At 63.0% G+C, this 57,671-nt stretch carries 51 protein-coding genes (1 of these 51 running past the window's edge); 25 read left to right on the top strand and 26 right to left on the bottom strand.

Translation table 11 applies throughout. The features are described 5' to 3' along the window. Window positions 1–274, top strand: partial view of a DEAD/DEAH box helicase gene (locus GH659_RS12175; protein WP_153111708.1) — the 3' end only. 1,166 nt of this gene lie to the left of the window's left edge; the window shows 274 of its 1,440 coding nt (coding positions 1,167–1,440); its start codon lies beyond the left edge, outside the window; its stop codon occupies window positions 272–274. Between the two features lie 62 nt (window positions 275–336). Here GH659_RS12175 and GH659_RS12170 read toward each other — a convergent pair whose 3' ends face one another. Continuing rightward, window positions 337–1,107 carry a PP2C family protein-serine/threonine phosphatase gene (locus tag GH659_RS12170; protein ID WP_153111707.1) on the bottom strand — a complete coding sequence of 257 codons (771 nt, stop codon included), beginning with the start codon at window positions 1,105–1,107 and terminating at the stop codon, window positions 337–339. A gap of 36 nt (window positions 1,108–1,143) precedes the next feature. Next, window positions 1,144–2,025 (bottom strand): HDOD domain-containing protein, encoded by an 882-nt coding sequence (locus GH659_RS12165; RefSeq protein ID WP_153111706.1) that lies wholly within the window; start codon window positions 2,023–2,025, stop codon window positions 1,144–1,146. 192 nt (window positions 2,026–2,217) lie between these two features. Here GH659_RS12165 and GH659_RS12160 point away from each other — a divergent pair, with 192 nt between their 5' ends. The 7 genes from GH659_RS12160 to GH659_RS12130 all read left to right on the top strand — a co-directional run bounded on the left by GH659_RS12160 (window position 2,218) and on the right by GH659_RS12130 (window position 13,099). Continuing rightward, the gene (locus GH659_RS12160) at window positions 2,218–2,769 is read left to right on the top strand and encodes a cob(I)yrinic acid a,c-diamide adenosyltransferase (RefSeq protein WP_153111705.1); all 552 of its coding nucleotides are present in this window, start codon (window positions 2,218–2,220) and stop codon (window positions 2,767–2,769) included. A gap of 171 nt (window positions 2,770–2,940) precedes the next feature. Next, window positions 2,941–6,273: a transglutaminase family protein gene (locus tag GH659_RS12155; protein ID WP_153111704.1), complete on the top strand. Its 3,333-nt coding sequence runs from the start codon at window positions 2,941–2,943 to the stop codon at window positions 6,271–6,273. A gap of 25 nt (window positions 6,274–6,298) precedes the next feature. Continuing rightward, window positions 6,299–8,869, top strand: a complete 2,571-nt coding sequence (locus GH659_RS12150; RefSeq protein WP_153111703.1) for a circularly permuted type 2 ATP-grasp protein — start codon at window positions 6,299–6,301, stop codon at window positions 8,867–8,869. Between the two features lie 13 nt (window positions 8,870–8,882). Beyond that, window positions 8,883–9,815: a transglutaminase family protein gene (locus GH659_RS12145; protein WP_153111702.1), complete on the top strand. Its 933-nt coding sequence runs from the start codon at window positions 8,883–8,885 to the stop codon at window positions 9,813–9,815. A 222-nt stretch (window positions 9,816–10,037) separates the two neighbouring features. Continuing rightward, window positions 10,038–11,456: a circularly permuted type 2 ATP-grasp protein gene (locus tag GH659_RS12140; RefSeq protein ID WP_153111701.1), complete on the top strand. Its 1,419-nt coding sequence runs from the start codon at window positions 10,038–10,040 to the stop codon at window positions 11,454–11,456. A gap of 18 nt (window positions 11,457–11,474) precedes the next feature. Beyond that, window positions 11,475–12,419: an alpha-E domain-containing protein gene (locus tag GH659_RS12135; RefSeq protein ID WP_153111700.1), complete on the top strand. Its 945-nt coding sequence runs from the start codon at window positions 11,475–11,477 to the stop codon at window positions 12,417–12,419. Window positions 12,420–12,640: 221 nt separating this feature from the next. Continuing rightward, a complete protein-coding gene (locus tag GH659_RS12130) occupies window positions 12,641–13,099 on the top strand; it encodes a DUF2784 domain-containing protein (RefSeq protein ID WP_246167834.1) in 459 nt (152 codons plus the stop codon). A 34-nt stretch (window positions 13,100–13,133) separates the two neighbouring features. Here the strand turns inward: GH659_RS12130 and tldD are convergent, their stop codons facing one another. The 4 genes from tldD to GH659_RS12110 form a co-directional block, all read right to left on the bottom strand. Beyond that, entirely contained in the window at window positions 13,134–14,594 is a 1,461-nt protein-coding gene (gene tldD / locus GH659_RS12125) for a metalloprotease TldD (RefSeq protein ID WP_153111699.1), read from the bottom strand. Between the two features lie 136 nt (window positions 14,595–14,730). Continuing rightward, a complete protein-coding gene (locus GH659_RS12120) occupies window positions 14,731–15,558 on the bottom strand; it encodes a carbon-nitrogen hydrolase family protein (protein WP_153111698.1) in 828 nt (275 codons plus the stop codon). Then, on the bottom strand, window positions 15,539–19,603 hold the full coding sequence (locus tag GH659_RS12115) for a YhdP family protein (RefSeq protein WP_153111696.1): 4,065 nt from the start codon (window positions 19,601–19,603) through the stop codon (window positions 15,539–15,541). The genes GH659_RS12120 and GH659_RS12115 overlap by 20 nt, the downstream gene beginning before the upstream one ends. Before the next feature lie 125 nt (window positions 19,604–19,728). Continuing rightward, complete coding sequence (locus GH659_RS12110) at window positions 19,729–19,878, bottom strand: hypothetical protein (protein ID WP_153111694.1); 150 nt, start codon at window positions 19,876–19,878, stop codon at window positions 19,729–19,731. Between GH659_RS12110 and glnE the strand changes: the two genes are divergently transcribed. Beyond that, on the top strand, window positions 19,877–22,600 hold the full coding sequence (gene glnE / locus GH659_RS12105; RefSeq protein WP_153111693.1) for a bifunctional [glutamate--ammonia ligase]-adenylyl-L-tyrosine phosphorylase/[glutamate--ammonia-ligase] adenylyltransferase: 2,724 nt from the start codon (window positions 19,877–19,879) through the stop codon (window positions 22,598–22,600). The two genes, GH659_RS12110 and glnE, sit on opposite strands and share 2 nt — an antisense overlap. Window positions 22,601–22,744: 144 nt before the next feature. On the opposite strand, the gene GH659_RS12100 is transcribed toward glnE, so the two are convergent. The 4 genes from GH659_RS12100 to GH659_RS12085 form a co-directional block, all read right to left on the bottom strand. Then, complete coding sequence (locus GH659_RS12100) at window positions 22,745–23,404, bottom strand: HAD family hydrolase (RefSeq protein ID WP_153111691.1); 660 nt, start codon at window positions 23,402–23,404, stop codon at window positions 22,745–22,747. Next, window positions 23,352–23,726, bottom strand: a complete 375-nt coding sequence (locus GH659_RS15165) for a carbonic anhydrase family protein (RefSeq protein WP_211364225.1) — start codon at window positions 23,724–23,726, stop codon at window positions 23,352–23,354. Before GH659_RS15165 ends, GH659_RS12100 begins: the two co-directional genes overlap by 53 nt. A 106-nt stretch (window positions 23,727–23,832) precedes the next feature. Further along, the gene (gene mscL / locus GH659_RS12090; protein ID WP_153111689.1) at window positions 23,833–24,264 is read right to left on the bottom strand and encodes a large conductance mechanosensitive channel protein MscL; all 432 of its coding nucleotides are present in this window, start codon (window positions 24,262–24,264) and stop codon (window positions 23,833–23,835) included. A 57-nt stretch (window positions 24,265–24,321) separates the two neighbouring features. Continuing rightward, the gene (locus GH659_RS12085; RefSeq protein ID WP_425499995.1) at window positions 24,322–25,512 is read right to left on the bottom strand and encodes a pyridoxal phosphate-dependent aminotransferase; all 1,191 of its coding nucleotides are present in this window, start codon (window positions 25,510–25,512) and stop codon (window positions 24,322–24,324) included. A gap of 143 nt (window positions 25,513–25,655) precedes the next feature. On the opposite strand from GH659_RS12085, the gene GH659_RS12080 reads away from it, so the two are divergent. The 6 genes from GH659_RS12080 to GH659_RS12055 all read left to right on the top strand — a co-directional run bounded on the left by GH659_RS12080 (window position 25,656) and on the right by GH659_RS12055 (window position 30,562). Further along, entirely contained in the window at window positions 25,656–26,387 is a 732-nt protein-coding gene (locus GH659_RS12080) for a flagellar brake protein (RefSeq protein WP_153111687.1), read from the top strand. A 30-nt stretch (window positions 26,388–26,417) separates the two neighbouring features. Then, on the top strand, window positions 26,418–27,503 hold the full coding sequence (gene mtnA / locus GH659_RS12075; RefSeq protein ID WP_153111686.1) for an S-methyl-5-thioribose-1-phosphate isomerase: 1,086 nt from the start codon (window positions 26,418–26,420) through the stop codon (window positions 27,501–27,503). Further along, window positions 27,496–28,149 carry a class II aldolase/adducin family protein gene (locus GH659_RS12070; protein WP_153111684.1) on the top strand — a complete coding sequence of 218 codons (654 nt, stop codon included), beginning with the start codon at window positions 27,496–27,498 and terminating at the stop codon, window positions 28,147–28,149. The genes mtnA and GH659_RS12070 overlap by 8 nt, the downstream gene beginning before the upstream one ends. Further along, window positions 28,146–29,759 (top strand): NAD(P)/FAD-dependent oxidoreductase, encoded by a 1,614-nt coding sequence (locus tag GH659_RS12065; RefSeq protein ID WP_153111683.1) that lies wholly within the window; start codon window positions 28,146–28,148, stop codon window positions 29,757–29,759. The genes GH659_RS12070 and GH659_RS12065 overlap by 4 nt, the downstream gene beginning before the upstream one ends. Before the next feature lie 63 nt (window positions 29,760–29,822). After that, complete coding sequence (locus GH659_RS12060) at window positions 29,823–30,332, top strand: ankyrin repeat domain-containing protein (RefSeq protein WP_153111681.1); 510 nt, start codon at window positions 29,823–29,825, stop codon at window positions 30,330–30,332. 14 nt (window positions 30,333–30,346) lie between these two features. Next, on the top strand, window positions 30,347–30,562 hold the full coding sequence (locus GH659_RS12055; protein ID WP_153111679.1) for a DUF3820 family protein: 216 nt from the start codon (window positions 30,347–30,349) through the stop codon (window positions 30,560–30,562). An 18-nt stretch (window positions 30,563–30,580) separates the two neighbouring features. Here GH659_RS12055 and GH659_RS12050 read toward each other — a convergent pair whose 3' ends face one another. The 3 genes from GH659_RS12050 to GH659_RS12040 form a co-directional block, all read right to left on the bottom strand. Then, complete coding sequence (locus GH659_RS12050; RefSeq protein WP_153111677.1) at window positions 30,581–30,964, bottom strand: response regulator; 384 nt, start codon at window positions 30,962–30,964, stop codon at window positions 30,581–30,583. Further along, on the bottom strand, window positions 30,961–33,552 hold the full coding sequence (locus GH659_RS12045; RefSeq protein WP_246167833.1) for a sensor histidine kinase: 2,592 nt from the start codon (window positions 33,550–33,552) through the stop codon (window positions 30,961–30,963). Before GH659_RS12045 ends, GH659_RS12050 begins: the two co-directional genes overlap by 4 nt. A gap of 145 nt (window positions 33,553–33,697) precedes the next feature. Beyond that, on the bottom strand, window positions 33,698–35,200 hold the full coding sequence (locus tag GH659_RS12040) for a butyryl-CoA:acetate CoA transferase (RefSeq protein WP_153111676.1): 1,503 nt from the start codon (window positions 35,198–35,200) through the stop codon (window positions 33,698–33,700). A gap of 337 nt (window positions 35,201–35,537) precedes the next feature. On the opposite strand from GH659_RS12040, the gene GH659_RS12035 reads away from it, so the two are divergent. Continuing rightward, window positions 35,538–36,002 (top strand): tRNA (cytidine(34)-2'-O)-methyltransferase, encoded by a 465-nt coding sequence (locus GH659_RS12035; protein ID WP_153111674.1) that lies wholly within the window; start codon window positions 35,538–35,540, stop codon window positions 36,000–36,002. A 95-nt stretch (window positions 36,003–36,097) separates the two neighbouring features. Here GH659_RS12035 and GH659_RS12030 read toward each other — a convergent pair whose 3' ends face one another. From GH659_RS12030 to GH659_RS12010, 5 genes are read right to left on the bottom strand one after another with little or no spacing between them, the layout of a single operon-like run. Then, a complete protein-coding gene (locus GH659_RS12030; RefSeq protein ID WP_153111673.1) occupies window positions 36,098–37,087 on the bottom strand; it encodes an NAD(P)H-dependent glycerol-3-phosphate dehydrogenase in 990 nt (329 codons plus the stop codon). Window positions 37,088–37,089: 2 nt separating this feature from the next. Beyond that, a complete protein-coding gene (locus GH659_RS12025) occupies window positions 37,090–37,545 on the bottom strand; it encodes an SH3 domain-containing protein (RefSeq protein ID WP_153111670.1) in 456 nt (151 codons plus the stop codon). Window positions 37,546–37,557: 12 nt separating this feature from the next. Next, window positions 37,558–38,007, bottom strand: coding sequence for a protein-export chaperone SecB (gene secB / locus GH659_RS12020; RefSeq protein WP_153111669.1), 450 nt, complete (start codon window positions 38,005–38,007; stop codon window positions 37,558–37,560). Between the two features lie 57 nt (window positions 38,008–38,064). Next, window positions 38,065–38,337: a glutaredoxin 3 gene (grxC, locus tag GH659_RS12015; protein WP_153111667.1), complete on the bottom strand. Its 273-nt coding sequence runs from the start codon at window positions 38,335–38,337 to the stop codon at window positions 38,065–38,067. A gap of 5 nt (window positions 38,338–38,342) precedes the next feature. Then, window positions 38,343–38,753 carry a rhodanese-like domain-containing protein gene (locus tag GH659_RS12010; protein ID WP_153111665.1) on the bottom strand — a complete coding sequence of 137 codons (411 nt, stop codon included), beginning with the start codon at window positions 38,751–38,753 and terminating at the stop codon, window positions 38,343–38,345. A 227-nt stretch (window positions 38,754–38,980) separates the two neighbouring features. Between GH659_RS12010 and GH659_RS12005 the strand changes: the two genes are divergently transcribed. Genes GH659_RS12005 through GH659_RS11990 form a run of 4 tightly spaced genes read left to right on the top strand, consistent with a single transcriptional unit; the run spans window position 38,981 to window position 42,987 of the window. Continuing rightward, entirely contained in the window at window positions 38,981–40,279 is a 1,299-nt protein-coding gene (locus GH659_RS12005) for a murein hydrolase activator EnvC family protein (RefSeq protein ID WP_246167832.1), read from the top strand. Window positions 40,280–40,300: 21 nt separating this feature from the next. Continuing rightward, on the top strand, window positions 40,301–41,701 hold the full coding sequence (locus GH659_RS12000) for a S41 family peptidase (protein WP_153111663.1): 1,401 nt from the start codon (window positions 40,301–40,303) through the stop codon (window positions 41,699–41,701). A 53-nt stretch (window positions 41,702–41,754) separates the two neighbouring features. Continuing rightward, window positions 41,755–42,177, top strand: coding sequence for a hypothetical protein (locus tag GH659_RS11995; protein ID WP_153111661.1), 423 nt, complete (start codon window positions 41,755–41,757; stop codon window positions 42,175–42,177). A 51-nt stretch (window positions 42,178–42,228) separates the two neighbouring features. After that, window positions 42,229–42,987, top strand: a complete 759-nt coding sequence (locus tag GH659_RS11990) for a HesA/MoeB/ThiF family protein (protein WP_153111659.1) — start codon at window positions 42,229–42,231, stop codon at window positions 42,985–42,987. On the opposite strand, the gene ribD is transcribed toward GH659_RS11990, so the two are convergent. From ribD to glyA, 3 genes are read right to left on the bottom strand one after another with little or no spacing between them, the layout of a single operon-like run. Next, complete coding sequence (ribD, locus tag GH659_RS11985) at window positions 42,978–44,078, bottom strand: bifunctional diaminohydroxyphosphoribosylaminopyrimidine deaminase/5-amino-6-(5-phosphoribosylamino)uracil reductase RibD (RefSeq protein WP_153111658.1); 1,101 nt, start codon at window positions 44,076–44,078, stop codon at window positions 42,978–42,980. The two genes, GH659_RS11990 and ribD, sit on opposite strands and share 10 nt — an antisense overlap. A gap of 5 nt (window positions 44,079–44,083) precedes the next feature. Beyond that, on the bottom strand, window positions 44,084–44,557 hold the full coding sequence (gene nrdR / locus GH659_RS11980) for a transcriptional regulator NrdR (protein WP_153111657.1): 474 nt from the start codon (window positions 44,555–44,557) through the stop codon (window positions 44,084–44,086). A 17-nt stretch (window positions 44,558–44,574) separates the two neighbouring features. Beyond that, complete coding sequence (gene glyA / locus GH659_RS11975; protein ID WP_153111655.1) at window positions 44,575–45,825, bottom strand: serine hydroxymethyltransferase; 1,251 nt, start codon at window positions 45,823–45,825, stop codon at window positions 44,575–44,577. Between the two features lie 242 nt (window positions 45,826–46,067). Between glyA and GH659_RS11970 the strand changes: the two genes are divergently transcribed. Continuing rightward, window positions 46,068–46,658 carry a TRAP transporter small permease subunit gene (locus GH659_RS11970; RefSeq protein ID WP_153111654.1) on the top strand — a complete coding sequence of 197 codons (591 nt, stop codon included), beginning with the start codon at window positions 46,068–46,070 and terminating at the stop codon, window positions 46,656–46,658. Then, entirely contained in the window at window positions 46,655–48,094 is a 1,440-nt protein-coding gene (locus tag GH659_RS11965; RefSeq protein WP_153111652.1) for a TRAP transporter large permease, read from the top strand. Before GH659_RS11970 ends, GH659_RS11965 begins: the two co-directional genes overlap by 4 nt. Window positions 48,095–48,152: 58 nt before the next feature. Here GH659_RS11965 and GH659_RS11960 read toward each other — a convergent pair whose 3' ends face one another. Further along, window positions 48,153–49,241, bottom strand: coding sequence for a TRAP transporter substrate-binding protein (locus GH659_RS11960; protein WP_153111650.1), 1,089 nt, complete (start codon window positions 49,239–49,241; stop codon window positions 48,153–48,155). An 84-nt stretch (window positions 49,242–49,325) separates the two neighbouring features. Further along, window positions 49,326–50,708 carry a metalloprotease PmbA gene (gene pmbA, locus GH659_RS11955; protein WP_153111649.1) on the bottom strand — a complete coding sequence of 461 codons (1,383 nt, stop codon included), beginning with the start codon at window positions 50,706–50,708 and terminating at the stop codon, window positions 49,326–49,328. Between the two features lie 106 nt (window positions 50,709–50,814). Between pmbA and yjgA the strand changes: the two genes are divergently transcribed. Beyond that, window positions 50,815–51,333 (top strand): ribosome biogenesis factor YjgA, encoded by a 519-nt coding sequence (gene yjgA, locus GH659_RS11950; RefSeq protein WP_153111647.1) that lies wholly within the window; start codon window positions 50,815–50,817, stop codon window positions 51,331–51,333. 18 nt (window positions 51,334–51,351) lie between these two features. On the opposite strand, the gene GH659_RS11945 is transcribed toward yjgA, so the two are convergent. Further along, window positions 51,352–52,878, bottom strand: a complete 1,527-nt coding sequence (locus GH659_RS11945; RefSeq protein ID WP_153111646.1) for a hypothetical protein — start codon at window positions 52,876–52,878, stop codon at window positions 51,352–51,354. 154 nt (window positions 52,879–53,032) lie between these two features. On the opposite strand from GH659_RS11945, the gene GH659_RS11940 reads away from it, so the two are divergent. After that, window positions 53,033–53,854: a thymidylate synthase gene (locus tag GH659_RS11940; protein ID WP_153111644.1), complete on the top strand. Its 822-nt coding sequence runs from the start codon at window positions 53,033–53,035 to the stop codon at window positions 53,852–53,854. A 13-nt stretch (window positions 53,855–53,867) separates the two neighbouring features. Further along, a complete protein-coding gene (locus tag GH659_RS11935; protein WP_153111642.1) occupies window positions 53,868–54,368 on the top strand; it encodes a dihydrofolate reductase in 501 nt (166 codons plus the stop codon). A 153-nt stretch (window positions 54,369–54,521) separates the two neighbouring features. Here the strand turns inward: GH659_RS11935 and GH659_RS11930 are convergent, their stop codons facing one another. After that, window positions 54,522–56,756, bottom strand: coding sequence for an arginine/lysine/ornithine decarboxylase (locus GH659_RS11930; RefSeq protein WP_153111641.1), 2,235 nt, complete (start codon window positions 56,754–56,756; stop codon window positions 54,522–54,524). Window positions 56,757–56,834: 78 nt separating this feature from the next. After that, window positions 56,835–57,404 (bottom strand): dCTP deaminase, encoded by a 570-nt coding sequence (gene dcd / locus GH659_RS11925; protein ID WP_153111639.1) that lies wholly within the window; start codon window positions 57,402–57,404, stop codon window positions 56,835–56,837. Window positions 57,405–57,671: the final 267 nt, after the last annotated feature.

The raw sequence follows: 57,671 nt of genomic DNA, 5'->3' as shown, positions 1-57,671 counted from the left end.
CGGCAAGAAGAAGTCGCACCGGCATCCGCCGGCCCCGCCGACCTCGGTCGCCCCTTCGGCCAAGCCGCGCAGCGGACGTCACGAAGGACGTAGCGAAAGGCGCCCACGCCACATCGCGGCGGACGGTTTCGATTTCAGCAAGCCGTATGAGCCAAAATCGGTGGCCGCCGCCGTTACCGACAGCGAAAAAGCGAAGGCCATCGCCCACGCGGAACACCCGCACAAGCCGCGCCGGCCGGTCGCCGCCCTCCTGGGCGGACTCGGACGGAAGTAAGCTCCACGACACCGGGCGCAGTGGGCAACCTGCCTCTGCGTCCGAGATTCGACCGGCCAACCTTACTTCGCCGTCTTTTTCTCCGACACCTCGACCAGTTTAAGAATGGCCAGCGACACATTGTCGCCCGCGCCCTGGGCCCGCTTGCGCGCCCGCTCAATGAGGTGCTGCGAGGCTTCGCGCGCCGGATAGGCGGCAATCACGCCGCCGAGTTCGGCGGCATCGAAATATCCCCACAGCCCATCCGAGCACAGTAAAAAAGCATCGCCGCCGCGCAGGTCGTCCGATTCGCCGAAATCGACTTTCGGCACGTCGTTGCCACCGAGCGACGTGATCAGGATATTGCGGTTGGGATGGACGAGCGCCTGCTCGGCCGTAATCTTGCCGCGCGCGACCAGCTGTTCGACATACGAATGGTCGACCGTATGCGCCAGCAACTTGTCGCCGCGAAACCGGTACAGGCGGCTGTCGCCGCAATGCGCCCAGCTGACCCGGCCCGGTTGCAGCAACAGCATGACCGCCGTGCTGTGCGGGTCCTTCTCGTTGATGAAGCGCGAGGCCTTGATCAGCAGGTGTGCCTCATCGAGGCTCGACTGCAACAGAGCGCGCGGCAAATCGCCGCTACGCGGAGAAAACTGGTCGAGATTGTTGCGCACCGTGTGGATGACCTGTTGCGCCGCCAGCGCCCCCCCGGTGTGGCCGCCCATCCCGTCGGCGACCACCGCCAGCGCCACGCCACCGCCGCGCGGATGCGGAACAAGCGCCACGCGATCCTGCTGCTCCTTGCGGTCGCCCTGATGCTGCGCGATACACGCGTCAATGGTGATGGCCATGGCGCATTACTCTCCGTGCAGAAGTTGGAAAACCGCTCAGGCCTGGTTCATCGAATGATAACGATCGAGGACGACATCGATGAATTCGGGCAAAGTTTCGTCGCCCAGGCCCAGCTCTTCGATCACGTCGGCGCGCACTCCGGCCCATTCCGGGTAGGGCTGATGCAGATCGTGGTAATACATCTGGATTGCCAGTTGCAGAATGGCGACCATGGTACGCGCCGCGTGATGCTCAATGCGCCCGATATCGTGGTGATACCGGATGGAATCGCAAATAAAGTCCGGCAAGCGCCAATGGCGGGCAACGAGATAACCGATCACGCAATGGTCAGCATTGAAGCGCGCATCCTCCTCGGCCAGGTCGGGCCAGTGCCCGGGCTGGTCAAGCCGCATGTCAGCGCAATAGGTCTGGAAACGCTGCATCAGCACCGGCACGCCGCAATCGTGAAAGATGCCGGCCAGGCCAGCCTGATCGGGAAAGATGTTGCACACGGCCACCCGCTCGTCAGCAATGATCATCGCCAGCTCGGAAATGGTCCGCGACCGTGCCCAGTAGGCTTCGAAGGCTTTCTGGTTGTGCTTGGCCGGCATCGACGACGCCAGCGCGATGGCCCGCACCAGATTGCCCGTCTGCTGCAACCCGATCGCCTGCAGGATGTGTTCAAGCGATTCGAACGGCTGGAATTTGCGGAAGGCGGCGTTCTGCACCACCTTGAATAGCATGGCGACAATCCCGGGGTCCTGGCTGATGACGCGGGCCAGCACACGCACATCGGAGACGCCCTTCGCCAGATTCTGCTCCAACTCGACGAGTACGCGCGGTTGCGGCGGAATGGTGACGCCCTTCTCGATCAGGCGTTTGACGCTTTTGACCTCGTTGCCCGACAACCTGTCGAGCAGCGCTTTATCGAATGCCATGACTCCCCACCTTTTGTTTCATTTATTGTTCGTAGAGCGCAACGCGCCGAGGTTTATGCCGGAAACCTTTTGCAGCGGCGAGGAACAAACTCGTGCGGCCGGCACCTGGCGCCTACGCCAGACGGTTGAGCCGCATTCGCTATAATTCCCGACCTCCTTCAACAGCCGCACATTCTCCTTAGGAATCATCTCATGGGCAACCGTCTCTCAAAAATCGTCACCCGCACCGGCGACGCCGGCACCACCGGCCTTGGCGACGGATCGCGCGTCACCAAGGACTGCCTGCGCATCGACTGCATCGGTGAAGTCGACGAACTCAATTCCTGCATCGGCGTCCTGCTGGCCGAAACCCTGCCCGACGCCGTCCGCGAAACCTTGCTCAGCGTACAGAACGACCTGTTCGACCTCGGCGGCGAGATCTGCATCCCGAATTCGGCCTACATCAGCGAAAACCATATCCTGCGCCTCGAAGAGCAGGCCGGACGCTTCAACGCCGAATTGAGCCCGCTCAAGAATTTCATCCTCCCCGGCGGCACGCGCGCCGCGTCGCTCGCCCATCTCGCTCGCTCCGTCTGCCGCCGGGTCGAACGGCGGGTTGTCCATCTCGGCAACAGCGAGCCGGTTTCCGATTTCGCCCGCAAATACCTCAACCGCCTGTCCGACCTGCTGTTCATCCTCGGCCGCACGCTGAACCAGGCCGAAGGGCGCGGCGACGTGCTGTGGGTGCAAAACAAAGGCAGCTAATCCGCCTCTCGGCCTCTGGTCCGGCATCGGACGCACTCGACTTGTGCGGCCGATGCACCTGCGCGGTGCACCAAGCCACGCCCTTTGCTTCGCGCCCCATGCCAGCCGCTTGAAACATTTTGGCTCGCCTTTTGCTAGCGAACTCTCGCCATCACAGTTACGGAGCCTAATGTGTCGATTCATGTTGCCCTCACCCACGTAACGCACTATCGCTACGACCGTCTGGTCAGCCTCTCGCCACAGATCGTCCGCCTGCGCCCCGCACCGCACTCGCGCACGCCGATCCTGAGTTACTCGCTGAAGGTCACGCCGGGCGAGCACTTCATCAACTGGCAGCAGGATCCGCAATCGAACTATCTGGCGCGCCTCGTTTTCCCGGAGAAAACACGCGAATTCAAGGTCGAGGTCGATCTCGTCGCCGAATTGTCGGTGATCAATCCGTTCGACTTCTTTCTCGAACCGTCGGCCAAGGACTTTCCATTTGCCTATGACGCCGCGCAGCGCCACGAACTGCTGCCCTTTCTTGAAACGCTGCCGGCGACGCCGCTGCTCGACAAGTTTGTCGCCGGCATTCCGCACACCGCCAAGCCGAGCGTCGACTTTCTCGTCGACCTCAACCAGCGCGTGCAACAGGCCGTCGGCTACGTCATCCGACTGGAGCCGGGAGTGCAAACGCCGGAAGAAACACTGACCAAGAAAACCGGCTCCTGCCGCGACTCGGCCTGGCTGCTGGTACAAACGCTGCGCCACCTCGGACTGGCGGCGCGCTTCGTCTCCGGCTACCTGATCCAGCTCACGCCGGACGTCAAATCGCTCGATGGCCCCTCCGGCACCGAGGTTGATTTCACCGACCTGCACGCGTGGACCGAGGTCTATCTGCCGGGCGCCGGCTGGGTCGGTCTCGACCCGACCTCCGGCCTCTTCGCCGGCGAAGGCCACATCCCGATCGCCTGCTCGCCCGAGCCGTCCTCGGCTGCGCCGATCACCGGCTTTTCCGACGAGTGCGAATGCGAGTTCTCGCACACGATGAAGATCGAACGTGTGTGGGAAGCGCCGCGCGTCACCAAGCCGTACACGGAAGAGCAGTGGGCTGGCATCGAAGCGCTCGGCCACCGCATCGACACCGACCTCGCCGACAGCGACGTGCGCCTGACCATGGGCGGCGAGCCGACCTTCATCTCGATCGACGATCCCGACGGCGCCGAATGGAACACCGAAGCGCTCGGCCCGACCAAACGCATCCGCGCCGCCGACCTTTTCCACCGCCTGCGCGAGAAATACGCGCCGCACGGTCTCGCCCATTTCGGACAGGGCAAGTGGTATCCGGGCGAACAACTGCCGCGCTGGGCGCTCAACTGCTTCTGGCGGCGCGACGGCCAACCGATCTGGAACGATCCGGCGCTGGTCGCCGACGAGACCAAACCCTACGGCGCCGACGAGAAGCTCGCCGGCCGCTTCCTGCGCCGCGTCGCTGACCGGCTCGATCTCGATGGCCAGTACGTTTTCCCGACCTTCGAGGATGCCTTCTATTACCTGTGGCGCGAACGCCGGTTGCCGGCCAATGTCGATCCGCATGATTCGAAGCTCGACGACCCGCTCGAACGCGATCGACTGGCACGCGTTTTCGGCCAAGGCCTCGACGCAATCGTCGGCCACGTGCTGCCGGTGATGAAGAACACCGGCGGCGGCTGGCAGACCGGGCCGTGGTTTCTGCGCAGCGAACGCTGCTACCTGATCCCCGGCGACTCGCCGGTCGGCTACCGTCTGCCGCTCGATTCGCAACCCTGGGTGGCGAAAAGCGACTACCCGTACATCAACCCGGCCGACCCGACCCAGTCGTTCCCGCCGCTCCGCGCCGCGGCTGAAATCCGCCGCCAGTTCGCCAGGCGATCCGGGGAAGCTCCACAGTCCAACACTCCGGCCAGCAACGCAACCGGTTCCGTATCCGAACGCTGGCCGCACAGCAAGGAGTCCGCGAGCTGGATCACGCGCACGGCCATATCGGCGCAGGCGCGCGACGGCATCCTCTACATTTTCATGCCGCCGACGCAAAGCCTCGACGACTACCTCGAACTCGTCGCCGCCGTCGAAGCCACGGCCGAGGAACTGGCGACGCCGGTGATTCTCGAGGGCTACGAGCCGCCGTCCGACCCGCGCCTCGTCAAATTCAGCGTCACGCCCGACCCCGGCGTCATCGAGGTCAACATCCAGCCGTGCGCCGACTGGGACGAACTCGTCGAACGCACAACGCACCTGTATGAGGCGGCCCGCCTGGCGCGCCTGACCAGCGAGAAATTCATGCTCGACGGCCGCCACACCGGCACCGGCGGCGGCAACCACTTCGTGCTTGGCGCGGCGACGCCACTCGACTCGCCCTTCCTGCGCCGGCCGGATGTATTGCGCAGCCTGATTTCGTACTGGCATAACCACCCGTCGCTCTCCTACCTGTTCTCCGGCCTATTCATCGGCCCGACCAGCCAGGCGCCGCGCGTCGATGAAGCGCGCAACGATTCGGTTTACGAACTGGAGATCGCCTTCCAGCAGCTGCCCGAAGCCGGCCCGCTGTTGGCAAATTCGGTTCCGCCCTGGCTGATCGACCGCATCCTGCGCAACCTGCTGATCGACTCTTCCGGCAACACGCACCGCGCCGAATTCTGCATCGACAAGCTCTACTCGCCGGACAGCGCCACCGGCCGCCTCGGCCTGCTCGAAATGCGCGCCTTCGAGATGCCGCCGCATGCGCGCATGTCGCTGGCCCAGCAACTGCTGCTGCGCGCCCTGATCGCCCGTTTCTGGCATGCGCCGTACGCCCCGCCACGGCTGATGCGCTGGAACACCGAACTGCACGACCGCTTCATGCTGCCGCATTTCGTGCAGCAGGATTTCAACGATGTCATCGCCGAGCTCAACAGTGCCGGTTACGCCTTCGACGCCCGCTGGTTCGCACCGCATTTCGAGTTCCGCTTCCCGCTGCACGGGCAATTCGCCGCGCAAGGTATCGAGGTCGAACTGCGCCATGCGCTGGAGCCGTGGCACGTCATGGGCGAGGAAGGGGCGCCCGGCGGCACCGTGCGCTACGTCGATTCATCGGTCGAGCGCCTGCAGATCAAGGCCACCGGCATGGCGAGCGACCGTTACGTGCTCGCCTGCAACGGCCGCCCGGTGCCGCTGCAGGACACGGGAAAAGTCGGCGAATTCGTTGCCGGCGTGCGCTACCGCGCCTGGCAACCGCCCTCCTGCCTGCACCCGACGATCGGCGTCCATGCGCCGCTCACCTTCGACCTCGTCGACACCTGGATGAAGCGCTCGCTCGGCGGCTGTGAGTACCACGTAGCACATCCGGGCGGTCGCAACTTCGAAAGCTACCCGATCAACGCCTACGAGGCGGAAGGCCGCCGGCTGGCGCGCTTTTCAACGCTCGGCCACACGCCGGGACGGATCGAGGTGGCCGACGCGCCGCGCAATGCCAATTTCCCGTTTACGCTAGACTTGCGCCGCTTTTGAGTAGCCCCTCGCCGACCTTGCCCCCATGCCGCGCTCCCTGCTCCTGAACTATCCGCGCCGAACCGACCGCTTCGACGAAATGCTCGCTGAAGGCAGCGAGCTTCGTCCGGCTTGGCGCGGCTTTTTGGAGCACTTGAGCACGGCCACGGCCGAGCAGATGCGGCACCGCACCGACTACGTGCACCGCCGCATTCTCGAAAACGGCATCACCTACAACGTCTATGCCGACCCGGAAGGCGCCGACCGGCCGTGGGAGCTCGATCCGTTGCCGCTGATTCTCTCCTCGGGCGAGTGGGACGAAATCTCGGCGGCGGTCACCCAGCGGGCCCGACTGCTCAACGCCCTGCTCGTCGACCTTTACGGCGAACAAACGCTGTTGAAGGATGGCAATCTTCCGCCAGCCCTCGTCTACGGGCACAACAACTATCTCTGGTCGTGCCAGGGCATCCGCCCACCCGGCGACACCTGGCTGCACCTCTACGCCGCCGACCTCGCCCGTTCGCCCGACGGCCGCTGGTGGGTGATCGGCGACCGCACGCAAGCACCGTCCGGCGCCGGTTATGCGCTGGAAAACCGCGTCATCGTCTCGCGCGTCTTTCCCGAGCAGTTCCGCGACCTCGGCGTCCAGCACCTCGCCGCCTTCTTCGCCGCCCTCCAGGAAAATCTCGCACACTGGGCGCCAACCAGCGAAGACGGCCAGAAACCGCTCGTCGTGCTGCTCACGCCGGGCCCGTACAACGAAACCTATTTCGAACACGCTTACCTCGCCCGCTATCTCGGCTACCCGCTCGTCGAGGGGCAGGACCTGACGGTGCGCAACCAGCGCGTTTATCTGAAAACGCTGACCGGCTTAAGGCGCGTCCATGCCATCGTACGCCGCCTCGACGACGATTTCTGCGATCCGCTCGAATTGCGCGGCGATTCGGCGCTCGGCATTCCCGGCCTGCTGCAGGCCGTGCGCGCCGGCCACGTGCTGATGGCCAACGCCCTTGGCAGCGGCCTGCTCGAATCGGCGGCGCTGCCTGGCTTCCTGCCCGGCGTCTGCGAAAAACTGCTCGGCGAAGAACTGCGCATGCCGTCGGTCGGTACCTGGTGGTGCGGCGAGGAGAGCGCGCTCGACTTCGTGATCGACAACCTCGACCGGCTCGTCATCAAGGGCGCCTTCCCGTCACAGCATCTCGAACCGACGTTCGGCGACGAACTGAAAGGCGCCAAGCGCGACGAGATGATCGATCGCCTGCGCACGCGTCCGCAGGCCTACGTGGCGCAAGAACTCGTGCGCTTCTCGCAGGCGCCGACCTGGAGCAAGGTGCACGAGCGCCGCCTGCTGCCGCGTGGCGTCGCGTTGCGCGTCTTCGTCGCCGCGACGGCGAACGGCTACACCGTCATGCCGGGCGGACTCACCCGTGTCACGTCGGCCATCAACGCGCGCATGATCTCGATGCAGCGCGGCGGGTCGAGCAAGGACACCTGGGTGCTGGGCGACGTCGCCCCCAGCACCTTCAGCCTGATCAAGCCGCTGCTCGGCAAGGCCGATCTGGTGCGTAGCGGCAGCAACCTCTCGTCGCGCGTCGTCGAGAACCTGTTCTGGTTCGGACGCTACAGCGAACGCTGCGAGGACGGCGCCCGCCTGCTGCGCGTCGGCCTGTCGCGCCTCGTCGACGCCGGCCCGGAGGACATACCGGCGCTGCTGTCAGCGTTTGAGGTATGCAAGGCGCTCGGCTTGCTGCCTCAAAATACGGAAGAAAAAACTGAGCTGCCTCAACAGGAAACGACGTCGAAAGAACCCGCGAACACTCCGCCCAAAATACCGACGCGCGCCGAAATCGAAGGCCGGCTTCTCGCCGGGCTGTGCACCAGCGAATGGGGCGACGGACTGGCCGGCAACGTCCGCCGTCTGCTCTGGGTCGGTGCGCAGGTGCGCGAGCGTTTTTCGCTCGACAACTGGCACGCCCTCAACCGCCTGCAACACCAGTTGCAGGGCTACAACAAGCAGAAACCGGCGATCCGCGACGCCCTCGCCTTCCTCGACCAGATGCTGCTCGCCGCCTCGGCGCTGGCCGGCTTCGCCATGGACGACATGACGCGCGACGACGGCTGGCGCTTCCTGATCATCGGCCGCCGCATCGAGCGCCTGATCTTCCTCGCCAACGCCATCAGTCAGTTCCTGCGCCTGCAGTCGACGCGCGCCCCCGGCTGCATCGAATGGCTGCTCGAACTCGCCGACAGCATCATCACCTACCGTTCGCGCTACATGGCGCAGCCTGAACTGATGCCGGCGCTCGACCTGATCGTCTTCGACGACACCAATCCGCATTCGGTCATCTTCCAGCTGCAAGGCGCCCAGCGTTACCTTTCCCGGCTGTCGCACGAAATCGGCGACTCGCTGGACGACGCCGTGCAAAGACTGGCCGCATTCGACCTCAAGTGCTTCGAGAGCCGCGATTTCGGCGACTGTCAGAGTTGCGGCACCTGCCTCAAACTCGCCGACCTGCTCGACGAAATCGCGAACGCTGCGGCCAACCTTTCCGACCGTCTGGCCATGCGCTACTTCACGCACATCGGCGACGTCGGCCGGCAAACGCTGGCCGCCTGACCCCGCCCACATCATGCCAACGGCCCGCTACCACATCATTCACGAGACGCGCTACGACTACGAATGTCCGGTGTCGCTCTCGCAGCAGCTGCTGCATCTGACGCCGCGCGACTGCCCCTGGCAGACGTGCGTCGAACACGCCATCGACATTATCCCGACGCCGACGCATGACGGAACGCGGCTCGACAGTTTCGGCAATCCGCTGCGCCAGTTCGCCATCGAAGCGCCGCACGACAGCCTGCTGGTGCGCGCCGAAAGCCTGATCGATGTGCATCCACACCTGACGGCCCGGCCGTTCGCCAAGTCGCCGGCTTGGGAAACCGTGCGCGACGGGTTGGCTTACGGTGCCCACCCGGTTCAACTCGACGCCGCGCCCTATCTCTTCGAATCGCCCTACGTGCGCGTCAAGCGCGAATTCTCCGCCTACGCCGCGCCGTGCTTCACGCCGGGGCGGCCGCTGCTCGAAGCGGTGCAGGCGCTGATGAAGAAGATCTTCACGGAATTCAAGTTCGACCCCAAGGCCACGACCATCGCCACACCGGTGCTCAAGGTGCTCGAACAAAAACGCGGCGTCTGCCAGGATTTCGCCCACCTGATGCTCGCCTGTCTGCGCTCGCTGGGGCTGGCGGCGCGTTATGTCAGCGGCTACCTGCTGACCCAGCCCCCGCCCGGCCAGCCGCGCATGATCGGCGCCGACGCCTCGCACGCCTGGATCTCGGTCTTCTGCCCTGACAAGGAAGGCGGCTTCTGGGTCGACTTCGACCCGACCAACAACCTGCTGCCCGACACCCAGCACATCACCCTCGCCTGGGGCCGCGACTTCGGCGACATTTCCCCGCTGCGCGGCGTCATCCTCGGCGGCGACGCCAAAATGCCAGAGGTGGCGGTCACCGTCATGCCCGCCGGGGAAGTCGCGACGCAGGCGCCTCATTTCAGTGCCGAATAGCCATTCGGCTTAGCTGAACAGCATTCCCCCACCCGACGGGAGAATTCCCGCACAACATTAGTGCATGACGTATCGCTATGCCCGACGGCGATCTGGTGTCTTGCGTCTCACACGCCGCGCCGGCGCTGGTGAATCGGCCCGCCGCCTTAGGCCCATGCCACCGGAAACCCGGTGGCACGCTTTCTGCTCATATCGCATGAAACAACAGCACCGGCGGAGATCATGAGCATAAACTTTTACAACGAAATGTACGATGCATCAGGCGCCGTGCGGCCGCACTATCGCGCCTATGCCGACTGGCTGGCCGCGACCCCGGCCGAGAAGATCGCGCGCAAGCGAGCCGAAGCCGACATCGCCTTCCATCGCGTCGGCATCACCTTCGCCGTTTATGGCGAGGAAGCGGGCAAGGAGCGGCTGATTCCCTTCGACATCATTCCGCGCATCATTCCGGCCGATGAATGGACGCAACTGCAAAAAGGGCTGCGCCAGCGCGTCAAGGCGCTCAACGCCTTCCTGCACGACATCTACCACGAGCAGGCGATTCTGAAAGCCGGCCACATTCCGCGCGAACAGGTGCTCAACAACGCCCAGTTCCGCCCGGAAATGATGGGCGTCGATGTCGCGGCCGGCATTTACGCGCATATCGCCGGCGTCGATCTGGTGCGTGCGGGGGGAGGCGAGTTCTACGTGCTCGAAGACAACCTGCGCGTGCCGTCCGGCGTCTCGTACATGATCGAAGACCGCAAGATGACGATGCGGCTCTTCCCCGAACTCTTCTCCCGGCACAAGATCGCTCCGGTCGCGCACTATCCGGACATGCTGCTCGAAAACCTGCGCACCGTCGCGCCGCACGGCGTCGAAAAGGATCCGACCGTCGTCCTGCTCACGCCGGGCGCGTACAACAGCGCCTATTTCGAGCACACCTTTCTTGCCCAGCAGATGGGTGTCGAGCTTGTCGAAGGGCGCGACCTGTTCGTCAAGGACGACACCGTCTTCATGCGCACGACGCAGGGGCCGCAGCGCGTCGATGTCATTTACCGCCGCCTCGACGACGACTTCCTCGATCCGCTCGCCTTCCGCAAGGATTCGATGCTCGGCGTGCCGGGGCTGCTCTCGGCCTACCGCGCCGGCCGCGTCACGCTGGCCAACGCCATCGGCACCGGCGTCGCCGACGACAAGTCGATCTACCCGTACGTGCCGGACATGGTGCGCTTCTACCTCGGCGAGGAGCCGCTGCTCAACAACGTGCCGACCTACATGCTGAGGAAGCCGGACGACCTCCAATACGCGCTCGACCACTTGCCGGAACTCGTCGTCAAGGAGGTGCATGGCGCCGGTGGCTACGGCATGCTCGTCGGCCCGGCATCGACGAAGACGCAGATCGAGGACTTCCGCCAGCGCATCCTCGCCGCGCCGGAAAAATACATCGCCCAGCCGACGCTGGCACTCTCCAACTGCCCGACCTTTGTCGAATCAGGCATTGCCCCGCGCCACCTCGACCTGCGCCCGTTCGTGCTCTCCGGCAAGGAGATTCAGATGGTGCCCGGTGGCCTGACGCGCGTCGCACTGCGCGAGGGGTCGCTGGTCGTCAACTCGTCGCAGGGCGGCGGTACGAAAGACACGTGGGTTCTTGAAGACTAAGAAAGCCGGGAGAACAGAATGCTAAGCCGCACCGCCGATCACCTTTACTGGATGTCGCGCTACACCGAGCGCGCCGAAAACCTGGCCCGTCTGCTCGACGTCACCTACCAGATGTCGCTCGTGCCCAAGCCCGTCGCCGCCGAAAACCAGAACTGGCGCGCCATCCTCGCTCTCAATAGCCTGGAGACGGCTTTCGCCGAATCCTATGACAAGGTCAACGCCGAGAACGTCCTGCGCTTCATGGTCTCCGACCCGAACAACCTGTCATCGATCCACAGCTGCCTGCGCGCCGCCCGCGAGAATGCCCACGCCGTGCGCGGCACGCTGACTTCGGAAACGTGGGAGAGCGCCAACGCCACCTGGATCGAACTGCGCGAACAGAAATTCGAGCAGCTGATGACCACCGGCATCGGCCAGTTCTTCGAGTGGGTCAAACTGCGCGCCGCCGTCACGCGCGGCGTCACCTTCGGCACCATGCTGCAGGACGAGGCGCTGCACTTCATCCGCCTCGGCGGCCAGATCGAGCGCGCCGACAACACGGCGCGCATCCTCGACGTGAAGTACCACGTACTGCGCACGAACGGCGACGAGGGAACGTCGGATTTCTACCGATGGGGCGCGCTGCTGCGTTCGCTGTCGGCGTTCGAGGTCTATCGCAAGGTCTATCGCGACGTCATCACCCCGGCGCGCGTCGCCGAGCTGCTCATTCTCCGCCTCGACATGCCGCGTTCGCTGCACGCCTGCACCAAGGGCATCGTGCGCATCCTCGACTCGGTGAAGAACGACCATTCGGCCGAAACCGAACGCCGCGCCGGCATGCTGCATGCACGCATCCACTACGCCCGCATCGACGACATCCTGAAAACCGGAACGCACGAATTCCTCACCGGCTTCATGGACGACATCTTCGAACTCGGCGAGGGGATCAGTCAGGACTTCCTGATGCCGGTGTCGGAAGGCTGAATCGTCGACGCTCGGCGAAAACCGCTTTTAACGCAGAGAGCGCAGAGAACACAGAGAAAAACTTTTGAGAGTTTTCTCTGCGCCCTCTGTATCTCTGCGCTCTCTGCGTCGAAAGAGGTTCTATCTGGCCGTCGATGCGCAACATCGGCGGGACGGGCCAGCGTGGCTAGGCCGTGGCGAATGGCTATACTGCTCGCCATTCCGACAACGAACCCAATCCCATGAGCCAAGTTACGGAATCAGCACCGGCCATGTCCGCCGCCGCTTTCTACCAACTGCTCGCCGACACCGTGCTGTTCGCGCATCTGGGCATCGTCATCTTCATCGTCGGGGGATTTGCACTGGTCGTCGCCGGCAATTTCCTCGGCTGGCGGTGGGTGAATAATTTGTGCTTCCGCGTCGCGCACCTGGCCGCCATTGCCACCGTCGTCGCCGAGTCATGGCTTGGTGTCGACTGCCCGTTGACCACCTGGGAATCCTGGCTGCGCATGAAAGCCGGAGCGGCGCCCTACGCCGGGAGTTTTGTCGCGCACTGGATTCAGCAGATTCTCTTCTTCGAAGCGCCGGCTTGGGTATTCGCCGTGCTCTATACCGCGTTCGGTCTCGGCGTGATCGCGGCCTGGTGGATTTTTCCGCCGAGGCGCGGCCGTGCCACGCGTCAGCGACCGCCCAAAGAATGACGGGGGCCTTCGCCCCCGCTTTGTCAGGCCTGGATCAGGCCGTCCCGCCGACGGTCAGGCCGTCGATGCGCAAGGTCGGCTGACCGACGCCGACCGGCACGCTCTGCCCATCCTTGCCGCAGGTGCCGACGCCCGGATCGAGCTTGAGGTCGTTGCCGATCATCGACACGTTGTGCATCGCCTCCGGCCCGTTGCCGATCAATGTCGCGCCCTTGACCGGGTAAGTGACCTTGCCGTCCTCGATCATGTACGCCTCGGACATCGAGAAGACGAACTTGCCGTTGGTGATATCCACCTGCCCGCCGCCGAAATTGACGGCGTAGATGCCCCTCTTCACCGACTTGATGATTTCCTCGACGCTCTTGTCGCCGTTCTCCATCATGGTGTTGGTCATGCGCGGTAGCGGCAGGTGCGCAAACGATTCGCGCCGCGCGTTGCCGGTCACCGGCACGCCCATCAGGCGGGCGTTCAGGCTGTCCTGCATGTAACCCTTGAGGATGCCGTTCTCGATCAGCACCGTGCGCTGCGTCGGGTTGCCCTCGTCGTCGATGTTGAGCGAGCCGCGCCGGCCGGCGATCGTGCCGTCGTCGACGACGGTGACGCCCTTGGCGGCGACGCGCTTGCCGACGCGGCCGGCGAAGGTCGAACTGCCCTTGCGGTTGAAGTCGCCCTCCAGCCCGTGCCCGACCGCCTCGTGCAAGAGGATGCCCGGCCAGCCGGAACCAAGCACGACGCTCATTGTGCCCGCCGGCGCCGGTTTGGCATCGAGGTTGACCACTGCCTGATGCACGGCGGCCCTGGCGTAGCCGCGCAGCACGTCGTCGGTGAAATAGCTGTAGTCGGTACGCCCGCCGCCGCCCGCCGAACCCTGTTCGCGCTTGCCGTCCTTGTCCTCGATGATGACGCTGATCGAGACGCGCACCAGCGGACGGATATCCGCCGCCAGCCGGCCGTCGCTGCCGGCGACGAGGACCACCTCGTATTCGCCGGCGATATGTGCCATCACCTGCGTCACGCGCGCATCCTCGGCGCGGGCGTAGGCTTCCAGCCGTTCGAGCAGCTTGACCTTGGCCGTCGCGTCGAGCGAAGCGAGCGGATCATGCGGCAGGTAGAGCGCATGGCCGCGGCGCGCCTGGAGCTCCGTGCCGGCCTTGGCGCGCTTTTTCTGTCCGGCGGCGGCGATGGCGCGCACGGCGGCGGCCGCGTCACCGAGCGCCGGCAGGCTGATGTCGTCGGAGTAGGCAAAGGCCGTCTTCTCGCCCGACAGAGCCCGCACGCCGACGCCTTCGTCGATGTTGAAGCTGCCCGACTTGACGATCCCCTCCTCCAGGCTCCACGCCTCGGAGCGGCTGTACTGGAAGTAAAGATCGGCGTAATCGACCTCGTGCGTCATGATCTGGCCAAGCACCTTGGTCAGATCAGCCACATCGAGGCCATACGGCGTAAGCAGGGTTTTCTTGGCCTGCACGAGCAGGGATTCGGTTTTGGCGGTCATGGGATTTGCGGTTCCAACAGATTCAAAGGCTTCACCACCAAGACACCAAGTTCACAAAGACTTACCAAGAAAATCCGTACTGACTTTTCTTGGTGCAACTTGGTGCCCTTGGTGCCTTGGTGGTGGATGTTTTGCATTACAACACCCGATGCGCAAGCGCCGGGAGGCTGGTGCGGATTTCGGCGATGCGGGCGTGGTCGAGTTCGCCGATGACGATACCGGCGCCTTTGGGGTGGCGGCCGACGATGTCGCCCCACGGGTCGATCAGCATGCTGTTGCCGTGCGTCTCGCGCCGGTTCTCATGCACGCCGCCCTGGCCGATGGCCAGCACGTAGCACTGGTTCTCGATGGCGCGCGCGCGCAGCAGGATTTCCCAGTGCGCCCGCCCGGTCATCTCGGTGAAGGCAGCCGGCAGCACCAGGAGGTCGACTTCGCCGAGCGCCCGGAACAGCTCGGGGAAGCGCAGGTCGTAGCAGATCGACAGGCCAACACGCCCGAACGGCGTATCGAAGGCCACCGGCTCGCTGCCCGGCTCGATCGTCGCGCTCTCGTTGTAGCGCTCGGCTCCTTTCTGGAAACCGAACAGGTGGATCTTGTCGTAGCGCGCCACGCACGCGCCGTTCGGATCGTGGGCGAGACAGGTGTTGAGCACCTTGCCATCTTCGCGCGCAACGAGCGGCATCGAACCGCCGACCAGCCAGATGCCGTGCTTCTGCGCCGTCTCGGCGAGAAAGTCCTGGATCGGGCCGCTGCCGTAGGCCTCGCGCACGGCGACCTTGTCGGCATCGCGCAGGCCCATGATCGGAAAGTATTCGGGCAGCGCGACGAGTTCGGCACCCTGCGCGGCAGCTTCGGCAATCAATTCGCCGGCGACTTTGAGGTTTTCGGCGACGCGCGGCGTCGACACCATCTGCACGGCGGCGACGCGGGCGTTCTTCTTGGCTTCATTTGGCGGAAGGCTCATGAGCGGCTCCTGTTGGATTATCTGGCTTGGCTGGATCGGTCTGAACCGGTGCCGAGCGCGCGGCTTTCTCGACCTTCGGGTCGTCCCACGTGCCGGTCACAAGGTATTCGAAACCGAACATCTGGTTGAGCGGATTCTGCAGCACTTTGTGGGCGAGCAGCGTCGCCACGCCGGCCACCGGGTTGACGAGGCCCACGCCGAGCGCGGCCGTGCCGCCAAGCTCGGGCTGCACGGTGACGTTCAGACGCTGCGTTTCGCGTTTCAGATCGACTTCGCCGCGCATGAGGACACGCGCCGACGGCCCATCGATCTGCAAACGCTCGGTACGCATCACGCCATTGTCGACGCGAATCTTGCTCGTCACCGAATCGAAAGCGAAGCCGTCGCTGAACACGTCGCCGAAATCGAGCGAGATGCGGCGCGGCAGCCCCTGCAGGCTGATCAGCCCGAGCAGCTTGCCGGCGGCGCCCGGATCGAGTTTGACGAACTGTCCCTTGCCCGCGTCGAGCTTCATGTCGCCGCTCAGGCTGGCATAGTCGAGATCGACCGGCGAGCCGTTCCAGCCAAGTTTGCCCTCCAGAACGGCGGTGCCGCCGCGCAAGGTTCCCGGGTAATCCATGCGTTCGAGCAACTTGCCGACGTTGCCGCTAGTGAGTTTGAAAGCCAGCTGACTGCGATTCGCGCCGCCGGCGCGCCGCCACTGTCCGCTGCCGTTCAGCGTGCCGTCGGGATTGGACGCCTGAATCCGGTCGAGCAGCCAGACGCCGCCTTCGTTGCGGGCCTGCACCTCGATGCGGCCAAAACGCCGCGGGCCAACTTGGAAGTCATCGGCGACAAAATCGACGGCGGGCAAGGTTTCCGTCGGCACCGACTCCCCTTGGCCGGCACCGATCGACGACGGATCGATCCGCATCTGCTTCAAGCGCGCCGTCAGCTTGCCGCCGCCCGCCTCCGCCGACGGATCCCATTGCACGTCGCCGGAAGCCTGCCGCGAACTCAGGCGCGCCCGCCACGCGCTGCCCGCCGCCGTGGCCAACAGGTCGACGTCGCGTAGGCGGTGGCCGAAGGCATGCAAATCGGGCGTCTTCAGGCTGATCGCGTTGATAAAGGACGCGACCGAACCCGTCTGGGATGGCGGCTGCGCGGCAGCTCCATCGCCCCCGTTTGTCGCGACGGCACCGTCTTCCTTCCGCCACAGCGCGCGCCAGACATCGAGGTCGAGCTGTCCGGCCGAAATGGCGAGCACGACGCCCGACGCCGGCAGCTCGGGCGCCCGGCCGATGGCAATCGCCCCGCGCTCGACGGTCAGCACGCCGGCCTGCTTGCGGCGCAGCAATTGCATCGAGAGGAGGCTGTTGCCACCATTGCCGAGCGACACGTTGATCTGGTCGCGCTCGACAACCTCGCCCTTGCCGGTGGTATTGCCAGCCTCCGGCAACAGTTTCTTTTCGAAGCGCAGCGGCAAAGTCGCCGTCGCCGGCTTGTTGAACGGCTCGGGCAGCGCCGAGGACAACCCCACCAGTCCGGACTCGATGACCACGTCGGCATTGCGTTTGTTGATGCGCACCTCGCCGCGATACGACGCCGCCCCGCCGAGACTCGCCAGCAACGGATGGTCGGCCTGCTTGCGCAACTGCGCCACGGAAACGGAACCGTTGGCGGAAATCAGGACGCGGCCATCCTTCTGCGTGCCGCCCTGAATCCTGAGCGGGCCGCCCAGCAAGGTGGCATTGATTTCCGGCACGTTCAGGTCGCTGCCGGAAAAGCGGAGGCTGCCCTTGACCTGCCGCAGCGGCGGCAGCGCCGGATCGACCGTCACCTCGTTGCCGAGGAAGCGGTACGTTCCCTCGATTTCGGAATCATCCAGCTTCTCCTCGGCGAGCGGGATGGTCAGGTTGATGTCGAGCTGGCCGTTACCGACCGCGCGCATGTCCTCGGTAAAACGGTTGATCCGCTCGGCAACGGGGCTCTGGTCGATGAACTTGAGGAACTCGGCGGTCGGCCCCTCGGCCTTGCCGCGCACGTGCAGCATCGGCACGGCGAGATCGAAATCGGGAATCTCGACATGGGTGTTCGACAATTTGGCGCCGAGAATCGAGCCGCGTTGCGCCTCGATGGACATTCCATTGCCCTCGAAACGCAGGTCGCCGTGGATAGCGTTGATGCGCGGCCAGCCCTTGCCATAGTCGAGCAGCACATCGCGCGCCTTGACCGTCACCAGGAACTGCCCCTTGCGCTTGTCAAGGAAGGGGAAGTCGGCAAGATTGCCCTTGAGCGTCAATTTCGCTTCGCTGGCATTGCCGGCCAGCAGCGAATCACGCAGCCAGTAACGGGCGCCGTCGCCGACCACACGGGGCAGATAGCGCCAGACGGCGCGCGCATCGGCGCGCGTCAGCGCCGCCGTCATGTCGATGACGCCCGGTGTGCCGGCCACCGAGCGGTAGGTACCCTGCGCCGAACCGGCCGCTTCCGGACCGGCGAACCCGGCGCGCAACAGTTCCGCTTCCAGCTCGCCGTTCTTGAACGACCACTTGGCCAGCGCATTCAGTGAATCGAGCTCGATCAGCGGCACCGGGAACACGGCCGGCAAGTCGAACGATGACTTTCCTGTCAGCAACGTCGCCGTTCCGCCCTTGTCGGTCGCATCGACCGTTCCGGCAATCCCGGCAAAACCGGGCATCCCGCCCTGCGGCTTCAACGCCAGATCGTCGAAGCGGGTTTTCAGCGCGTACGTTTTCAGCGCCCCACCCTGCGTCTTCCAGCGCGCGCTCAACTCGCTCAGCCGCCCACGTGGCCCATAGGCTTCCAGCGTCTGCCGCGCTGACGCATCGAGCGGCACATAGGCAGAAAGCACGGCCAGCGCACCGAGGTCGACCTGATTCGCCGTCGCGCTGCCCTGCGCGCTCTGCTCCCCGGCGTCGGGTTGCCAAACGACATGAAAACGCATCGGCTCCAGACGAACCGCCGGCGATTCCGCAACTGCATCGCCCTCCGCAACGGCTTTCCGCGCCGCCAGCATGACGTCGCGCCCTTCGATGTCGAATCCATTCTCGGCGAACTTCGCGGAGAGGCGCCCGCTCAGGTGTTCAAGGTCGAGCGCCGGCAGTTCCGGCGCCAGGCGCAGATTGACATCGCGCAATGCCACATCCGCCGTCAGCTCGCGCAACTGCGCCTTGTCGAATCCGGCCCAGACGCGCAGGGCGCCCCGCCCGCGCGGCAGCTCGACGGGGTAATCGACCCACTGCCGCCAGACCGCCAGATCGGCATGGCCGATGTCGACATAGCCATCGCCGGACCAACGATCGAGCCGCGTCAGATCACTGCCTCGGAAGTCGCCGCGGATGTCGATTTTCGACGCCAGCCCCTCGGGCGGCAACGCCGTCAGCCCGAATCGATGGCGCCGGCCTTCATTGTCCAGCGCCAGATTGACGTCCTCAAGGATCAGCGGCGGCGCCGCCCGCATGCCGTCCTCCCAGACCAGCATCGCACCGTTGATGCGGATGCGCCGCTGATCAAGCAACCAGCCGGAGAGGTCGCTGTCGCTTTGCTCCTGATCGAGAGGAATGCCAGCGATGAAAAAACGCCCGTCAACATCGCGCCGGACGTGCAACGTCGGTTCATCGATCTGCAACAGGCGCAAACGAACCTGCCAACTCGGCACCGACCACCAGGACACGACGGCCTTGACATGCGACAACGCGAGCGCCGGGCGCCCCTCGCCGTCGGCGATGCTCACATCGGACAGGATCAGATCGGGATGCAATCCCTCCCAATTTGCCTGGATGCCCCCGATACTGACTGGCTGCCCCATCCGCTCACTGGCCAGACGCTCGATCTCGGGCCGATAGTCTTCGACGCGCGGCAGGACGGCATAGCGCAAGGCCAGCACAAGAGCGATGAACGCCAGAAGCCCCGCCAGCGACGCCCAACCAAGCGCACGCAGCAGACCGCGCGCCCAGCGGTTGAAGCACAACGGCAGGAATGCATGGAAACGGTGATACAGCGCGGCGCGCAAGCCGCCGCGCCCCCCGTTTTCCCGGGTCATGACGCAGCCCTCGGGATCTTCGATTCAGAGGGAGAAGATTTTGCCAATTGTCAAAAAGCCTCACTAAAATGGCGGAACTCCCGCGAACCGGTTGCGGCGCCCAGCAAAGGCGCCAATTGTAACGGCTAACGGCTATTCGGCGGACGCTCAAGTCCATTTGGTCCGGCCAGCGATGGGTAGTTCCCGCCGCGACCGCCCGCATGACGCGCCGAAATCACCGAACACGCCAAGCCCTGCCACAGCGCCTTCATATCCCCGACGACCGAAAACATCATGACCGAACCTCTCTCCTACCCCGCTACGTGGCAACCCGCACTGGCGCACAGCCACTTCCTGCGCCAGCAACTCGCCGCCTATCCGGCCATCGTCGACTGGCTCAAGGAACACGCCGGCAGCGCCATCGACGGCCAGCGGATGCGCGATTTTCTCGCCGTCCTCGCCCCGTCCGACGAGGACGCGCTCAAACGCGCCCTGCGCCAGCTGCGCCAGCGCGTCATGGCGGCGCTCATCGTGCGCGACATCGGCGGCCAGGCGCCGCTCGAAGAAGTCGTCGAGACAATGACGCTGCTCGCCGACATCACGACCAACTTCGCGCTCGACTTCCTGCACCGCCAGCTCGCCGCCCAGTTCGGCGAACCGCTCGACTGGCAGGGCCGGCCGCAGCGCCTGCTCGTCGTCGGCATGGGCAAGCTCGGCGGACGCGAACTCAATGTCTCATCCGACGTCGATTACATCTTCATCTACCCGCAGGAAGGCGAGACGGCCGGCGGGCCGCAGAGCGGGCGCAAGATCGAGGCTTACGAATTCTTCACCCGCCTCGGCAAACGTCTGATCGCGGCCATCGGCGAAATCACCGGCGACGGCCAGGTGTTCCGCGTCGACATGCGGCTGCGCCCGAACGGCGACTCGGGCCCGCTCGTCTGCTCGATCGTCTCGCTCGAAAACTACCTGATCGCGCAAGGCCGCGAATGGGAACGTTACGCCTGGATCAAGGCGCGGGTGATGAACGAGGGCGACAACCTGCAACCGGAATGGAAAACCGCCCTCGAAAAAGTGGCGCGGCCGTTCGTCTTCCGCAAGTATCTGGATTTTGGCGCGATCAACGCCATGCGCGACCTGCACACGCAAATCCGCCGCGAAGTGGCGCGCAAGGACATGGCCGACCACATCAAGCTCGGCCCGGGCGGCATCCGCGAGATCGAGTTCATGGCGCAGGTCTTCCAGTTGATTCGCGGCGGCGGCGATCCGGCGCTGCAGATCCGGCCAACGCTCAAGGTGCTTGCGCTGCTCGTCAATCTGCGCCTGCTGCCCGAAGAAACGCGGCGCGAACTCACCGATGCCTATGCCTTCTTGCGCACACTCGAACATCGGCTGCAGTACGTGAATGACGCGCAAACCCACATGTTGCCAACCGGCGCGAATGAGCGCCTGCAAATCGCCGTTTCGATGGGCTTTGCCGACTGGCCGGCGATGCTCGACGTGCTCAACGGCCACCGCCAGCGCGTCGCCTTCCACTTCGGCCAGATCTTTTCCGACCCGGAGGAAGGCACGCACGCGCTCGCCGGCCTGTGGATGGAACAGCTCGAACGCGACGACGCGCTCGAAGTGCTCGGCAACCTCGGTTTTCAGCACGCGAAGAGCGCGCTCGACCGGCTGCACAGCTTCCGCGAAGGGGCCAAGTACCAGCAACTGCCAACGCAAAACCGCGAGCGGCTCGACACCATCGCGCCGCGCCTGATCGAAGCGGCCGCCGCGACGCAGCATCCCGACGCCACCTGGCAGCGCGGTCTCGACTTCTTCGAGACGATCAGCCGCCGCGGCGCTTATCTGGCCCTGTTACAGCAATACCCGCAAGCGCTCAGAAAAGTGGCCGAGATCATCGGCAGCTCGGTATGGGCCGCCAACTTCCTGACGCGCCACCCGATCCTGCTCGATGAGGTGCTCGATCCGCGCCTCTACGAAATCGCCACCGACTGGCAGGATTTCCGCACCAACCTGCTGCGCCGCCTGCGCGACGAAGACGGTGAGACCGAGCGCGAAATGGACGTCATGCGCGAGGCCTACCACGCGCAGGTTTTCCGCCTGCTGGCGCAGGACATCGCGGGGATGCAAACCGTCGAACGCCTCGCCGACCACCTGACACAACTGGCCGACATCGTCGTGCAGACGACGCTCGACCTGTGCTGGAGCAAGATCAAGGAGCGCCACCCGCACCCCGAGCAGCCGCCGAAATTCGCCGTCATCGCCTACGGCAAGCTCGGCGGCAAGGAACTCGCCTACGGCTCCGACCTCGACCTTGTCTTCGTGCACAACGATCCGGAATCAAGCGCCGGCGAGCTCTATTCCCGGCTCAGCCAGCGCCTGAGCACCTGGCTCGGCACCCAGACCTCGGCCGGCATGCTGTTCGAGACCGACTACCGTCTGCGCCCGAACGGCGACGCCGGCATGCTGGTCAATCCGGTCGAAGCCTTCCGCGAGTACCAGCTGGAAAAAGCCTGGGTCTGGGAGCATCAGGCGCTGACCCGCGCCCGCTTCTGCGCCGGCGATGCCGAGCTCGGCAAACGCTTCGAGGAAATCCGCGTCGAGATCCTGCGCCAGCCGCGCGATCTGGCCAAGCTCAGAGAAGAAGTGCTGGCCATGCGCCAGCGCATGCTCGACGCGCACGCCTCGCACAGCGAGGACGTGTTCGACATCAAGCAGGACCCGGGCGGCCTGATCGACGTCGAGTTCATCGTCCAGTACCTGATTCTCGGCTACGCCCACGCCCACGCGGAACTGTGCGGCAATCTCGGCAACATCGCGCTGCTCGGCATCGCCGCCGACCTCGGGCTCATTTCGCACGAGCTGGCCGACCCGGTGCGCGACACCTACCGCGAATACCGCCGCCTGCAACACGCCTTCCGCCTCGACGGCATCAGCGGCGCCCGCGTCGACCGCGCCGAACACGCCCGCCGCATCGAAGCGGTCAAGGCGCTGTGGGCGGCTGTTCTTGGGTAGGCAACCGTCAAAAAAGCGAACCACCAAGTCACCAAGGGCACAAAGAAGCACCAAGAAAAGCAAAAAAACTTGCGGCGTTTTTCTTGGTGAAACTTGGTGTTCTTGGTGACTTGGTGGTGAAAAAACCGCGGGAAAACCGTCAGATCACGCCTGGCCGTGCAGCAGGCGGTCGAGTTCGACGAGGCTGTCGATGAAGCGGACACGGTCCGCCAATTCGGCCGGCAGGCCCGGTTGCGGATGCAATGAGAAGACCTGCATCCCGGCCGCCAAGCCGGCCTGCACGCCGGGCAGGCTGTCTTCGATGACGGCGCAGCGGGCCGGTTCGACGCCGAGCGCCGCCGCTGCGTGCAAAAAAAGCCCCGGATCGGGCTTGAAGCTGCCGACCTCGTAGGCGCTGAAAATTCGGTCGCTGACCAGCGGCCACAGGCCGCACTGGCCGAGCGTCAATTCCATCTTTTCGCGCGGGCCGTTCGACGCCACGCAAAAGGGAATCTGCAAACGCCGTAGCAAGTCGAAAGCGCCGGGCAGCGGATCAAGCCCCTCCCGAAAACGCACCGTCATAGCGGCACGCACCTGCTTGGTAAAGCCGTCCTCAAAATCGTTCGGCTTGTTCGCCAGACGCTCGCCAACGACCCCGGCGCACCACATCATGCGTTTGCCACGGAAGCGGGCATGGATCTCATCGCGCTCAATCGCTGCCCCGATTTTGACGGCTTCGGCATGCAGGACGTCGAGTCCCGGTGTCTCGCTATCAACCAGCGTACCGTCGCAATCGAAGATCACGGCGGCGATGTCGTGCGTCATCGCACTCTCCTCTTTTCTCATTCTTTCGGCGCCACGGCGGAACCAAAGCAGCAAAGAATGCCTGAAAAAATGGCCAGTCGGAACTGGCCATTCGATCTTTTTCGCTGCCAAACGCCAAGCAAACGCTTAGCTGGCCTCGACCTTGCGGCCGTTGAGCGGCTGCACCGGACGGTGCATTCATCGGGTAAAGCTTCTGGAACGCCTTCAACTGCGCCTTGGAGATAACGACTGGCGTCTTCAGCACTTGCCATTGCACGCCTTCCGAACACGGCGGCGTGGTCAGCGAACCGACGAAGGAATAGTACGACTGCTCGGCCGGCATCCCCGCCAACCGCGAGTGGCCCCGGCCAGGCCTCCGGGCTCTCTTTGGGTGCGCGGCTCCCCGCGAACGGGGAACCAGCGGCCAGAGAAAGCCAGGACCGGCCTCGTTACTTCTTCAGACTGTCGCGGATCTCGCGCAACAGCAGAACATCTTCCGGCGTCACCGGCTCGGGCGCCGGGGCGGCGGGCGCCTCTTTGCGCAAGCGGTTCATCTGTTTGATCATCATGAAGATGATGAAGGCCAGAATGATGAAATTGACGAGGATCGTGATGAAATTGCCGTAGGCGAACACCGGCACCTGCGCTTTCTTGAGTGCATCAAGGGTCATCGCCGTACCCGGCGGCACATCGCCGAGCACGAAAAAGAGCCCGGAGAAGTCGAGCTTGCCGCCCATGATCCAGGCGATGAAAGGCATGATCAAATCACCGACGACCGAATCGACGATCTTGCCGAAGGCGCCACCGATGATCACGCCGACCGCGAGATCCATGACGTTACCCTTAATGGCAAATTCCCTGAATTCCGTAACGAGGCTCATGTTTTTCTCCTTGTGGATTGAAAACTACCGACAACTAAAAACGGCGGATTCAAACATTCAAACCCGCCGCAGCTTCTCGCCGGCTGCCGCCAGCGTCGACTCCTGCTTGGCAAAACAGAAACGAATCACCCGGTGATCACGCCCGTTCTCGTAAAAGACCGAGACCGGGATCGCCGCCACCCCAATCTCGCGCGTCAGCCATTCGGCGAACGCGCGGTCGGGCAAATCCGAGATCGCGTCGTAGCGCGCCAGCTGGAAATAGGTGCCGCGGCACGGCAGCAACTCGAAGCGGGAACCCTGCAACTGGGCGCGGAAGAAATCGCGCTTGCGCTCGTAGAACGCGCCCAGTCCGAGATGACGGGAAGCATCGCGCATGTACTCGGCAATGCCGAGTTGGCACGGCGTATTGACCGAGAACACGTTGAACTGATGCACCTTGCGGAATTCGGTCATCAGCTCGGCGCCAGCCAGCACGTAGCCGATCTTCCAGCCGGTGATGTGGTAGGTCTTGCCGAACGAAGAGACGACGAGGCTGCGCGCGGCCAGCTCCGGATGCGCAGCCACGCTGCGGTGCTGGGCGCCGTCGAAGACGATGTGTTCATACACTTCGTCGGACAGGACCACGATATCGGTATTGCGCGTCAGTTCAGCCAGAGCGTCGAGGTCGTTCGCACCGAGCAGGCTGCCGGTCGGGTTGTGCGGCGAGTTGACGATGATCATGCGCGTGCGCGGCGTGATCAGCGAGCGCGCGTGCTCCCAGTCCGGCGTGTAGTCGGGAAAATTGAGCCGGGCATACACCGCCTTGCCGCCCACCGTTTCGATCGACGGCACATAGCTGTCGTAGAACGGCGCAAAGACGATGACTTCGTCGCCCGTGCGCACAAAGGCGGCAATCGAAGTCATCAGCGCCTGCGTCGCCCCGGCCGTTACCGTGACCTCGGTCTCGGCATCGTAATGCACGCCATACAGCGCCTCGACCTTGCCGGAAATGGCGTGGCGCAGTTCGGGCATCCCGGTCATCGGCGCATACTGGTTGCGCCCCTCGCTCATGGCACGCATGGTCGCCTCGAACAGCGACGGGTCGGCCTGAAAATCGGGGAATCCCTGCGACAGGTTGATCGCGCCGCAGTCGGCGGCCAGTTTGGACATGACGGTGAAAATCGTCGTCCCCACCCAGGGGAGCTTGGAATCGATGGCAACGGCGGTCGGAATCATGAATGCAGTCGGCAAGTTGAACGGGAATACCATAATCATCGTACCAGGCCGGCGCGCTGTCTACGCCAACGCATCCGCCAGCGCATCCGTGGTGCCCCGCACTGGCGGAAGAGCCCCATCGCCATTACCATTGCGGCAACTTAAGGAAAAGCCGGCCGCACCCGATATACAACACCATGGAAAACACCTACTCCGACGAGGAAATCGAACGTTGCACGCTGCGCAATCCGCGCGAGATCGTTTTTCAACTCAAGACCCTGATCAAACGCGGCGAGCGTGTCTCCGTCATTTTTCAGGAAGGCCGCCAGACCTTTCTGACCGTGCTCCTCGACGTTTCCGAAAAGAACAACCGGCTCTACTTCGACATCGGCGGCAGCAACGAGATCAACCAAGCCTTTCTCAAGGCCGAGCAGAGCACCTTCGTGGCCATCGTCGATGGCATACGCCTGCAGTTTTCGGCCAAGGCCGGGCAGGAAGTGAAACTCAACGGCGAGCGCACGCTGGCCGTGCCGATTCCCACCGCCATGCTGCGCCTGCAGCGGCGCGACATGTTTCGCTGCCCGTTACCCAGCACCAAGCCGTACATGTGCCGCATCCCGCGCGAGAATGGCGACGAATCGCACGCCCTGCATGACATTTCCATCGGCGGCATCGGCATTCTGACCTCGCAGGAACTGCGCTACGAGCAGCTCGAAAAGCTCGAAAACTGCCGGATCGACCTGCGCGAGAGCGGTTTTCTCAACGTCACGCTCGAAATCCGCTACGTCACCAACATCGAAAGCCGCACCGGCAAACCGCTCTGGCACATGGGCTGCCGGTTTGTCGATCTCACCCCGGCAAGCGAAGTGCTGATCCAGCGCTTCATGGCGCGCATCGAAGCCGAACGCCGCGCCCTGTCCGCCGACTAAACGCATCGCCACGTTCCACCGGAAGCTCCCGTGAAGGTCAATAACATCCCCACCCGCACCATCCGCCCGGCGGCCGACACCCGCGCCGTCGACATCATCGACCAGACGGCGCTACCGCACGCCTACCGGACGCTGCGCCTCGCCAGCCTCGAAGATGCCGCCCACGCCATCCGCAGCATGCAGGTGCGCGGCGCGCCGCTGATCGGCGTCACCGCCGCCTATGGACTGGCGCTGGCGCTCATGAAAAAGGATGACGAGGCGACGCTGACGTCCGCCGTCGCCACACTCGCCGCCACCCGGCCGACCGCCGTCAATCTGCACTGGGCGCTCCAACGAATGCAGGCTCGCCTGGCTTCCCTGGCCACCGGCGCGCGCGCCACCGCCGCCTGGCAGGAAGCCGCCGCCATCACCGAGGAAGACGCCGAACAATGCCGGCGCATCGGCGAACACGGTCTGGCCCTGTTGCGGCCGCTGGCCGAGAAGCGCGGCCGCCTCGACCTGATGACCCACTGCAACGCTGGCTGGCTGGCCACGGTCGATTACGGCACGGCGCTGTCGCCAATCTACGCCGCCTTCGATGCCGGCATCGACGTGCGCGTCTGGGTGTCCGAAACCCGGCCGCGCAACCAGGGATTGCTGACGGCGTGGGAACTCAAGCAGCATGGCGTACCGCACACGCTGATCGCCGACAATGCCGCCGGACTGCTGCTGGCGCGCGGCGAGGTGGACGCGGTGATCGTCGGCGCCGACCGCATCGCCGCCAACGGCGACGTCGCCAACAAGGTCGGCACCTACCTGAAAGCGCTCGCCGCCCGCGAAGCCAACGTGCCTTTCTACGTCGCCGCCCCGCGCTCGACGATCGACTTCGCCTGCCCGAGCGGCGACGCGATCCCGATCGAGGAGCGCCACGGCGATGAAGTGCGCGTTGTGCACGGTGTCGACGGGAGCGGTGCAGCCGGACAGGTTCGCCAACTCCCGGCCGAGGAGGCGGTCGCCAACCCGGCGTTCGATGTCACACCGGCCCGCTTCGTCAGCGCCCTCATTACCGAACGCGGCACGTGCCCGGCGAGCGACGCCGGTTTGCGCAACCTGTACCCGGAAGCCGGCCATGCCTGAGCTTCGCCAGCAGTTGATCGACACGGCCCGCCGCATGGCCCCGGCCGGGCTCAATCGCGGCACCGCCGGCAACGTCAGCGTGCGTGCCATCGAAAACGGCGAATCTGGTTACCTGATCACGCCGACCGGCATGGCCTACGAAGCGTTGACGCCGGCCGACATCGTCTTCATGCGCATGGACGGCACGCCGGTCGGCCCGCGCCAGCCTTCTTCCGAATGGCGCTTTCACCACGACATCTACGCCGCCCGCGCGGACGCCGGCGCCATCCTGCACGCACACGCGCCGTTTGCCACCAGCCTCGCCTGCCTGCGCCGCGACATTCCGCCCTTTCACTACATGATCGCCCGCTTCGGCGGCGACACGATCCGCTGCGCCGACTACGCCACGTTCGGCACGCAGGAGCTTTCCGACCACGCCCTCACCGCGCTGCGCGACCGCTGCGCCTGCCTGCTCGCCAACCACGGTCTGCTCGTCTTCGGGCACGACCTTGAACAGGCGCTGGCGCTAGGCGTCGAACTCGAAGAACTCTGCGAGCAGTACTGGCGCGCCTGCCAGCTCGGCGCGCCGGTGCTGCTCGACAACGAAGAAATGGCCATCGTGCTCGCGAAATTCGCCGGCTACGGCCAACAGGACCCCACATCATGATCCGCATCAACGAACTCCGCCTGCCGCTCGACCACGCGCCGGAGGCCTTGCCTGCCGCCGTTGCCCAGCGCCTCGGCATCGCCGAACAGGCCATCCGCCAGCTGACCGTCTTCAAGCGCAGCCACGACGCGCGCAAGAAATCGGCCCTGCTGTTCATCTACACGATCGATGTCGAGGTCGATAACGAATCGGCTCTGCTGCGCCAGTTCGCCGACGACACGAAAATCGGCCCGGCACCGGACACGAGCTACCACTTCGTCACGCAGGCGCCGGCGAATCTCAAGATCCGCCCGGTCGTCGTCGGCTTCGGCCCGGCCGGCATCTTCGCCGCGCTGGTGCTGGCGCAGATGGGCTTCAAGCCGATCGTGCTCGAACGCGGCAAGGCGGTGCGCGAGCGCACCAAGGACACGTGGAAGCTGTGGCGCGAGAACCAGCTCAATCCGGAATCGAACGTGCAGTTCGGCGAAGGCGGTGCCGGTACGTTCTCCGACGGCAAGCTGTACAGTCAGGTGAAAGACCCGCGCTTTCTCGGGCGCAAGGTGCTGACCGAATTCGTCAAAGCCGGCGCGCCGGAGGAAATTCTCTACCTCGCGCATCCACACATCGGCACCTTCCGCCTCGTCAGCATGGTCGAGCGCATGCGCCACGAGATCGAATCGCTGGGCGGCGAAATCCGTTTCGAAAGCCGCGTCACCGGACTGCAGATCGAAGCGGGGCACGTGCGCGGCGTCACGCTGGCGAATGGCGAACAGATTGCCACCGACCACGTCGTGCTGGCGCTCGGCCACAGCGCGCGCGATACCTTCGCCATGCTGCATGAAGCCGGCGTGTTCATGGAGGCCAAGCCGTTCGCCGTCGGCTTTCGCATCGAGCACCCGCAAACGCTGATCGACAAGGCGCGGCACGGCCCGAACGCCGGCAACCCGCTGCTCGGCGCCGCCGATTACAAGCTCGTCTATCACGCCAGCAACGGGCGCGCCGTGTATAGCTTCTGCATGTGTCCGGGCGGACAGGTCGTCGCCGCCACCTCGGAACCGAACTGCGTCGTCACCAACGGCATGAGCCAGTATTCGCGCGCCGAACGCAACGCCAACGCCGGCCTCGTCGTCAATATCTCGCCGGAAGACTTCGGCGGCACGAACAATCCGCTCGCCGGCATCGCCTTCCAGCGCCAGCTCGAAGCGCACGCCTTCGAACTCGGCGGCGGCACGTATGAAGCGCCGGGCCAGCTCGTCGGCGACTTCCTGGCCGGCCGCCCATCGACGCAACTCGGCGCGGTGACTCCCTCCTACCAGCCCGGAGTGCACCTGACCGATCTGGCGACCGCTCTGCCGGACTTTGCCATCGCCGCCATCCGCGAGGCGATTCCGGCTTTCGACCGGCAGATTCGCGGCTTCGCGCTGACCGATGCCGTCCTGACCGGCGTCGAGACGCGCACCTCGTCGCCGTTGCGCCTCACCCGGGGCGAGGACTTGCAGAGCCTGAACGTGAAGGGGCTCTATCCGGCCGGCGAAGGCGCGGGCTACGCGGGCGGCATTCTCTCCGCGGGAATCGACGGCATCCGGGTGGCAGAAGCGGTGGCCCTTGGCATCACCCAAGCAACGCCGTAACGGCGGGCGGTTGACCTTTTTCGGTACAATTCGGCCTTCCCGCCGTCCTACTGGAGTCATGTTGTGTCCTCCCCCGCCGATCTTCTCAAGGCGATTCGCACCGGCAAGCTACCGGAAGTCATCGCCGCGCTCGACGCGGGTGCCGGCAGCGAACTGAATGACGAAAGCGGCCATCCCGGCCTGCCCATCGCCATGGCGTGCTTCATGGGCCATAGCGAGATCGTGCGCGAACTCATCCTGCGTGGCGCCCACGTCAACTTCCCCGACAACAGCGTCGCCGCCTCGCCGCTGTCGATGGCCATCCGCGGCAAAAGGCAGGAAGTCATCAAGGTGCTGATCGAGAACGGCGCCGTCGTGCCGCCCGGCGCGGACACTGGTCTCAGCGAAAGCGAACTGATGCTGGCCCGCTGGCGCGCCCAACATTTCGGTCCGGGAAGCAAGCTGGATAGCGACGCGCCCCCCGTCATCGAAGAAATCAACGTTGACGGCGGCTGCTATGGCACCGACACCAACATCCTCGACACCGAGATGCAACTCGCTGATCGGCTCATGCGCAAGAAGCAAGCGCGATAGTCCAAGGTCGCCCGATGAACACTGAAAGTCTCCAGTTGCTCGTGACGCGCACGATGCCGTTCGGCAAATACAAGGGACGCCTGCTGGCCGACCTTCCCGGCCACTACCTCAACTGGTTCGCCCGCGAAGGCTTCCCGCCCGGCGAGCTCGGCCGCCTGCTGGCGTTGATGCACGAACTCGACCACAACGGCCTCGCGTCGCTGCTCGACCCATTGCGCCAAGCGCGGTAAATTTCCCGCCCTGCTTCATCAGCGGCGCTCGAGCGCCGCGATGACGTCGCGCAGACCTTGCAGCGAGACCGGCTTGAGCAGCACGCCGTCGAAGCCATGCGCCAGAAAACGCTGCACATCGGCCGACAACGCATGCGCGGTGTAGGCCACGATGGCCAGGCCAGCGAAATCGGGATCCGCGCGCAGACGACGGCAGACTTCCTCTCCGTTGAGATCGGGCATGCTGATGTCGAGCAGCACGAGGTCGACGGGCGGATGACTGGCCAGCCAGTCGAGCGCACTCACTCCGCCGCCGACGGAAGCCGCCTCCCAGCCAAGCTTTGCCAGAAGGGCCACAGCCAGCTTGCTATTGACCGGAATGTCATCCACCACCAAGGCCCGCTTGATCGACTCGTTCGTCATTTCTCAGTACCTCTCTCGTGTGCCGGCAGGATGACGAAGAAGGTGGAACCGGCGCCCACGATCGATTCGACGCCGATTTCCCCGTCCATGTGTTCGACCAATTCCTTAGCCAGCGTCAGCCCAAGGCCGGTGCCGTCGTGGGTGCGCGTGGCGAAGGACTCGCCCTGCCGGAATTTCTCGAAGATGAGCGTCAGGTCCTCCAACCGGATTCCCGGACCGGTATCGCTCACTTCGATGCGGACGCGCGAACAACCGTTCGCCGATCCGTCCGTTTCGCCGTTGCCGGGCACGCCGAATGCGCGCACGGTGACGCCGCCTTGCGCTGTGAATTTGAGCGCGTTGCTGAGCAGATTGTGCATCACCTGACGCAGGCGGACCGGGTCGGCAAACACTTGCGCCGGCACGCCATCCGCCACCAGTTCAAGCCTCAGCCCTTTCTTCAGGGCATGGCCATTTTGCAGCGCAACGACTTCGCGCAGAAAGTCCGGCAGATCGAACGGCTCCGGATCGAAATCGAGCCGCCCGGCTTCGATCTTGGCCAGATCAAGCACGTCCGTCACCAATTCGAGCAAGTGCTCGCCACTCGTCCGGATATGCCGCGCGTAATCCTGTTGTTCGGGGTCCTTGAGCTCGTTTTCGAGCAACTCGGCAAAGCCGAGAATGCCGTTGAGCGGCGTACGCAGTTCGTGCGACATGTTGGCCAGAAACTCGCCCTTCAGACTGTTGGCCGCCTCGGCGGCTTTTCTCGCCTCGTCAAGGCGGGCGAAGGAATGCTGCACTTCATCGGCCATCAAATTGAAGGCCCGCGCCAGGTTGCCCAGTTCGTCACGGCTGCGCACCGGCAGCCGGTGCCCGAGATCGCCCTCGCGGAAGCGCCGAACGCCGCCATCCATTTGGGTAATACGCCCGGTCAACACATTCGCCATCCAGATGGCGATAACGATAACGAGCGCGATCATCACCAGCGTCGACGAGACAAGACCGATCGCCGTTGCGCTCAAATGACTGCCGATCGCGTCAAGCAACCCCTCGCGCTCCTGCCGGAGTTTGTCGTCGGCGGCGTCGATCAGGGCGTCGATGCGCTTGCCCGATTCGTTGGCCGCCTTATGGAAATCGTCGACGTTGGCACCGATTGTGACGTAGCCGAAACCGCGCTTGCTCGCTCCGTAATCGCCCGTGTAGTACGGAATGGCCGCCGCCGTCGTCAGCTTCCACAAACCGGAAAAGAAGATCACGAAGGAGCCCGAGCCGCCATGTTCGGTCAGTGCGTCCCAGCCATGGCATTGCGGCGAATGATTGAGATAGCGGCAATCGAGTCCGACGCTGCCGGAACGGCTCGACTCCGGCGACGGCTTGCGTTTGAGCGATTGCTCGCGGAAAGGCGGAATCCCGCGCGAAAAGGCCGCCCATGACTGGCCGCTGGCCTTCCATTCGTTCCACAACTGCTCGTCCATCCACGGCGGTGCCGGCTCTCCGGTTTCGGGATCGTAGCCGGCGATGAAATAGTCGCGCGGATGGGCGATCGCCCGGCTCTGATGATCCCAGATGAAGGCGTAGTTGCCCGAACCGGGGTCGGCAATCGGCGCAAAGCGCTCCGGCGTTGGCCGCACGCCGTTGGTAAAGGCCATCAGATGTGCATGGTCAAGGGCGAGCGTCACGTAGCCAATGATCTTTCCCTCCTTGGCAACCGGCGTCGCCCAGCGGGCGATGCCGCGAAACCTTTTGCCAAGCGGATTTTCCAGACCGGCATACCCCGAATTCTCGGGCACAAACGGCCTCCCCATTTCGTCTGCCTTGGCCTTCGTGTAGGGGCCGATCCAGTCGGTGCGGACGTACGGGCCGATCACTTCGGAAACGTAGATCTCGCCGGGCTTCAGTTTCGTCAGAGCCGGCCAGTAGTTTTCCGCCTTGATGAACGTATTCTCGCGCCGGCTGATGTTGCGCAAGCCCGGCTTGAGGAGATCGCCGTTCTGCACCTTCACCTTTTCCTGGCCGCCCGGATCGACAAAGGTCATTTCGAGAAACAGCGGCGCCAATACGCGTGCACCGTAGTTTTCCGGAGAGCGCGCATGGAAGTCCTTGGCGTTGTCCGGCAACGGCGGGCGAACCGGGTTCTCGGCCGCGAAAGGTGACTCTGGCTGCCATCCCTTGCCGTCAGGAGAGGGAGCGTACTTGCCATGCACGTAGAGCGAACGGACGTGGCTCGCCATGAAGCGGCGGTATTCCGCCTCCGACGGAGCGAGATTGGCCGCCGCCAATACATCCCGATCCCGCTCGTAAAGGAAATCGGCCACCTGCCGGGCGAGGCTCGTCGTCAACGCTTCAATCGCCTCGCGCGAACGCTCGTCGAGCGCGCGGACGGCGTCGTCGACCGCCATTTTTCCGGTCTTGCGCTGCGCCTCGCGCATCGCATCGGCCATCTCGACGCCTTGCGCAGACACGCCCGCCCCCAGATTGCGGGCCGACTGCCACGCATATCCGGCAAGCAAGACAAGCGGCACAACTTTGATCGCCACGAAAATAACGATCAACTTGCCGCGAATCCCCATCGTGTCGAAAAACCGCCGGAACAGCCCGCCCCCCAGCATCGCCCCCGCCTTTTTTGAGATTTATTTTGTCCGCATCATACGCCTTCCCGCCCCGAAAACGCCGGCTTAACCGCGTTGCGGATGGGCGAAAAAAAGCCCTGCCATGAAGACAGGGCCTGGCGCACTTTTTTGTGCAGCGATCGGATTACTTGTAATCGCCCCAGTTGATGTTGCGCATGTCGCCGGTCTTCAAGAAGTGGCGGTGCATGGCGAAACCGAGTTCCAGCGACATCGGCTCATGGCAACCGGCTTCAATCAGCTTGAGGTAGTCATACAGCTGCTCGCGGTAGTCCGGGTGGGCACAGTTGTCGATGAGGACTTTCGCGCGCTCGTACGGATCCTTGCCGCGCAGGTCGGCCACGCCCTGTTCGGTCACGACGATATTGACCGAGTGCTCGCTGTGGTCCATGTGCGTGGCCAGCGGCACGATCGCCGAAATCATGCCGTTCTTGGCCGTCGACGGGCACGAGAAGATCGACATATAGGCGTTGCGGGTGAAGTCGCCCGAACCGCCGATACCGTTCATCAGCGTCTTGCCCATGACGTGCGTTGAGTTCACGTTGCCGGCGATGTCGACTTCAATCGCCGTGTTCATCGACACGATGCCGAGGCGGCGCACGATTTCCGGATGGTTCGATATTTCCTGCGGACGCAGGAGAACGCGGTTGCGGAAGAAGTCGATGTTGCCGGTGACGTTCTTCATCATTTCGGGGCTCAGCGTCAGCGCGCAGGTCGAGGCGAACTTGCAGCGGCCGTTTTCGAGCAGCGGCACGACGGAGTCCTGCAGCACTTCGGTGTACATCTCGAACGGCGGGATTTCGGTGCTGCGCCCCAACGCGGCGAGCACGGCGTTGGCGATGTTGCCGACACCCGATTGCAGCGGCAGGAACTGCGGCGGAATGCGGCCGGCACGCATTTCGGCAACGAGGAAGTCGGCGACGTTCTGACCAATCTTGTCGGTCACCGGCGTCGATTCGTCGAAGGCACCGCTTTCGTCAGCCTGGTTGGTCAGCACAACGCCGACGATCTTTTTCGGATCAACAACGCAGATCGGCGAGCCAACGCGGTCGGATGCGCTGAAGATCGGGATGTCCGTCCGCATCGGAGGATCCTGCGGCTCGAAAATGTCGTGCATGCCGAGCAGCGAGGTCGGGTGATTGGCGTTGAGCTCGATGATGATCTTGTCAGCGAGGCGCATGTAGGTGTTCGAGGCGCCGACCGAGGTGGTCAGCACGATACCGCCACCGGCCGTGATGTCACAGGCTTCGACGACCGCCCAGTTGATCTTGCCGAGGGCGCCGTAACGAGCGCTCTGCGGCACCATCGACAGGTGCATGTCGAAGAATTTCACGTTGCCGACGTTGATCTGCTTGCGCAAGGTCGCGTTGCCTTGGTACGGAGTGCGGAAGCTGATCGCCTCGGCTTCGGCCAGCGCGCCGTCGAGCGATTTACCGGTGGAGGCACCGGTCAGCACGCCGACCTTGAACGGACGGCCGGCTTCATGCTCGCGCCGTGCCCGTTTTGCCAAAGCGACGGGGACAGCTTTCGCCGCGCCCGCCGCCGTAAATCCGCTGAAGCCGATGTTCTGGCCGTTCTGGATGAGTTCCGCCGCTTCTTCGGCGGTAAGAATCGGGAAAGGTAGCGACATTTCGGGAATGACTCCTCGTTGATGATTGAAAAGCTGGGATTGCACCGTCAAAACGGCACAAAAAAACATTTGATCTGACGCAATGCCGGAATACGGAAGCCATCCACCGCGACCTTCCGGAACCGGGCCGCAACCACCGAAAATTCACGGCGTGCAAGGAAAAAACAAGCGCGGATTATCCTCCCGCGGTGCACCTCAGTCAAACCAACGCATGAGCAAAACACAGAAGATTCGGGCATGACTGCAAGCCACTCGACGAGCAGCCGCCATCACCGCACCGCCCTTCTCCGCGACAGACGCGGTAGACTTTGGGCCCATCCTCTCCTTGGAGCCTGTTTTGACTGCTGTTGTACTTTTCCAGCCGGAAATCCCGCCCAATACCGGCAACGTCATTCGCCTTTGCGCCAACACGGGCACGGAACTGCATCTGGTGGAACCGCTCGGCTTCCGCTGGGAAGATCGTTCGCTGAAGCGCGCCGGCCTCGATTACCATGAATTTGCCCGCGTCTTCCGCCATCCGAATTGGGACACCTGCAAATCGGCGCTCGCCAACCGCCGCTTCTTCGCGGTAACGACGCGGGGCGGAGAGCGTTACGACGCCGTTCGCTTCCTCCCCGATGACGTGCTGGTCTTTGGCCGGGAAACGAGTGGCTTACCCGCTGAGGTCATGGCCGAGTTCCCCGAAGAGCGCCGCCTGCGCCTTCCCATGCTACCGGGGCAGCGCAGCCTGAATCTATCGAACGCTGTCGCTGTCACGGTGTTCGAGACGTGGCGACAAGCCGGGTTTGCCGGCGGCGTGTAGCAAGGGCGGAATGGAGTCTTGGCACGGGGACAAATCGAGAAGGACGAAGCCCCTCCCGGAAACGGGAGCGACCGCTCCCGGCAACAACAGGTGGGTCAGAGTGCTTCGTCCCTGGGATCGCGGCTCAGCAACTTTTCGACCGCCAGTACGGCCGGTTCGTCGCGATAGAGAATGGCTTCGACCGCCTGCGTAATCGGCATCTCGATCCCCAGCTCGGCCGCCAGACGCGCCACTTCGCGAGCCGTGCCGACGCCCTCGGCGACGTGGCCGAGTTCGGCAAGGATTTCCGGCAATTTCTTGCCAGCCGCCAGCGCCAGGCCGACACGCCGGTTCCGCGACAAATCACCGGTACACGTCAGGACGAGGTCGCCCATGCCGGCCAAGCCAAGGAAAGTTCCCGGCTGCCCGCCCAACGCAACACCGAGCCGGGCAATCTCGGCCAGGCCACGGGTCATCAAGGCGGCACGAGCGTTCAGCCCGAAGCCGAGGCCATCGCAAATACCAGTGGCGATCGCCATGACGTTTTTGACGGCGCCCCCGACCTCGGCCCCGATCAAATCCTCGTTCGCGTAGATGCGCATGCGCGGGCTGTGCAGTTCGCGCGCCATGCGGCGAGCAAACTCAACGTCGCGAGAAGCAAGCGTGATCGCCATCGGCAGCCCCTTGGCCACCTCTTCCGCGAAGCTGGGTCCGGTCAGAACGCCGCTACACACATCCGCGCCAAGTTCTTCCGCGACGATCTGATGCGGAAACTTGGCCGTCCCCGCCTCCAGCCCCTTGCACACCCAGATGACAGGGACAGGCTGGCAGGATTCACGAAGGCGCTGCAAAGTCGCGCGAAACCCCGCCAGTGGCGCGGCCACCATAACGAGATCGGCGCCATCGACAGCCGCCTCGAAAGCCGTTCCGATCTGCAGGTTGGCCGGCAGGGGGAAGCCGGGCAGGAAGCGCCGGTTTTCACGCAACGAAAGCATTTCCTGCGTAACGTCGGATTCGCGCGTCCACAGCGTTACCCGGTGTTTGGCGCTGAAGGCGATTGCCAGCGCCGTTCCCCAGGCCCCTGCGGCCAAGACGGTGAGCCGCACGCTCAAATCCCCCAGACCTGGTTGGCGCGAACGAATCCCGATTGACCGCCGGGGTGACGGACCTTGACCCAGCCACCGGGAACGGACTCAAGATACTCGAGCGCAACGTTCTTTTCCGCCTCGAAGACCAGCGGTGCGGCTTCTTCGGCTTTCTGCCGAATCTGGGCGCGACTGGCACTGACGAGCACGGTACGCTTCTCGGACAGGTAGGTCTTCTCGACCCAGGACAGACCGCCGTCCGCATCACGAACCTTGGACCACCCCTCAAGGCTGACCACGACTTCAACCGGGGTGTCGCGCTTGATCACGAAGAGCTTGTTACCCTTCTGGGACGGGGTATCGAAAAGCACGGTCGCGGCATTGACCGAACGGTACTCGCCCGCCAGCGCCGCCGCGGAGAAAACAGCCACGCCCGCGACAAAGAAGCAGCGACAAACGCAAGACAGCCAGGATTTCATCGTATACCTGCTTTACTGGGGAGTCGCCTCGGCCTGCTGCTGTTGGGCGCGGGCCGCGTAAAGCGCTTCGAAGTTGACCGGTTGCAGGATGACCGGCATGAACCCGGCCCGGCTGACCGACTCGGAAACGACTTCGCGCGCATAGGGGAAGAGGATGTTCGGGCAGGCGATCGACAACAGGGGTTCGAGGTTCTCGGCCGGCACGTTGCGCACGCGGAAGATGCCCGACTGGCTTACTTCGACGAGGAACATGGTTTTTTCGCCCACCTTTGCCGTCACCGTGACAGTCAGAACCACCTCGTAGGCATCGTCACCCAGATTCTGCGCCGCCGTCTGCAACTGGATACCAATTTCCGGATTTGCATGCTCGGCGAAAACGGCCGGGGCATTGGGCACTTCCAGCGACAGATCCTTGACGTAGAGTTTTTCGATGGCAAACGAAGGGGCTTGTTGTTCAGTCATGATTGGGATTTTCTTTTATTAAGGGTTGAAATAAAGGCAAAACACAGGGCCAGGCGGTCATTCCGACTGACCTGACAACATGGGAACAAGCTCGCCCGCACGATCGAGTGCGATAAGATCGTCGCACCCGCCAACGTGCCGCTCCCCGATGAATATTTGCGGTACGGTCCTACGTCCGGTCTTTTCCATCATTTCGGCACGCCGCTCAGGATCGAGATCAATCCGCACTTTCTCGACCCCGGTCACGCCGCGTTCAAGCAGCAGCTTCTCGGCACGAACGCAAAACGGACAGACCGCCGTCGAATACATCAGAACATGAGGCTGTTTCATTTACTTCACCCCTTTTTGAGGGGCAAACCCGCTTCGCTCCATGCCTTGACGCCTCCATTGAGACTATAGACGCGCGCAAAACCGAGCTTCTCAAGCTTCTTGCACGCAGCCGCCGAACGGGAACCGTTCTGGCAGACCAGAATCACCGGGCGTTCCTTGAACCTGTCGAGTTCGCCCGCACGCTCATCAAGGCTGGCTTCAGGAATATTACGCGCATCGGCAAGGTGCCCCGCCGCGAAATCACCAGCCTCGCGCACATCGACGACCCGCGCGTTTTCACGATTGATCAGCGTCGTCGCCTCAGTCGGGCTAACGGCATGACGCCCACCGGGACGACGAAAGGAAGAGGAAAAGAGAAGGCCCCCGCTGATGACGGCCATCGCGATATAAATGATGTTTTGTTGAACGAATTCCAAGGAATACTCCAGAACCGCTTTAAAAAAGAAAAACCACCGAAACCTTACGCACACAACGCCCGCTCGGACAGCGGCTGCAGCGTGGCTCTTTGCGGCACTCGCGTCACCAAGACGCCTGTCCTCGACACTCTACTGCAGTAGCAACAACCAGACGCTCGTTAAGGACGAGCGAATCATTATAGAATAATTGCCTTCCCCGGGGGCACCCCTGCCCCTCGGCCCGTCGCTTGAAAACACCCACAGACACCGTGACCCCTACCCACCGGACGCTTGCCAGAGAATCGCTCGCCGCCCTCATGCTACTGGGCGCGCTGCTCGCCTCCAGCCCGGCGTCACCTGCCACCCCGCCCAGCCGGGCCGAAATCAACGAGAAGAAAGACGACCTCAACGAGTTGCGCGAACAGATCCATTCCTTGCGCAAAGAGATCAGCAGCGGGGAGAACAAACGGGCGGGCGCCGCCGATCAGCTTAAAACGATCGAGCAGGACATATCGACCACCCAGCGCACACTGCATGAACTGACGACACAAAAGAACAAGGTCGAAGACAACCTGAGTGACCTGACAAACCAGTCGCACGAACTGGAAACCCGCCTGCACGGACAGCAGCAGCAACTGGAACGGCTCCTCTACCGCCAGTATCTGCAGAGCAACCCGGACTCGTTGCGCTTGCTGCTCAACGGCAACGACCCAAACCAGGTGACGCGCAATCTGTATTATCTATCGACGATCGGCCGCGCACGCAGCGAACTCCTGCACGAAATTCGCCAGTCGCTGGCGCAGAAAAAGGCGCTGCTCGAAAACACCAAAACACGTGCGGAAGAATTGATCGAGATCGAAAAGCGGCAAAAAGAACAACACGCCAAGCTCGTGACCCAGCGGGAGCAACGGAAAAACCTGCTCAGCAGCCTGTCGGCCAAACTTTCCGAACAACGAAAGGAAATCGGCAATCTTCGGCGCGACGAAAAACGGCTCTCGCAACTCATCGACAGGCTAACCAAGTTAAGCGCCGCCAAACCCGCACCACGCAAGGAGCCTCCACAATCCGCTCCGCCAGAAAGAACAAAGCCACAAGCCAAGCTAGCCCCCGACATCCAGAACGACACGGTGCCGCAACCGGGCCCCGCCGGCAATTTTGCGCGCCTGAAAGGCGAATTGCGGCTACCGGCCCGCGGCGCTGTCAGCAACCGATTCGGCACGCCCCGGCAAGAGGGCAGTACGTGGCGCGGCCTGTTCATCCGCGCCGGCACCGGCGGCGACGTCAAAGCCATCGCCGCCGGACGCGTGGTATTTTCCGAATGGATGCGCGGCTTCGGCAATCTGCTGATTGTCGATCACGGCAACAGTTTCCTGTCGATTTACGGCAACAATGACGCCTTGTTCAAACACGTCGGCGATGAAGTGCGCGGCGGCGACACCATAGCCGCCGTAGGCAACAGCGGTGGCAATCCGGAATCCGGTTTATACTTTGAAATTCGTCACCAGGGAAAACCCGTTGACCCCATGCAGTGGGTCCGCCTGAAGTGACATCGTGCTGGAGCAAACGTAATGAGTAAGTGGAAGCAGGCCGGACTGGTATGCGCCGGGCTGGTAGGCGGAATTCTGATCAGCTTGCAGTTCTCGGCCATGGCCGAGAAGGAAACACGCGCCAATCTTCCGATTGAAGAGTTGCGTACGTTTGCCGAGGTATTCGGCGCCATCAAACAAGGCTATGTTGAGCCGATCGAAGACAAAAAGCTGATCACGCACGCGATCAGCGGCATGCTCTCCAATCTCGACCCCCACTCTTCCTATCTCGACGCAGACGCCTACAAGGACTTGCAGGTCGGCACGCAGGGCGAATTTGGCGGTCTGGGCATCGAGGTCGGCATGGAAGACGGCTTGGTCAAGGTCATTTCACCGATCGAGGACACGCCGGCCGACCGCGCCGGCATCAAACCGGGCGACCTGATCTTCAAGCTCGACGACACCCTGGTCAAGGGCCTGACCTTGAGCGATGCGGTCAAGCGCATGCGCGGCAAGCCAAAGACCCAGATCAAGCTATCCATTCTGCGCAAGGGCGAAGCGAAGCCGCTGGAAATCACGCTCACGCGCGAAATCATCAAGGTCCAAAGCGTCAAATCGAAGCTGGTCGAACCAGGATACGGCTATCTGCGAATCACCTCATTCCAGGAAAATACCGCGCCGTCCGTCGCCAAGCACCTGACAGACCTCTACAAATCCGGGCAGCTCAAGGGACTGGTCCTGGATCTGCGCAACGATCCGGGCGGTCTGCTGAACTCGGCGATCGGCGTCTCGGCCTCTTTCCTGCCGCCGCGAACGCTGGTCACCTCGACCGACGGCCGAACGCCGGATGCGAAGCACCAGTTCTATACCGACTCGACCGACTATCTGCGCGGCAACCGTGACGATTTCATCAAAACGCTGCCCACCGAAACACGCAAGGTACCGATGGTCGTGCTGATCAACGGCGGCTCGGCGTCGGCCTCCGAGATCGTGGCCGGCGCACTGCAGGACCACAAGCGCGCCGTCATCATGGGCACCACCAGCTTTGGCAAGGGCTCGGTACAGACGGTCCTGCCCCTCCCCGGCAACGCGGCGATCAAGCTCACTACGGCGCGCTATTTCACACCGTCTGGCCGCTCGATCCAGGCCAAGGGAATCGTTCCCGACATCGTCGTCGAAGAAAATGCCAACGGCACATCATTAGTCCGCTTGCGTGAAGCCGATCTCGAAAACCATCTTGAGGACAAGCGAGAACCTCACGACAAGGACGCCAGCGGCACACCCAAGCCACAGGGCAAGGCGCCGGCCAAGCCGAAGGGCCAGCCACCCGAGGACGACGCGGAAGACCCGATCGAAAGTAGCCGCGAACTGGCCTCGAAAAAGGACTATCAGCTCAATCAGGCGCTCAACCTGCTCAAGGGCCTGCAGATCATCAGACCCTGACTGAAAACGCGGGAAGAACGCGGTTTCGCCACCGCCCTGTCCGGATGACGACGATGAAACGACTGGCCACGCCGCCCAGACCAGCACCGATCCGCAAGGAACGGACAATCCTGTTCAGCGAATTCCCGCCCGGGCAGACGCAAGAGGCCGCCGATTTTCTCAGCGGCCTGGAGCGTCTGGAGGTCCGCGCCCACCCCGAAGATCGGGCAATCGGCGTCACTTACGACCTGCACGATTACTCGCTCGAAGCCCTGGAAATAGCGCTTATGGACAACGGGTTCCGCCTCGAGTGTTCATTGCTCAACAAAATCGTTCGCGCCTTGATTCATTACGTCGAGGAAACCCAGCTGCACAACCTTGACGCGCCGAACCATCCGCTCAAAAAATCGCAACACGAAGCCTATACGCAAGCCTGGGAACGGCACCCGCACGGCGATCACGACGACACACCACCCGAGTGGCGAGAATACAAATGACGCCAGTCGCGCGAAATGTACACCGAAACGCCGCGCGCCCGAGTTTTTCACATGAACGACGACCAACTACTCCGCTACAGCCGCCACATTCTTCTGAACGAACTCGGCATCGAAGGCCAGACCCGCATTATCGATTCCCGTGTTTTGGTGATCGGCGCCGGCGGGCTGGGCTCGCCAGCAGCGCTTTATCTGGCCTCGGCCGGCGTCGGACACATCACCCTGGCCGATGGCGACACGGTTGACCTGACGAACCTGCAGCGCCAAATTCTGCACACCCATGAACGCATCGGCCTGTCAAAAGCCGTATCGGGGAAAATCGCTCTCGCTGAAGTAAATCCCGAAGTCGTCGTCGACACAGTCGTCGAACGCCTTGAAGGCGAAGAACTCGAACGGCGCATTGCCGCCGCCGATGTCGTGCTCGACTGCTGCGACAACTTCGCCACCCGCCATGCCGTCAATCGCGCCTGCGTCAAGCATCGCACCCCGCTTGTCTCGGGTTCGGCCGTCCGTTTCAGCGGCCAGCTGACCGTCTTCGACCCACGTCGTGAAAACGCCCCCTGCTATCACTGCCTCTTTCCGGAGGGCGAAGATGTCGAGGAAATGCGCTGTTCCGTCACCGGTGTTTTCGCACCACTGACCGGGATCATCGGCGCCACCCAGGCAGCGGAAGCCCTGAAACTGATTGCCGGCACCGGCCAGCCCTGCATCGGCCGCCTGCTCTTGCTTGACGCGCTGACAATGCAATGGCGCAGCGTGGCCTACAGCCGGGACCCGGCGTGCACGGTGTGCGGAGAAACTGTTCAGCCCTGAACTGACGGAACGAATCGCGCCAGAATACGCAGGTCGTCACCAACCATGCGAGCATCGCGGATCGCAAGACGCGATTTGTTTTCAAGCGATTGAAGCGCCGGCAAACCGAACATGCCGCGCGCCACATCACCGAGCAGACAAGGTGCCAGATAAAGCAGCAGTTCGTCGACAAGCCCCGCCGCCACAAGCGCGCCGTTGAGACGAGCGCCGCCTTCGACATGCACTTCGTTGATACCGCGCCGACCTAACTCGCCCAACACGGCCGACAAATCTACCCGCCCATCCGCCGCCGGCAAGCAAACAACCTCGGCGCCACGCGCACGTAGCGCTTCATAGCGCTCCACATCCTCAACGGCCGTCGCCACCAGGAGATTGCCGTCCTCGCACACCTTGGCCACGGGTCGCAATTCGAGCCGGCTATCGAGTACAACTTTCAAGGGCTGACGCTCCGTAGGGAGCCCGCGCACATTGAAGCGGGGATCGTCTTCACGCACCGTGCCGATACCGCTCAGGATGGCGCACGCGCGGGCGCGCCAGCGATGCCCGTCCTGACGGGCTGCCGGGCCGGTAATCCACTGACTGACGCCATTTTCCAACGCGGTCTTGCCATCGAGGCTGGCGGCCAGCTTCAGGCGCACCCAAGGGCGGCCGCACGTCATGCGGGAAACAAAACCGATATTGAGTTCGCGCGCCTCAGACTCCATCAGCCCGCTTTCGGCCACGATGCCGGCCTGTTCCAGCAGCGCCATGCCGCGCCCGGCAACCAGCGGGTTCGGATCCTGCATTGCAGCGACGACGCGCGCCACACGCGCCGCGATCAGCGCTTCGGCACAAGGCGGCGTCCGCCCGTGATGGCTGCACGGCTCCAGCGTCACATAGGCCGTCGCGCCGCATGCCGCCTCACCGGCTGCACGCAGGGCATGCACCTCGGCATGCGCTTCGCCGGCCCGTTCGTGCCAGCCTTCACCGACGACAACGCCGTCCTTGACGAGAACGCACCCCACGCGCGGATTCGGCGATGTGGAATACAGGCCACGCTCGGCCAGGCGGAGCGCCCGCGCCATGAACTCGTGATCGGCGGCGCTAAACATGGGAATCAGGAGCGGCCGCGCTCCGCAACCGGGCGCGTCACTTCGCGCACGAGATCGGAAAACTCGTCGACATCCTCGAAGTTTCTATAGACGGAAGCAAAACGGACGTAGGCGACCTTGTCGATCTTTTTCAGTTCGCGCATGACCATTTCGCCGATTTTCTCGGAGGGGATTTCCCGTTCGCCCTGCGCCAGCAGTTTTTCCTCGATCCGGGCGATTGCCGCATCGACGGCCTCGACCGTCACCGGCCGCTTGCGCAAGGCCAGCCAGAGGCTGGCGGAAAGCTTTTCGCGGCTGAAATCGGCCCGCGAACCGTTTTTCTTGACGACTTGCGGCAAGCGGATTTCGGCCCGTTCGTAAGTCGAAAACCGCTTGTCACAAGCAAGGCAACGGCGACGGCGACGCACGATGTCGCCGTCTTCGTTGACTCGGGTATCTGCAACAGTCGTTTCAGACGCGCCGCAGAAAGGACACTTCATCGCTTATCGGCTCTGCTTCAGTTGCCGTAGACCGGGAACTTCTTGCACAGCGCGGAAACGTCACTGCGCACGCGGGCCAGCACGGCCTCGTCGTTCGGAGCATCGAGCACGTCGGCCACCAGATGCGCGACCTGCTCGGCCTCGATTTCGGTGAAACCACGCGTCGTCATGGCCGGCGTGCCGATACGGATGCCGGACGTGACCATCGGCTTCTGCGGATCGTTCGGGATGCCGTTCTTGTTGACCGTGATGTGCGCCTTGCCGAGCGCCGCTTCGGCTTCCTTGCCGGTGATGTTCTTGGCGCGCAGGTCGATCAGGAAGACGTGCGACTCGGTGCGACCGGAGACGATGCGCAGGCCACGTTCTTCAGCCAGCACGCGCGACAGCACACGGGCGTTGGCGACAACCTGTTCCTGATAATTGCGGAACTCCGGCGTCGCGGCTTCCTTGAAGGCCACGGCCTTGGCCGCGATGACATGCATCAGCGGGCCACCTTGCAGACCGGGGAAGATCGCCGAATTGATGGCTTTTTCGTGCTCGGCCTTCATCAGGATGACGCCGCCGCGCGGGCCGCGCAACGTCTTGTGCGTCGTCGAGGTAACGACGTCGGCGAACGGCACCGGGTTCGGGTAGCAACCGGCGGCGATCAGGCCGGCATAGTGCGCCATATCGACCCAGAAAATCGCGCCGACTTCCTTGGCGATCTTGGCGAAGCGCTCGAAGTCGATGCGCAGCGAGTAGGCCGAAGCACCGGCGACGATGATTTTCGGCTTGTGCTCGCGCGCCAGCGCTTCCATCTTGTCGTAATCGATGGCTTCGTTGGCATCGAGGCCGTAGGCGACGACATTGAACCATTTACCGGACATGTTGAGCGGCATGCCGTGCGTCAGGTGACCGCCTTCGGCGAGGCTCATGCCCATGATCGTGTCGCCCGGCTTGGCGAAGGCCATCAGCACGGCCTGGTTGGCCTGCGAACCGGAATTCGGCTGGACGTTGGCGGCATCGGCACCGAACAGCTTCTTCAGGCGATCGATGGCAATCTGCTCGGCCACGTCCACATACTCGCAGCCGCCGTAGTAACGCTTGCCGGGATAACCCTCGGCGTATTTGTTGGTCAGCTGCGAGCCCTGCGCTTCCATGACTGCCTTGCTGACATAGTTTTCAGAAGCGATCAGTTCGATATGCTCTTCCTGACGACGATTTTCATCCTCAATCGCCTTCCAGAGTTCTGGATCAACTTTCGCCAGGGTATCTTTCGCGGAAAACATCGTGTGCCTCACAAGCCGTTGAAAAGTGGCGAATTGTATCATGCGAAAAAGGCGTTCCACAGCCGGCAAAAAGCATTAAAAATCAATGGACAAAACAAACACTACAAAGCCACCCGGAATCGCTTTTCCGTATTGTGTGCGATAATCGCGCCCTTTTCCCATGTAACCGAATCGCCACTTCGCGATTCGCCCCTTGCGCGGGTTGCCCGCTCCGGACAACCTCGCCCACAAAGGAAACAGACGTGAACGCGCTTCTCAACTTCTCGCGCCGCGTCGACGCCATGACGGAAAGCGTCGGCAAGGCCGCCACCTGGATCGTTCTTCTTGTCGTCCTGATCAGCGCCGGTAACGCTGTCATGCGCTACACGATCAGCTACAGCTCGAACGCCCTCCTGGAAATTCAGTGGTATCTGTTCGGCGCCATTTTCTTTGCCTGTTCGGGCTACACGCTGCTGCGCAACGAGCATGTGCGCATCGACCTGATTGCCAGCAAATTTTCCAGGCGCGGCCAGGCGTGGATCGACATTCTGGGCATCATTTTCTTCCTGATGCCGATGGCGGTCGCCATCATCTATTTCTCGTGGCCCGTTTTCCTTCACGCCTTTGAAAGCGGCGAAATGTCGAACAGCGCCGGCGGCCTGATCGTCTGGCCGGCCCGGCTGATGATTCCGGCCGGCTTCCTGCTGCTTTCCTTGCAGGCGCTCTCCGAATTGATCAAGCGCGTCGGCTTCCTCAAAGGCCTGTGCGCAGACCCGACCGACAAGGGCAAAAACCCCACCGCTGAGGAAGAACTGGCCCTCGCCATCAAAACCAACCGGGGAGAAGCGGAATGACCGAGTTTCTCATCGCCAACATGGCGCCCATCATGTTCGCCTCGATGGTCGTCTTTCTCCTGACCGGCTTTCCGGTCGCCTTTGCCCTGGCTGCCAACGGCATCGTCTTCGGCTTGATCGGCATCGAACTCGGGCTTTTCGGCCCGCAACTCTTCCAGGCGTTGCCCGACCGCATCTACGGCGTCATGGCCAGCGAGAACCTGCTCGCCGTCCCGTTCTTCACGTTCATGGGGCTGATTCTCGAACGTTCCGGCATGGCCGAGGACTTGCTCGACACGATCGGCCAGCTCTTCGGCCCGGTGCGCGGCGGCCTGGCCTACGCCGTCATCTTCGTCGGTGCGCTGCTCGCGGCCACTACCGGCGTTGTCGCCGCATCGGTCATCTCGATGGGACTCATTTCCCTGCCGATCATGCTCCGCTACGGCTACGACAAGCGGCTCGCGACCGGTGTCATCGCTGCCTCCGGCACGCTCGCCCAGATCATTCCGCCGTCACTGGTGCTGATCATCATGGCCGACCAGCTCGGCAAGCCGGTGAATGACATGTACGCCGGCGCACTCATTCCCAGCCTCGTTCTGACCAGCCTTTACGTTCTTTACGTGGCAGGCATCGCCTTCTTCAAACCACAATGGGTTCCGGCACTGCCAGCCACCGCCCGCACGGCCTACGGCAGCAAGTTGATGTTGCGCGTACTGACGACGCTGCTGCCGCCGCTCATGCTGATTTTCCTCGTCCTCGGCACGATCTTCCTCGGCATTGCCACGCCGACCGAAGGCGGGGCGATGGGGGCCGCAGGCGCACTCATCATGGCCGTCCTGCGCAAGCGACTCGACCGCCAGTTGCTCAAGCAGGCGATGGAGAGCACCGCCAAGCTGACCACCTTCGTCATCTTCATCCTGATCGGTGCCCGCGTCTTCTCGCTGACCTTCTACGGCGCCGAAGGCCACCACTGGGTCGAACACCTGCTCGGCGACCTGCCGGGCGGGCAGATCGGCTTCCTGATCGTGGTCAACATCATGATCTTCGTGCTCGCCTTCTTCCTCGACTACTTCGAACTGGCCTTCATCGTCGTGCCGCTGCTCGGCCCGGTAGCCGAAAAACTCGGCATCGACCTGATCTGGTTCGGCGTTCTGCTCGGCATCAACATGCAGACCTCCTTCCTGCACCCGCCGTTCGGTTTTGCCCTGTTCTTCCTGCGTTCCGTAGCGCCGGTTTCGGTCAAAACGTCGGATATCTACTGGGGCGCGATTCCGTTCGTGGGCATCCAGATCCTGATGGTTTGCCTGGTCATCGCCCTGCCGCAAATGGTGACATTCAATCTGGAGAAGCAGGAGCAGGTCGATCTTGAGAAGATCGAGATCGAGGTGGAAGGCTACGAATACGCTCCGCCGGATTTCTCGCTCCCGGCCGAAGGAGCGGCAGCGCAGACACCGTAGCGGGTTAGACCCACAAAAAACGCCGGACTTGCCGGCGTTTTTTTGTGGATGATCGGCTTTATTTCCGACGACTGAACATGAAATTGGCGTACGAGCCTTCGGCGACGCGGAACCAGGCATTCTGATCGTCCATGAACTTCTTGTAGTCGTCATAAACACGCTTGAAGTTCGGATTCTTGGCCGAAATCTCGGCATAGAGCTCCATCGCCGCCTTGTAGCAGACCTCCATCACATCCTTCGGAAAAGGGCGCAGCTGGGCACCAGCGGCGACCAGTTTCTTGAGCGCTTCCGGATTCTTGGCGTCGTACTTCGTGCGCATCTCGGTGTGCGCATCGGCGCAGGCGGCGCGGAAGGCCGCCTGATACTCCTTGGGCAACGAAGCCCATTTCTTCGTATTCACATACACCGAGACTTGCGGACCGCCTTCCCACCAGCCCGGGTAGTAGTAGTACTTGGCCACCTTGTTGAAGCCCAACTTGTGGTCGTCGTACGGGCCGACCCACTCGGCGGCGTCGATCGTTCCCTTTTCCAGCGATGGATAGATATCCGGCCCGGCGATCTGCTGCGGCACAACACCCACTTTGGAGAGCACCGCACCGGCCAGCCCGGCGATGCGCATCTTCAGTCCTTTAAGGTCGGCCGCCGACTTGATTTCCTTGCGGAACCAACCGCCCATCTGGACGCCGGTATTGCCGCACGGGAAGGCGATGATGTTCGACTTGGCGAAAAATTCGTTCATCAGTTTGGAACCGTTGCCCTCGCGGTACCAGGCATCGGTCTGCCGGTTGTTCATGCCGAACGGAATCGCCGTGTCGATGCAGTATGTCGGGTCCTTGCCGTAATAGTAGTAGCCGCAGGTGTGACCCAGCTCGACGGTGTTGTCGCGCACGGCGTCATGCACGCCCGGCCCCGGCACGATCTCGCCGGCGGCGAAATGCTGGATCTGGAACTTGCCGCCGGTAATTTCGGAGAGGCGCTTGATCAGGAACTCACCCGTGCCGAAAAGCGTATCGAGGCTTTTCGGGAAACTCGAGGCCATCCGCCACTTGATCACCGGCAAACTGGAATTCTGCGCGATCGCCGGCATGGCGGCCGCACCCGCAGCCAATCCGACACCGGCCGACTTCAAAAAGGAACGTCTTTCCATGGTTTCTCTTCTCCGAACATTGTTATTAACCAACCTGCAGACAGGGCGAAAAACATAAACGTGGTCCTCCACCGGGCCGTCAAATCAACTACCGGCGACTTTCATTTCCTCGACGAGGATCGAACCAACCTGCCGTGAACCGCGCACGAGAACATCGTTGCCGATCGACGCAATGTTGCGGAACATGTCGCGCAGGTTGCCGGCGATCGTGATTTCCTCGACGGGATACTGGATTTTGCCGTTCTCGACCCAATAGCCGGCCGCGCCGCGCGAATAGTCGCCCGTCACATAGTTGATTCCCTGGCCGAGGAGCTCGGTCACGAGCAGGCCGCGCTCCATTTTCTTGAGCAACCCGGCGAAATCGCGCTTGCCCGGACGGACAATCAGATTGTGCGACCCACCGGCATTGCCGGTCGTCTGCATCCCCAGCTTGCGGGCGGTATAGGCACTCAGAAAGTAGCCCTGCAAAACGCCGTCTTCGACCACTTCCCGGTCGCGGGTCGCCACGCCGTCGTTGTCGAACGGGCTGCTGGCCAAGGCACCCGGCAAATGCGGGCGCTCGCTGATCTGCACTTTTTTCGAAAAGACCCGCTTGCCGAGACTATCGACAAGGAAAGAAGACTTCCGATACAGACTGCTGCCACTGACGGCGCGCACAAAACTGCCGATCAGGGAAGATGCCAGTGGCGCTTCGAACAGCACCGGCACCTTGCAGGTCTTGATCTTGCGGGCGCCAAGACGGGCCAGTGCGCGGCGCGCCGCATAGTCGCCGATCTCCTCCGGCGTCGCGAGTCTGGCCGGATCACGCGAGGTCGAGTACCAGTCGTCGCGCTGCATCTGCTCGTCCGCACCGGCGATCACCGAACAGGAAAGGTAGTGTCGCGACGTCGGATAGCCGCCCATGAAGCCACGGCTGTTGGCCGAGACGAAATGCCCCTCTTGCCCCGAGACCGTCGCTCCTTCCGAATTGCTAACCACCGGACTGACGGCAAAGGCGGCGTCCTCGCAGCGACGCGCCAGGTCAGCCGCCTCGTCGACCGAAAGGCACCAGGGATGGTACAGATCAAGATCAGCGAAGCCCTGTTCACGCGTGGCAAAAAGCTCCACCTCGGGCAAGCCGGCACAGTCATCGGCCGCCGTAAAACGGGCGATATTCACCGCCGCCTCGACCGTCTGGCGCAGCGCCTTTGACGAAAAATCGGAGGTACTGGCATGGCCCTTCTGCTGACCGAGATAAATCGTGACGCCGATCCCCTTGTCGCGGTTGTACTCAATGGTCTCAACCTCGCCGCAACGGACGGTCACCGACTGCCCGAAACCTTCCGAGACATCGACTTCGCAATCGCTGGCGCCGGCGTTCCGGGCCAGATCCAGGACATCCTGAGCCAACTGCTGGAGCGTGCCAGGCTCGTGGCTGAAGCGGTTTGCAGCGGCGGCAGAAACAGTTGTAGCGGCTTTTCTCGGCATGTGAAGAAGGCTCGGACGTTGAAACTCGTTATCATAGCAGCTTGCCGCCGGCGTCCCCCACCCCGGGCGCAGCGGAAAAACCCAGACCAACCCTAGAACTGCCACGATGACTAACGACGACGAAACGCTTGAACCTCTCTCAAAAACGCGCCGCAAACAGGCCATGGAAGACCTTCAGGTACTCGGCGAAGAGCTGGTCGCGCTCCCGACCGACCGCCTCAAGAAGATCGACGTTCCGGAGGACCTGCGCAATGCGGTCGCCGCCGCCCAGCGCATGCCGCGCAACAGCGAAGCCAAGCGGCGGCAGATGCAGTACATCGGCAAGCTCATGCGCTCGGTCGACGAAGAGCCCATCCGCGCCGCCCTGGCCGCTGTGCGCGGCGAATCGGCCGCCGAAACGGCCAGGCTGCATCGCTTGGAAAAGCTCAGAACGGAATTGCTGGCCGACGAAAAGGTGCTGCACGAGCTCGCCACGCTTTACCCGGGGCTCGACCTGCAGCATCTCCGTTCGCTGCGCCGCTCCGCTCTCAAGGAACAGGAACAGAACAAGCCGCCGCGCAGCTACCGCGCCATTTTCCAGTTGCTCAAGGACTGCGAGAACATGCCCGGCAAGGGTGACGAATAGCCCGGGGACGCTGGACCATCAATCCATTTTTTCTTCGCGGAAACGCCCGATTTCAAAACTGGCCCCACCGGTCTCCTGCTCAACCGGGGAAAGAACGCAACGCTGATCGCCGTCGATGAATTCCATGTTCTCGCGCAGATCGAACCCCGCGACCGGCAGCACCACGCGCGCCTCCCCGGCCGGGGCCGCCCCTTTGAGCAGAATCCCCGGAATCGCGCCCGTCGCGGAAAAACCGGCCGAACGCGGCCGCAACTCGATGGCGGCGGCCTGCCTTGCCAGCGTCTGGATACCGACTGACACCCGGCCGTCGTCGTCACGCCCGATGCGCCGGACAACGCCGAGCACCCAATTGTCGCCCCCTTCCGGCTGCAAGCAGAGCAGAACCCCTACCCCTAGCCAGTCGGCCACATCGTCGGCGGCCGCGCCAAAACCGCCCATGCTGACATTCTCGACGACCCAGCTTTCGGCGGAACGCTCCTTGCCCAAGCGGGCCAAGTTGCCGGCAAAAACGGTGAAGCAGTCGTCAAAACCGTGCAGGACGGCCATCCGGGTTTTGACCGGATGACGCGGATGGGCGCGCACCTTTGGCGCGGGCGACCAGAGCACGGCGAGATGACGCAGCACCGGCAACACCGTCCGCGCGGGGAATTCACCGCCGAGATTGAGATCGGACGGCATCTCGCCACGCTCGACGCGATGCATCAGATCGCTCAGCGCTTGCGGCGCCTCGCCCGGAGAAAAAAAGCGGATCGTCGGGCCTAGCTGGCCGGGCAGACGCGCCAGACGGATGGGCGGCGTTCCATTCGCCGCATCGATCCAATACACGCTGTGCGGCTGACATTCTTGCGACACCGCAAACAAGGGTAGGAAATGCGCGACCAGCCAGTCGGCAAGTTCGATTTCAAGCGGCCGCAAACTCCCCATCGACGAGGCGCGCAGCACCAGCGCCTGCAGATATTGCTGGGCGACGCTGGTCACCGCGGATTGCCCCGGATAAAGCTGTACCGATTTTTGCGCATAGCCCGCCGCTTCAGCGGCAAGGTACGGTTGCCCGAGACCGCGCCACAAGTCCTCGCCCACCCGGCCGTAGCGGAATTCGACCCATTTGAGCTGAGCCGTCCGCGCTGCCATCAGACGCGTCGCCGCGAGCGGCAACGAAGACTTGAAAGCATCGTTGCCGCGCTCTTTCGGATTCCGCGTGGCCATATCGATGCACAGCGCGTACAGGCTCGCGACTTCGCCCCAGTAGTTGTACGACATCGTCCAGCGTTGCCGCTCTTCGCTCTTCGACTGCTTGCCGGTCTGCAAGTAATCGCGCGCCAGACGCCGTAGATGGGGCTGCGCGGCCTCATCGAGCTGGCGCACGACATCGAACAGCTGACTGGCGCGAAACCCCTCGGCCGCGAGCAGCGACTCCAGCCAGCCGTGAATTTCGTCGACCGCCTTGAACGAATTGTCGCGCGGCACCTCAGCCAACACCCGTTTGAGCTCCTTGGGCTCACCGAGCGGATGGTCCGGCCGCGAAGAGAAAAAATTCAGAATCATGGAGGCGCCCCAGTGGCGGCCGAAAGAAGGCCCGTTGAAGTGCAAAAATATCCAGTGAGTATAAGGGCTAAGGCAAAAGCTGCAAGCGGCACAAGTGCGCCGGCCGACGCCCTCAATTACAATGCGCGCTCCCCAACCGACCGCACGCCCTCCCATGAAACAGTACCTCGACCTGATGCGCCATGTCCTTGAGCATGGCGTGGACAAAGCCGACCGCACCGGCACCGGCACCCGCTCGGTCTTCGGCTGGCAGATGCGGTTTGACCTGGAGGCGGGCTTCCCGCTCTTGACGACGAAGAAGCTGCACTTGCGCTCGATCATCCACGAACTGCTCTGGTTCCTGAACGGCGACACCAACATCCGCTACCTGCACGAAAACGGCGTGAAAATATGGGACGAGTGGGCCGACGCGAACGGCGACCTCGGGCCGGTTTATGGCCACCAATGGCGGCACTGGAAAACACCGGATGGACGCGAAATCGACCAGATCGCGAAGCTCGTCGAGAGCCTGAAGAAAAACCCGGACTCGCGGCGCCACATCGTCACCGCCTGGAATCCGGCCGACGTCGACAGCATGGCGCTGCCGCCGTGCCACGCCTTCTTCCAGCTGTACGTCACCCCCGCCGCGCCCGGCGACGCCGATCCGCGCCCGAAGCTCTCCTGCCAGCTCTACCAGCGCAGCGCTGACATTTTCCTCGGCGTGCCGTTCAACATCGCCTCCTACGCGTTGCTCACGATGATGCTGGCACAGGTCTGCAATTATCGCTATGGCGATTTCGTGCACACCTTTGGTGACGCGCACCTCTATTCCAACCATTTCGAACAGGTTGCCCTGCAGCTTGGCCGCGAGCCACGGCCACTACCGACGATGCGCCTCAACCCGGACGTGAAGGACATTTTCGGCTTCCGCTTCGAGGACTTCACGCTCGACGGCTACGACCCGCACCCGCACATCGCGGCGCCGGTCGCCGTCTGACGAAAGGCATCCAATGCAAATTTCCCTGATCGCTGCCGTCGCCAACCATCGCGTCATCGGCAAGAACAACCGCCTGCTCTGGCAGCTGCCGGAGGACATGCGCCACTTCCGTACGACGACGCGCGGCAAGCCGGTCATCATGGGCCGGAAAACGTGGGAATCGCTGCCCGACGCCTTCCGGCCGCTGCCCGGCCGGCTGAACATCGTCGTCTCCCGCAATGCCGACTACGCCGCCCCCGGCGCCACGCTGGCCGGATCGCTGACCGAGGCGCTGAAAATAGCCGCACAAGCTTCGCCGAGCCCCGAAGAAGTTTTCATCATCGGCGGCGCCGAGATCTATCAGGAAACGCTGCCCGCCGCGCACCGGCTGTACCTGACCGAAATCGCTGCCGACTTCGACGGCGACGCGCACTTTCCCGAATTCACGCCGCAAGACTGGGAAGAAATCTCGCGCACGCCAGCGCAAGAGCCAGCGGCTTTCCCGTATTCGTTTGCCGTTTATCAACGACGCTGACCCAACTGGCCCGGAAAGCGCGTAGATACCGGAGATTGAAAAAGCTTCACCACCAAGACACCAAGACACAAAGACTCACCAAGAAAACAGCGGGTTAGCTTGGTGCCCTCTTGGTGTCTTGGTGACTTGGTGGTTCGCTTTTTTCGTTGACTACTAACGCACGCAATCGACGTAATACTTCGCCCGCCCGCCATTCGCTTCCTTGACCAGCCCGTGAATGTCGGTTTCGAAGCCGGGGAACTGGTTGTTGAAATCGCGCGCGAACTTGAGGTAGCGGACGATCGTCGCATTGAAGCGCTCGCCGGGAATCAGCAGCGGGATGCCCGGCGGATACGGCGTGAGCAGGATGCTGGTGATGCGCCCTTCGAGTTCATCGATCGGCACGCGGTCAATCTCGCGGTGCGCCATTTTGGCGAACGCCTCGGTCGGCTTCATCGCCGGCACCATGTCGGACAGATACATCTCGGTGGTCAGGCGAGCCACATCGTTGGCGGCATAGACGCCGTGAATCTGCCGGCACAAATCCTTGAGGCCGATGCGCTCGTAGAGCGGGTGCTTGGCAACGAATTCCGGCAGCACCTTCCAGAGCGGCTGATTCTTGTCGTAGTCGTCCTTGAACTGCTGCAGCTCGGTGACCATCGTGTTCCAGCGGCCCTTGGTGATGCCGATCGTGAACATGATGAAGAACGAATAAAGACCGCACTTCTCGACGATCACGCCGTGCTCGGCCAAATACTTGGTGACGATCGCCGCCGGGATGCCCCACTCGGCAAAATCGCCATCGACATCCAGCCCCGGCGTAATCACGGTCGCCTTGATCGGATCGAGCATGTTGAAGCCTTCGGCAACCTGGCCGAAACCGTGCCAGCGGTCGCCGGGCTTCAGCATCCAGGCGTCGCGTTCCTCGATCCCTTCTTCGGACAGGTCGTCCGGGCCCCAGACCTTGAACCACCAGTCGGCACCCCACTCCTCATCCACCTTGCGCATGGCGCGGCGAAAATCGAGCGCCTCGGCGATCGACTCCTCGACCAGCGCGGTGCCTGACGGTTCCTCCATCATCGCCGCCGCCACGTCGCACGAGGCGATGATCGAGTACTGCGGCGAAGTCGAGGTGTGCATCAGGTAAGCTTCGTTGAACACATCGCGGTCGAGCTGGCGCTCCTCCGAGTTCTGGACGAGGATTTGCGACGCCTGCGACAGACCGGCCAAGAGCTTGTGCGTCGACTGCGTCGAGAACACCATCGACTCCTGACAACGCGGCCGGTCGGCGCCGATGGCGTGGTAGTCGCCGTAAAAGTCGTGGAAGGCGGCATGCGGCAGCCACGCCTCGTCGAAATGCAGGGTGTCGATCTTGCCGTCGAGCATCTCCTTGATTTCCTCGACGTTGTAGAGAATCCCGTCGTAGGTCGACTGGGTGATCGTCAGCACGCGCGGCTTGACGTTGACGTCACTCGCAAAGGGTTGTGCGGCGATCTTTTTCTGGATGTTTTCCCAGCGGAACTCTTCCTTCGGGATCGGGCCGATGATGCCGTAGTGGTTGCGCGTCGGCATCAGGAACACCGGCACGGCGCCGGTCATGATGATCGAATGGAGGATCGACTTGTGGCAGTTGCGGTCGACGACAACGATGTCGCCGGGCGCCACGGTCGAATGCCAGACGATCTTGTTCGACGTCGACGTGCCGTTGGTGACGAAGAAGAGATGATCGGCGTTGAAAATACGCGCCGCATTGCGCTCGGAGGCCGCCACCGGCCCGGTGTGGTCGAGCAGCTGGCCGAGCTCTTCAACCGCGTTGCAGACGTCGGCGCGCAGCATGTTCTCGCCGAAGAACTGGTGGAACATCTGGCCGACCGGCGACTTCAGGAAAGCGACGCCGCCCGAATGTCCCGGGCAGTGCCACGAGTACGAACCGTCCGCTGCATAGTGCGTCAGGGCGCGGAAGAACGGTGGCGGCAGCGAGTCGAGGTAAGCCGTCGCCTCGCGCTTGATGCTGCGCGCGATGAATTCCGGCGTGTCTTCGTACATGTGGATGAAGCCGTGCAGCTCGCGCAGCACGTCGTTCGGGATGTGGCGCGAGGTGCGCGTCTCGCCGTGCAGGAAGATCGGAATATCACGGTTGCGGTGCCGGATCTCGGCAACGAAGGCACGCAGCTCGGCCAGCGTTTCCTCGGGCTCCATCGCCAGCTCCTCGTCGTCGATCGACAGGATGAAGGCGCTCGCCCGCGACTGCTGCTGGGCGAACGAAGTCAGATCACCGTAACTGGTAACACCGAGCACCTCCAGCCCTTCCTTCTCGATCGCCGCCGCCAGGGCGCGGATGCCGAGGCCGCTGGCGTTCTCAGAACGGAAGTCCTCGTCGATGATGATGACCGGAAAATTGAAGCGCATGGCTCTATCCTTGAAAAGCAGCGACCCGCCGCAGCGGGTCAAAGAATAAGACGGAAATACGACAGACGTATTGCGTAATCAGATTTTCGGCAGGGTCACACCGACCTGCCCTTGGTACTTGCCGCCGCGGTCCTTGTACGAAGTCTCACAAATCTCGTCCGACTCGAAGAACAGCACCTGGGCGCAGCCTTCGCCGGCATAGATCTTGGCGGGCAGCGGCGTCGTGTTCGAGAACTCGAGGGTCACATAGCCCTCCCATTCGGGTTCGAACGGCGTCACGTTGACGATGATGCCGCACCGCGCATAGGTGCTCTTGCCGAGGCAAACCGTCAGCACGCTGCGCGGAATGCGGAAGTACTCGACGGTGCGCGCCAGCGCGAAGGAATTCGGCGGGATGACGCAGTAGCCCTTGCCAGATACCTCGACGAAAGACTGCGGATCGAACGCCTTCGGGTCGACGATCGTTGAATTGATGTTGGTGAACACCCGGAATTCGTCGGCGCAACGGATATCGTAGCCGTAGCTCGACGTGCCGTAGGAAACGATTTTCTGGCCATTGACTTCGCGCACGAGCTCGGGCGAAAACGGCTCGATCATGCCGTGCTGCTCCGCCATGCGGCGAATCCATTTATCGGATTTGATGGACATTGCAAAATCCCGGAAACCTTTAAGAAGGCGCGTATTTTACGGTTTCCGTGACCTTGAAGGGGAAGATATTTTCCCCAGGGCAATCGCACCAAACCCGAAATGCCACCGTCGTGAACATGCCAAAATAGCCGTTCACAATCAATCAGTTACAAAGGGGCTGTTCACAGGGCGTTGATTTGTGTAGTTTTCTGTCTTTTTGGGTGGCGTATGGAGACGGAGAAAGCGGCTACGGCAAATCAACGAGTCTCGCTGACGGAGGTCTTTTCG

The sequence above is a fragment of the Propionivibrio limicola genome, from assembly GCF_009469695.1.
GTDB classification, from domain to species: domain Bacteria; phylum Pseudomonadota; class Gammaproteobacteria; order Burkholderiales; family Rhodocyclaceae; genus Propionivibrio; species Propionivibrio limicola.
This window is presented reverse-complemented; position numbering and strand designations above follow the sequence as displayed.

Excerpts from the sequence above, each read along its gene's own strand:
- GH659_RS12170 (WP_153111707.1), bottom strand. The coding sequence starts at position 1,107 with ATGGCCATCACCATTGACGCGTGTATCGCGCAGCATCAGGGCGACCGC.
- GH659_RS12165 (WP_153111706.1), bottom strand. The coding sequence starts at position 2,025 with ATGGCATTCGATAAAGCGCTGCTCGACAGGTTGTCGGGCAACGAGGTC.
- GH659_RS12160 (WP_153111705.1), top strand. The coding sequence starts at position 2,218 with ATGGGCAACCGTCTCTCAAAAATCGTCACCCGCACCGGCGACGCCGGC.
- GH659_RS12150 (WP_153111703.1), top strand. The coding sequence starts at position 6,299 with ATGCCGCGCTCCCTGCTCCTGAACTATCCGCGCCGAACCGACCGCTTC.
- GH659_RS12145 (WP_153111702.1), top strand. The coding sequence starts at position 8,883 with ATGCCAACGGCCCGCTACCACATCATTCACGAGACGCGCTACGACTAC.
- GH659_RS12140 (WP_153111701.1), top strand. The coding sequence starts at position 10,038 with ATGAGCATAAACTTTTACAACGAAATGTACGATGCATCAGGCGCCGTG.
- GH659_RS12135 (WP_153111700.1), top strand. The coding sequence starts at position 11,475 with ATGCTAAGCCGCACCGCCGATCACCTTTACTGGATGTCGCGCTACACC.
- GH659_RS12130 (WP_246167834.1), top strand. The coding sequence starts at position 12,641 with ATGAGCCAAGTTACGGAATCAGCACCGGCCATGTCCGCCGCCGCTTTC.
- tldD (WP_153111699.1), bottom strand. The coding sequence starts at position 14,594 with ATGACCGCCAAAACCGAATCCCTGCTCGTGCAGGCCAAGAAAACCCTG.
- GH659_RS12120 (WP_153111698.1), bottom strand. The coding sequence starts at position 15,558 with ATGAGCCTTCCGCCAAATGAAGCCAAGAAGAACGCCCGCGTCGCCGCC.
- GH659_RS12115 (WP_153111696.1), bottom strand. The coding sequence starts at position 19,603 with ATGACCCGGGAAAACGGGGGGCGCGGCGGCTTGCGCGCCGCGCTGTAT.
- glnE (WP_153111693.1), top strand. The coding sequence starts at position 19,877 with ATGACCGAACCTCTCTCCTACCCCGCTACGTGGCAACCCGCACTGGCG.
- GH659_RS12110 (WP_153111694.1), bottom strand. The coding sequence starts at position 19,878 with ATGATGTTTTCGGTCGTCGGGGATATGAAGGCGCTGTGGCAGGGCTTG.
- GH659_RS12100 (WP_153111691.1), bottom strand. The coding sequence starts at position 23,404 with ATGACGCACGACATCGCCGCCGTGATCTTCGATTGCGACGGTACGCTG.
- GH659_RS15165 (WP_211364225.1), bottom strand. The coding sequence starts at position 23,726 with ATGCCGGCCGAGCAGTCGTACTATTCCTTCGTCGGTTCGCTGACCACG.
- mscL (WP_153111689.1), bottom strand. The coding sequence starts at position 24,264 with ATGAGCCTCGTTACGGAATTCAGGGAATTTGCCATTAAGGGTAACGTC.
- GH659_RS12085 (WP_425499995.1), bottom strand. The coding sequence starts at position 25,512 with ATGGTATTCCCGTTCAACTTGCCGACTGCATTCATGATTCCGACCGCC.
- GH659_RS12080 (WP_153111687.1), top strand. The coding sequence starts at position 25,656 with ATGGAAAACACCTACTCCGACGAGGAAATCGAACGTTGCACGCTGCGC.
- GH659_RS12070 (WP_153111684.1), top strand. The coding sequence starts at position 27,496 with ATGCCTGAGCTTCGCCAGCAGTTGATCGACACGGCCCGCCGCATGGCC.
- GH659_RS12065 (WP_153111683.1), top strand. The coding sequence starts at position 28,146 with ATGATCCGCATCAACGAACTCCGCCTGCCGCTCGACCACGCGCCGGAG.
- GH659_RS12055 (WP_153111679.1), top strand. The coding sequence starts at position 30,347 with ATGAACACTGAAAGTCTCCAGTTGCTCGTGACGCGCACGATGCCGTTC.
- GH659_RS12050 (WP_153111677.1), bottom strand. The coding sequence starts at position 30,964 with ATGACGAACGAGTCGATCAAGCGGGCCTTGGTGGTGGATGACATTCCG.
- GH659_RS12045 (WP_246167833.1), bottom strand. The coding sequence starts at position 33,552 with ATGCTGGGGGGCGGGCTGTTCCGGCGGTTTTTCGACACGATGGGGATT.
- GH659_RS12040 (WP_153111676.1), bottom strand. The coding sequence starts at position 35,200 with ATGTCGCTACCTTTCCCGATTCTTACCGCCGAAGAAGCGGCGGAACTC.
- GH659_RS12025 (WP_153111670.1), bottom strand. The coding sequence starts at position 37,545 with ATGAAATCCTGGCTGTCTTGCGTTTGTCGCTGCTTCTTTGTCGCGGGC.
- secB (WP_153111669.1), bottom strand. The coding sequence starts at position 38,007 with ATGACTGAACAACAAGCCCCTTCGTTTGCCATCGAAAAACTCTACGTC.
- grxC (WP_153111667.1), bottom strand. The coding sequence starts at position 38,337 with ATGAAACAGCCTCATGTTCTGATGTATTCGACGGCGGTCTGTCCGTTT.
- GH659_RS12000 (WP_153111663.1), top strand. The coding sequence starts at position 40,301 with ATGAGTAAGTGGAAGCAGGCCGGACTGGTATGCGCCGGGCTGGTAGGC.
- GH659_RS11995 (WP_153111661.1), top strand. The coding sequence starts at position 41,755 with ATGAAACGACTGGCCACGCCGCCCAGACCAGCACCGATCCGCAAGGAA.
- GH659_RS11990 (WP_153111659.1), top strand. The coding sequence starts at position 42,229 with ATGAACGACGACCAACTACTCCGCTACAGCCGCCACATTCTTCTGAAC.
- ribD (WP_153111658.1), bottom strand. The coding sequence starts at position 44,078 with ATGTTTAGCGCCGCCGATCACGAGTTCATGGCGCGGGCGCTCCGCCTG.
- nrdR (WP_153111657.1), bottom strand. The coding sequence starts at position 44,557 with ATGAAGTGTCCTTTCTGCGGCGCGTCTGAAACGACTGTTGCAGATACC.
- glyA (WP_153111655.1), bottom strand. The coding sequence starts at position 45,825 with ATGTTTTCCGCGAAAGATACCCTGGCGAAAGTTGATCCAGAACTCTGG.
- GH659_RS11965 (WP_153111652.1), top strand. The coding sequence starts at position 46,655 with ATGACCGAGTTTCTCATCGCCAACATGGCGCCCATCATGTTCGCCTCG.
- GH659_RS11960 (WP_153111650.1), bottom strand. The coding sequence starts at position 49,241 with ATGGAAAGACGTTCCTTTTTGAAGTCGGCCGGTGTCGGATTGGCTGCG.
- pmbA (WP_153111649.1), bottom strand. The coding sequence starts at position 50,708 with ATGCCGAGAAAAGCCGCTACAACTGTTTCTGCCGCCGCTGCAAACCGC.
- yjgA (WP_153111647.1), top strand. The coding sequence starts at position 50,815 with ATGACTAACGACGACGAAACGCTTGAACCTCTCTCAAAAACGCGCCGC.
- GH659_RS11945 (WP_153111646.1), bottom strand. The coding sequence starts at position 52,878 with ATGATTCTGAATTTTTTCTCTTCGCGGCCGGACCATCCGCTCGGTGAG.
- GH659_RS11940 (WP_153111644.1), top strand. The coding sequence starts at position 53,033 with ATGAAACAGTACCTCGACCTGATGCGCCATGTCCTTGAGCATGGCGTG.
- GH659_RS11935 (WP_153111642.1), top strand. The coding sequence starts at position 53,868 with ATGCAAATTTCCCTGATCGCTGCCGTCGCCAACCATCGCGTCATCGGC.
- GH659_RS11930 (WP_153111641.1), bottom strand. The coding sequence starts at position 56,756 with ATGCGCTTCAATTTTCCGGTCATCATCATCGACGAGGACTTCCGTTCT.
- dcd (WP_153111639.1), bottom strand. The coding sequence starts at position 57,404 with ATGTCCATCAAATCCGATAAATGGATTCGCCGCATGGCGGAGCAGCAC.